Raw genomic sequence first — 57671 nt, forward strand, 5'->3', positions numbered from 1 at the left:
AGCTTTGCGTTTGATCCTTTTTGCGTTTGATTACTTTTGGATATCCTAATTAAACAAAAAAAAACTCCTTAATTTCTTAAGGAGTTTTTGGTGGGCGATGAGGGGTTCGAACCCCCGACCCCCTCGGTGTAAACGAGGTGCTCTGAACCAGCTGAGCTAATCGCCCTATTTTACTAGGTTGCTATCATTTGTGATTGCGAGTGCAAATATAAGGCACTTTTTCAGTTCTGCAAACAAAACAAGCTAAAAATTTAAAGTTTTTTTAAAGTTTTTTCTATCTCGTTGTAATTGAATTTATTATAAAGCAAGTTTGTTTAGTTTTTTTCATACAATTTGAAATCTTACTAATGTAATGGCAATTCGGCAACGACAAAAGTACTTCCGCCAACGTAGATAAAATCGTTCTGACCTGCATTTTGCCTGGCAGCAGCGAAAGCTTCGGCTACAGAATCGTATTTCTCACCAGATAAATCATATTTTTTAGCTGCTTCTTTCAGGATTTCAGTGTCTAAACCTCTTGACGAATCAGGTCGGCAGAAATAATATTGCGCATTTTTAGGAAAAAGAGGCAAAATAGAATCCAGGTCTTTGTCGTTTACAACTCCCAGAACAATATGTAGGTGGTCAAAAGTTTCTTTCTGGATTTGATTCATCACAACCGTCAATCCATGTTTGTTGTGTGCTGTGTCGCATATGATTTTAGGATTTTCTCCCAATTGCTGCCATCTTCCTTGTAAGCCCGTATTTTTTACCACTTTCAATAAACCAGATTTTAGACTTTCATCTGAAATTTTGAATTCATTCTGAGAATTCAAAACGGTAATCGTTTGTTGAACCGTTTTTTTATTATGAAATTGATAATCCCCAATTAAATCCGAAGGGAAAACTTCCTGAATTAAATCCGAGGCAAAATAGATTGGCGCTTTGTTTTCTTCGGCTTTGGCCACAAATACAGGCTGAGTTTCATTCGTATATTCACCAATAACAACGGGAACATTCGGTTTAATAATTCCCGCCTTTTCACCAGCAATTACTGCCGGAGTATTTCCCAAAAACTGAGTATGATCTAAATCGATGTTCGTAATAACCGAAACCAGAGGCGTGATAATATTCGTAGCGTCTAATCTTCCGCCAAGGCCCACTTCGATAATAGCGATATCCGTTTTTTCTGAAGCAAAATAATCAAAAGCCAAACCTACAGACATTTCGAAAAAGCTCATATCATTCGCTTCAAAAAAATCTTTGTGTTTGGCGACAAATTCACAAACAAAATCTTCTGAAATTTCTGCACCATTTATTTTAATTCTCTCTCTGAAATCCTTTAAATGAGGAGAAGTGTACAATCCAACATTATATCCAGCTTCCTGCAAAACCGAAGCAAGCATATGCGAAGTTGATCCTTTGCCATTCGTTCCCGCAACATGAATGCATTTTAACTCATTTTGAGGATTCCCAAGATGTGTCGCCAGTACTTTTATATTGGTCAGATCTTCTTTATAGGCCGAAGCTCCCTGAAGTTGATACATGGGTAGTTGATTAAACATCCAATTCGTAGTTTCCTGATAGTTCATGTATTTTGGATAAAATAGTTGTTGATTGAAATAATTTTCGATTTTTTTAGTTTTATATTACAGCGAAAATTATCTTTATTGCAAATTTCAAATATTTTTTAGAATTAATTATTAAAAACAAGAATTAATATATGTTTAGTTTTATTCAATTACAAACAGATACAATTGCAAATGCCGCATCTAACGTAGTTATCGAAAAAATTGCACCAAATACTGAAATCTCAGTTTTAGGATTTATCTTAAAAGGAGGTTTTTTCCTGATCCCTATCGCTATATTATTATTCTATACTTTTTACGTTATTATAGAACGTTATCTATATATTAGTAAAGCTTCGAAAATTGATGCAAGATTAATGCAGGATGTCGGAGATAAACTAAATGCCGGTAATATCGAATTGGCGAGAACTATTGTAGAAAGAAGTAATACCGCTGCCGGAAATATCTTAAAAGAAGGTGTTCTGGTAATTGGAAGACCAATTGCAGAAATTGAATCAAACATGGACCGTGCTGCCGATATCGAAATTGGTGAAATGGAAAGACGTTTAGGTCATCTTGGACTTATAGCAGGTATTGCACCAACTTTAGGTTTCATTGGGACAATTTCTGGGGTAATCAAAATTTTCTATAGCATATCTGTTACCGAGAATATTAGTATCGGAAATATTTCCGGAGGTTTATATGAAAAAATGATCAGCTCAGGTTCCGGGTTAATCGTGGGTATTATTGCCTATAGTGCTTACCATTTGCTGAACGGAAAAATTGATGATTTTGCTTTAAAAATCCAAAAACAAATATTAGAATTTGTCAATATAATTCAAAGATCATAAGGTATGTCTATTAAGAGAAAAAGAAGATTTCATGCCGAAGTGGCAACTTCATCCTTGAGCGATATTATGTTTTTCCTGCTGTTGTTTTTCCTTATTATCTCAACGCTTGCAAACCCTAATGTTATCAAAATGACTTTGCCAAAAGCGAAATCAAATGAAAAAACAAACAAGCAGCTGATCAGTTTATCAGTTACCGAAGATAAAAAGTTCTACATCGACAAAGAACCCGTAGATTTCGAAAATCTCGAAACTAGTCTGATGTCAAAAATAGGAGCAGACAAAGAACAAACCGTTGTAGTAAGAATTCCGTTCAATTTACAAGTACAGGATTTAGTCGATGTATTGCAAATAGGAGTGAAGAATAACCTAAAGTTTGTAATTGCGACAAGTCCGAAGTAAAAATAGCATTCGGGCGTGACCACAATAAAAAAATGGGCTAATCTGCATAACGTTGATTTGCCCATTTTTTTATTGCGGTCGGGCTATCCACTCCGCCGCGGCGGAGTGCTCCTATCCCTCACGCGGGAAAAAGAGAGTATAGAATAAAGAAGAAAGAAAATAGAAGAAAGAGTAAAGAGAATAGATTAAAGAAAAAGTAGCCATTGAGTATGTCATTGCGAAGATTTCTCCTGCATCAAATTGACAAAAAAAGCGAATAAAAAAGGCTTTCTGAAATAGTTCAGAAAGCCTTTTTTATGGTTATTTAAATTAGTGAAATCCGTGCAATTCGTTTCTTAATCCAAACTAAAATTGTAAATAATCTTACCAACTTGTTTTGCCGGAGCATCAGCATCAGCATCCCATTTGGTATTCATGGCAGCAATTTTTGCCTGATCCAGTAAACATCTTGCGGTGTTTGTCGTTCCTTTTATTCCCGGAGTCGCACTTATGGTTTTACCGCTTTGATCTACTGTAACTTCCACAACTACTCTCCCGGCTTCATTGCAAGTATATTTTGGTGCTGGTTTTGATAATGCTTTTCGGCCATTTAGATTATATCCTGATCCGCCGCCAGAACCACCGCCGCTTCCGGCTCCGTAACCGCTTCCTGTACCAACTCCATTTCCTGTGCCGTTTCCACCGCCAGTTCCGCCACCAGAACCTCCGGCGCCATAATATCCGTTAGAACCTAAACTTCCGCTAGCTTTTCCTTTATTTCCTGCTACTTTATCATCGCCATCGCCACCTTTATTCGATCCTTTCAGGATGCTGGATAACGCATCGTTGGTTGAGTTCGAAACTTTTGGTTTTTCGGGAACAGGTTTTGCTTCAGGTTTTACAACAGGAGTCGCTTTTTTAGGTTTCTCTTTTGTCGGAATTATTACGTCATTAGCATCGTCTTTTGTATTCTCCTGTGTTATGATTGCTTCGTCAGGAGTTGCTTTTGGAGGGGCTTGTTTCGTTTCGTTTTTTACATGCAGAACTTCACTTTTATAATTGGCTCCGGATCCTAAATCGCTGTCCCCAAAATTTACCGTAACGCCACCACCGCCACCGCCGGAAGCAAGTGCCGCGTTGTTTTCAGGATTATAGGGAGGCCAAAAGCGAATAAAAAACAAAAGCAGCAACAAAACAGCGTAAATAGCTGTAGATATTAATAAAGATTTCTTTTTGTCCGAAGAATCTGTAAAAGTCATTTTAATTCTGAGTTTTGTAATAGTATTTAATAAAAACGTTTAAAAGTAGTAAAAATTGTTTAGAATCAAAGGCTGAGTTAGATTTTATAGGTTGCCGTTTTTTGCACGCAGATTTCGCAGATTTAAGCAGATTTTAATTTTAAAATAGATCTGTATAAATCTGCTAACATATATTTTAAATCTGTGTGAAAAATTAATCGCAAAGTGAGAAATCTTTTAAATCCTATTAATCTGTGGCAAAAAAAAACGAGCTAATTTATTTAGCTCGTTTTCGAATTGAAGTATAAAAAAATTATACTAATTGTTTCAATGCAATCTCAAAAGCAGTTGCACTAATATTTGTTTTTGATGGATTTAAAGCATGAGCTTTTACAATCGCATTTTTTATAGTTTCTGAGGTATCATTGAAAATAGCTTCATCGGTCATTTGCACTTTTTTCTCCATAAAATAAGCAAAAACCCTTGCCATTCCACAGTTCGAAATAAAATCAGGAATCAAGCTCACTTTGTGATCTACTTCTTCCATAATAGAACCAAAGAAAATTTCCTTATCAGCAAAAGGAACATTCGCACCACAAGAAATAACTTCTAATCCGTTTGCAATTAAGCTGTCAATTTGAGTTTGTTGTACCAATCTTGACGCTGCACAAGGCGTGAAAATTTCAGCACCAATAGTCCATATTTTAGCGTTGATTTCTTCAAACGGAATCATGTTGTCAGCCACCAGTTTGTTTCCGTCTTTATTCAAAAATAAAGTTCTGATTTCTTCAAAAGAAAATCCGTCTTCTTTGATTAATCCACCATCGCGGTCGATAATTCCGATAACTTTTGCACCCATTTCAGCTAAGTAAAAAGCAGCTGCAGACCCTACATTTCCAAAACCCTGTACGATTGCTTTTTTACCTTTTATGTCTCCGCCGTATGTTGCGTAGTAATGACGAACTGCTTCAGCAACGCCATAACCCGTAATCATATCGGCAACCGTATATTTTCTGGTTACATCGGGAGAAAATTTAGGGTTTTCGATCACCTTAATTACACCCTGACGTAACTGGCCAATTCTATTAATTTTATCTGCTTCGGTTGGCTTAAAGTGTCCGTTGAAAACACCTTCCTGCGGATGCCATACACCACATTCTTCCGTCATTGGGATTACTTCGTGAATTTCATCCACATTCAAATCTCCGCCGGTTCCGTAGTAGCTTTTTAGTAAAGGCGAAACTGCTTTATACCAACGCTGTAAAACACCTTTTTTACGAGGATCATTCGGATCAAAATTAATTCCGGATTTTGCGCCTCCAATTGCAGGTCCCGAAACCGAAAATTTCACTTCCATCGTTTTGGCCAATGATAAAACTTCATTCATATCCAAGCCTTTTCTCATTCTGGTTCCTCCACCTGCAGCTCCTCCACGAAGTGAATTAATAACAGTCCAACCTTCAGCTTCTGTTTCAGAATCTTTCCAGTTAAAAACAATTTCAGGTGCTTTATTTTCAAATTGCTGTAATAAATCTTTCATTTTGTTGAGATATGTTTAGTTTGCGTAAAAGTATAAAATAGAATAATGCGAATAATGTATTCTGTTACAATTTTAACAAACAAAAAAAAGAAAGCCGAAAACTATGCGTTTTCGGCTTTAGTATTCTATAAAATTTAGTAGAATTTTTATATTCCTAATAAATGTTTTTTCAGTGTTTCGTCTACGGGTTTGTTAGAGAGCCAGATTCCGAATAATGCTTTTTTGAAATCAAATCCGGGTATTTTTCCTTTTAATACGTTATTTTTATAAACATTGGTAGTCTGATCAAGTGGATTATATCCTAAAATAAATACATCTTTTTCTGTTATAGCATCGCTCAAAAAGGTTTTAAACTCTTCTATTCTTGGTCGCAATTCCTGGAGATTGCTTCCTGCTGATTTTTCGAAACCGGCATTCATGGCTTTCGTTAACTTATTTGATGAAACCATAGAGGAGGTAATTTCGATTCGGATTGCCATTTCAGTATCGCTGTCAATAATAAATTCAGGGTCCTGACTTAACTGCGATAAATATAAAGCCTGAACATAAACTTCGAGCCACATTTTAGATCTTCCGCCGGCTCCGTTAAGTTGTAAACTTTTGTTTTGAAATTCAATTTTTCGGGGAACCGTCACACCATTTACTTCGAGTTGTGTTTGAGCAGAAACGGTCGAAAATTGTATGCTTAAAAAGAGTGTCAGTAAAAGTGTAATCTTTTTCATGTGGTATCATTTTGGTTTTTTTTGGGTAAAAATAATAGTAATTCTTTAATAAAACCTCTAAAATACAGATGTTTTTTTATCCTCGATTTTGATTTTTTTTAGCGTATTGTATTAGCAATCAAATTAGTAAGAGTAGTTTTACGTACTTTTACCTGTTTTAGGAATTATGCCATCTTTTAGGGGCATAAACCAGCTGTAACTTTAAGTTTTAAATCATTATTGGCTGTTTTTATATTCTTAAATTTTGCAGAAAACGTTGCAAACTTATCGTCAGTATTGCTAAATTTCGTAATAATTACGAAAACGATATCGTAATTATTGCTGATCTCTTAAAATTATATGCATGCATTGTTAATTTCACATTTAAAAATTATCTTTGAAAGCCTTTCTCAAGGAAATAAAACAATTCAAAAAACAAAAACAACCTTCGTCTAAACGGGAAAATTCTGAAATTTGGTTTAGGAGAATAATAAAATAATAGAACTATGGATTTCAATCTTACCGAAGAACATTTAATGATTCAGCAAGCCGCCAGAGATTTTGCTCAAAACGAATTATTGCCAGGTGTCATTGAACGTGACGAGAAACAAATTTTTCCGACGGAGCAAGTAAAAAAAATGGGGCAATTAGGGTTCATGGGAATGATGGTTGATCCTAAATACGGAGGAAGTGGTCTGGATGCGATTTCGTATGTAATTGCTATGGAAGAAATTTCGAAAGTAGATGCATCGGCTTCTGTAGTAATGTCTGTAAACAACTCTTTAGTTTGTTGGGGTTTACAGGAATTTGGAACTGAAGAACAAAAACAAAAATATTTACCGGGTTTAGCATCCGGAGAAATTCATGGAGCATTTTGCTTAAGCGAGCCGGAAGCCGGAAGTGATGCGACTTCGCAAAAAACTACTGCGGTTGATATGGGAGATCACTATATCGTAAACGGAACAAAAAACTGGATTACAAACGGGAATACAGCATCAGTTTATTTGGTTATTGCGCAAACGCATCCGGAATTAAAGCACAAAGGAATTAATGCTTTGATTATGACCAAAGATATGCCTGGTTTTTCTATTGGCCCAAAAGAGCAAAAAATGGGAATTCGTGGTTCTGATACGCACTCTTTAATGTTTAGTGATGTAAAAGTTCCTAAGGAAAACAGGATTGGAGAAGATGGTTTCGGATTTAAATTTGCGATGAAAACCCTTGCAGGCGGCCGTATCGGGATTGCATCTCAGGCGTTAGGAATCGCCTCGGGAGCATACGAACTGGCTTTGAAATATTCGAAAGAGCGTAAAGCTTTTGGAACGGAGATTTGCAACCATCAGGCAATTGCTTTTAAATTGGCAGATATGGCGGTAAACATCGAAGCAGCACGCCATTTATGTATGAAAGCAGCCTGGGACAAAGACCAGCATAAAAATTATGATGTGAGTGGGGCAATGGCAAAATTGTTTGCTTCGCAAGTAGCAATGGACACTGCTGTTGAAGCCGTTCAGATTCACGGAGGAAACGGATATGTAAAAGAATATCATGTAGAGCGTTTTATGCGTGATGCAAAAATTACTCAGATTTACGAAGGGACTTCTGAAATTCAGAAAATTGTAATTTCTAGATCTGTTATCGCAGGATAAATTTTGAGATAGATTTAATAAAAACCCTTTCAGACTTATGAGTCTGAAAGGGTTTTTGCTTTTTTTAATTGGTTACTTTTACCTAAAGATTTTTTTATGTACGAAGATTTAAAATACTGGTATTTACGGGATCATAAGCTGTTTAAAACGTTGAGTTATGCTCAGATCAAACAATTGTGTATTATTACAGGTTTTAAAAAAGCGTCGAAAGGAGAGATTATTTATTTTTCTGCTTCAGATCTGCCACGTATATTTTTACTTAAAAAAGGAAATATCAAAATTGTTGCGATTGACGATGATGGTAACGAAACAATCAAAGATATTATTCAGAAAGGGGATTTGTTTGGCGAATTGACTTTAGAAACAGATCATAATAACGAAGAATATGCAAAAGTCCTTTCAGATGATGTTGCAATTTGTAGTTTTTTGATGTCGGATTTTGAAGATCTATTGCTTAGAAATCCAACATTGGCACTTTCTTATACCAAGCTTGTGGGTTTAAAAATGAAAAGCACCAAAAATAGTTATGCCAATTTAATTTCTAAAGATGCCAGAACACGGCTGTATTTGTTTCTTAAAGACTGGGCAGAAAAGGAAGGCGAACGAACTGGAAATACAGTAAGGCTCGAAAACTATTTAACACAAACTGATATTGCCCAAATGATTTGTACGTCAAGGCAAACCGCAACACAATTATTGAATGAAATGGAAGCTAATAATCTTTTAGTGTACAACAGAAAAGAAATTGTTATTCATGATATTACCAAAATACAATAGTTGAATAACTAATTGTAAAGGACTGTTGCAGTAGCAATAAAGTTAAAATAGTATTATATTGCAGGAACTTTGATGGATGTTTTTTTAATTCTCAGGGTTGATAATGCCATTTTATTGTTTTAGAAATTATTCACCTGTTTAAAGTGTGAAAGAAATATTTTAAACCTTCTTCTTTAGAAATTTAAGTTCTAAAGTCAGATCAAATCTTTTTTTATGAAAAAACTGTATTTTCTTCTTCCGTTTGTTTTTTTGGCCTGTAAATCGAATCCGTCAACAGTTAGCGAAAAAGCTTCAAAGGCAATTTCGAAACCACTTGAGATTACTTATAAAGTAAATGAGACAGAGGTTTCGGATTTCTTAAAATATCTGTCTTCAGATGAATTGGAAGGCCGTGAAACGGGAACAAAAGGAATTGAAAAAGCAGCAGTGTTTTTAGAAGATTTTTTTAAGAAAAATAATGTAAAACCTTATTTTTCTACATACCGCGATACGTTGACTAACTTTAAGTCACCGGCATATAATATTGTTGGAGTCTTAGAAGGAACAGATCCTGAACTGAAAAAGGAATTTGTGGTTCTGAGTGCGCATTACGACCATATTGGTTTAGAGAAAAAAGAACAGGCAGACATTATCAATAACGGCGCAAATGACGATGCGTCCGGAGTCACGGCGGTGGCACAAATGGCAAAATATTTTAGTGAAACCAAATCAAATAAGCGCAGTATTCTTTTTGTCTTTTTTGCGGGAGAAGAAAAAGGTTTGCTGGGATCTAAAAGTTTGGTGCAAAAGCTTAAAAAACAAAACTTCAATTTATACACGCAACTTAATATCGAGATGATTGGTGTGCCAATGAAACGTGATTACCTTGCTTATATTACAGGTTTTGATAAATCGAATATGGCCGAAAAAATAAATGAATATACAGGGAAAAAGACCATAGGTTTTTTGCCAAAGGAAGCCGAATATCAACTGTTCTTCAGATCTGATAATTACCCGTTTTTTGAAGTTTTTGGGAAACCATGTCAATCGATAAGTACTTTTGATTTTGAGAACTTTGATTTTTATCACCATGTTTCTGATGAATTTAAACTGATGGACATTCCGCACATGACTGCTTTTATTCAGGAGTTTTTGCCTGCAGTGACTAAAGTTACGACTTCGACAACAGAAGAAATTACAATGAATAAATAATCACTCTTTTTACTTGATTTGCTTATTTTTGCTTTATGAAAAATATTATTGTTACCGGAACCAGTAGAGGAATTGGTTACGAATTAGCATTGCAATTTGCCAATGCCGGAAATCAGGTTTTAGCTATTTCCAGAAAAATACCTCAAGCACTTTTAGAACATCAAAATGTTACTTGTCTCTCAGTTGATTTATCAGATGAAACTGCGTTGAAGGAAGTAGATAGTTTTCTTTCTTCGACCTGGAAAAAAGTAGATGCTGTAGTTCATAATGCAGGCGCTTTATTATTGAAGCCTTTTTCAGAAACCACTCAGGCTGATTTTGAAAGTATTTATAAAGTGAATGTTTTTGCTGTAGCGAATCTTACCCGAATTTGTTTGCCTTATCTCCAAAAAGGAAGTCATGTTGTTACAATTAGTTCAATAGGCGGCGTAAGAGGAAGTCTTAAATTCGCCGGATTAGCAGCTTATAGTTCAAGCAAAGGTGCGGTAATTACTTTAACAGAATTATTAGCTGAAGAATATAAAGAACGGGGGATTTCGTTTAATGTCCTGGCTCTGGGTTCAGTCCAGACAGAAATGCTTAATGAAGCTTTTCCGGGATATCAGGCACCAATTTCTGCTGAAGGAATGGCAACTTACATTTATGATTTTACATTAAATGGAAATAAATATTTTAACGGGAAAGTATTGGAAGTTTCTTCTACAAATCCTTAAATTTTTATATATTATTAATTGTCAGGCTGAGCGGAGTCGAAGCCATTTTGCTATTTCATTTGATTTAAAAAACATACTTCATAACTCATAATTATTGTGATCGAAACATTAGCCAGATATATCCCGGAACATGCTGTAAAGCCTGTCTTTGATTTGATTGTTGCCAATCAGGTGCATCTTAAAATCGTAAATGAGCGCCAAACGCGCCATGGTGATTATAGAAGAGGACCAAGTGGTAAACATGAAATTACGGTAAATGCCAGTTTAAATAAATATCGTTTTTTGATTACGCTTATTCATGAAATTTCACATCTGGTAGCATTTGAGAAGTTTGGCCGGCAAATAAAACCTCACGGTAATGAATGGAAACATACCTTTCAGCGTATGATGATTCCTTTTATACGTCCGGAGATTTTCCCGGGGCAATTATTACCGCTGTTAGCGAGGCATTTTAAGAATCCCTCTGCAAGCAGTGATACCGATACTACTTTGTCTCTCGCTTTAAAGCAATTCGATGCGCAAAACGATAAAAACTATGTTTTTGAAATTCCCTATGGAAGTATATTCAGAATTAAAAACGGTAAAGTATTCAAGAAATTAGCCGTTAGAACGAAGCGATTCGAATGCATTGAAATAAGTTCTGGAAGAACGTATCTTTTTAATCCAAATGCTGAAGTTGAGGTTATAAATTAAATTCCAAATTCCAACTCCGCACGAAAACTCAAAAAAAATCCAAATTCCAATACTGATACGCAGTTGGAATTTGGAATTTTTTTTATTGGAATTTAAAAGGGTTTTAACCTTTAAGATATGCTTCTCTCACTTTTTTAAACAGGTTCGAAGAGTAAACAAACTTCACAATGTCTTTGTTGTCTGTTCTGAAAATTTCTTCTTTGGTTCCCTGCCACGCTTTTACTCCTTTTTTCAGGAAAACAATGTTTTCTCCAATTTCCATTACCGAGTTCATATCGTGCGTATTGATTACGGTGGTGATATTATATTCTTCGGTAATTTCTTTAATCAGATTGTCAATCAAAGTCGAGGTGTTGGGATCTAAACCTGAGTTGGGTTCATCGCAAAACAAATATTTAGGATTGTTTACAATCGCGCGGGCAATCGCCACACGTTTTTGCATACCTCCGGAAATTTCAGAAGGCAGTTTTTTATGGGCATCGACAAGATTTACTCTTTCCAGAACAAAATCAACACGTTCCTGGATTTTTGCTTTATTGTCGTTGGTGAACATTTTTAGGGGAAAAGCAACATTTTCTTCAACAGTCATTGAGTCAAATAAAGCACTTCCCTGAAAAACCATTCCAATTTCAGTTCTTAATTCTCGTTTTTCGTCTGGGTTTAATTCAGAATAAACTCTTCCGTCAAACTCAATTGTTCCTGAATCTGGAGTATGAATTCCTAGTAGGCTTTTTAATAAAACAGTTTTCCCGGATCCACTTTGGCCAATAATTAAGTTGGTTTTCCCAGTTTCAAAAACAGTTGAAATTCCTTTTAAAACTTTACTGTCGCCAAATGATTTTTCTAAATTTTTTACTTCTATCATTATCCTAATAATAATTGAGTTAATATATAATTAAAAAGAATAATACAAACAGATGTCCAGACAAAGGATACCGTACTTGCTTTACCCACTTCTAATGCGCCACCTTTCATGTAATATCCGTGAAAAGATGGAATTGTAGCTAATAACATTGCAAAAATTAAAGTTTTAATGAAGGCATATGTAATATGAAAAGGAATAAATTCCATTTGAGCACCCTGAATAAAATCTTCACTAGTTGAAAATCCTCCGTAGGCACAAGCAAGCCATCCACCAAAAATCCCCAGGAACATACTAATTCCAATTACAAAAGGATACATTAACAGGGCTACTATTTTTGGGAAAACAAGATAGTTTAATGAATTAACACCCATAACTTCTAAGGCATCAATTTGTTCCGTAACACGCATTGTTCCGATACTGGAAGTGATGTAAGATCCCATTTTTCCGGCCATAATTACCGAAATAAAAGTAGGGGCAAACTCCAATATCACAGATTGACGTGTAGCAAAACCAATTAAATATTTTGGAATTAATGGATTAGTTAAGTTTAACGCAGTTTGAATGGCAACAACTCCTCCAATAAAAAAAGAGATAAAACAAACAATACCAAGAGAGTCGATTATTAAATCGTCGATTTCTTTAAAAATCAATTTTTTCATCACAGACCATTTCGTCTGTTTGTTAAAAATTTCTTTCAGCATTAAAAAATATCTTCCTAGTTGAGATATATAACGAATTAGCATCATAATTTTTGAAATATTGGCTAAGGTAAAAAGAAGTTATGAGTTTTGGATCATGAGTTAAGCATTTTCGGTTGTTTTCCGAATTAGATTAACTTTTGTTTCATTTTTTGAAAACGATAATTTCTTATAAATTTAGCTTGTTCAGGTGTAACTAATAATGGTGTTTTGGCTTTTTTCGCTTTCCAGAACCCTCTTATATAGTCTAAAAATAAAAATGGTTTTTTCTTCATCATCGCCAGTTTTGCCGATGCAATTGCGGTAATCCAAAAACCGTATCCTAAAGTATAAAAAGCTTCTCCTTGTTTGTAACGAGCTGTTTTGTTGTAGTTTGCACCCGTTGGTTTAAGGTGTTTTACGTGCAAAGATTCATCGGTAACGATTTTCCAGTCATAATATTTACATAGTAATTCGTCTACTGTGTCCCAGCCCATAGCAGGTCTTAAACCTCCAATTTGTTGGTAAGTTGCTTTGCGGTATGCTTTTAATGCACCACGAATATGATCTTTATCGGTTAGGTTTTCTAAAATCCAGTCGCCATTTTTTTCGATGTAACAAAATCCGCCGACCATTCCAATTTTAGGATCAGATTCAAAATGCTTGATTATAGTTTCGAAATAATTAGTGGGGAAAATTAAATCACCGTCTATTTTTACAATAATATCATAATCAGAATCTAATGTTTCAAAACCTTTTTGGAAAGCCTGAATCACTTTACTTCCCGGCATATGAATTGCATCTGAAGTTTTATTTACAACAGAAATATACGGATTGTCCTTGGCAAAACCCAAAACAACTTCTTCTGTTTTATCAGTCGAATTGTCATTTACAACCACAATTTTTGAAGGCAAAACGGTTTGCGATACCAAAGATTGCAAAGTCAGGCCAATAAGATCTTGTTCGTTGTGGGCGGGAATAACGATGTAGTAAGCCCCCCAACCCCCAAAGGGGGAGCTTGATGAATTTTGTGAATCTGAATTCTTCATTTTGTAAAATTTGTTCGAAAACTATTTTATTCCCCCTTTGGGGGTTAGGGGGCTTCTCTCCGCTACAATAATATAATACCTAGGAGTAAAATATCTTAGCAATGGTCTGAAACCAAACTTTTTTACCGGATGTGTAAATTTTTGGCGATCGGTTATTTTCCAGCCTGTTTTTTCTAAAAGCCAGTCTAATTGCCAGTCTTCAAATTCATGGTAATGTCTGTCCCACATATCTGTTTTAGAACGATATGCCGGAGAAAACCATAAACGCAACGGAATTGAAATTAACAATTTGTCACATTTTACATTTTCAAGAATCGTGTACGGATTTAGCAAATGTTCAAAAATTTCGAATGCAGTAAAAACAGTATATTCTTCGGTTTGCAAAGCCGTTTGATCGTTGTCTAAATCTTCGCCTTTGGTATTTTTTACAGTATAACCGTTTTCTTCCATTATTTTAGAAAATGGATTGGGTACACCAAAATCAAAAATAGTTTCTGATGTTGTAACGTGTTTTTGTAAAAACTCTAAGGTAAGTTTGAATCTTTTATTCGGAAACGTTTTTTCGTACATAGTCGTTGCGAGGAACGAAACAAGCTCTCGTTCTTGATTTTATAATTAGGTCGCAAATATACTAAAAAGTCCGCATTTTAGAATGCGGACTTTTTTTAAGTTTTCAGTCTCAGTTTTCAGTCTCAGTATTCAGAAGCTGAAAACTGTGACTGCGACTGTAAACTAATTTAGTATCGGTAAACAAATGCATTCACATTCATTCCTGCTCCAACTGAAGCAAAAATAACAACATCGCCTTTGTTGATTTCGTGATTTTCTAATTTGCCCTGAATCAATAAGTCAAATAAAGTAGGTACAGTTGCAACGCTGCTGTTTCCTAAGTCATGAATACTCATTGGCATAATATCTTTAGGTGCAGTTTTATCGTACAGTTTGTAAAAACGTGCAATAATCGCCTCATCCATTTTTTCGTTGGCCTGATGAATAAGGATTTTCTTTACTTCATCAATACCGATTCCGCTTTTGTCTAAACAGCTTTTCATGGCGCAAGGAACCTGGCTTAAAGCAAATTCGTAAATCTTACGACCGTACATTTTGATGTATTTAATATCCGGATCTAAATCTGGATTGTATGATTTTCCGAAGTATAAATAATTGGCTTCATCATTTGCAAAAGTAGCACTTTCGTAAGATAATAATCCAGATTCGTCATCAGATGCTTCTAAAATAGAAGCGCCGGCACCATCAGAATAAATCATCGAATCACGATCATGATCGTCCACAACTCTTGATAAGGTTTCGGCACCAATAACCAAAACACGTTTTGCCATTCCGGATTTAATGAATGCATTGGCCTGCAAAACACCTTCGATCCAGCCCGGACATCCAAAAAGAATATCGTAAGCGACACATTTAGGATTTTTGATGTCCAGTTTGTTTTTAACACGGGTTGCCAGACTTGGCAAAATATCAGATTGATTTGTTCCGGATTTTACATCGCCAAAATTGTGGGCAAAAATAATGTAATCTAATGTTTCCCGATCGATATTAGCGTTTGCAAGAGCTCTTTCGGCAGCGAAAAAAGCTAAATCAGATGAGGTATGTTGATCTTCGGCATAACGACGGTTTTCGATTCCGGTGATACCTTTAAATTTTTTAATTACAACTTCGTTAGGGTAAGCAAAAGGAGTTCCGTCTTCGTTTAGAAACACATGATCACCAAAGTCAGTGTTGCTTACTTCTTTATTTGGAATATAACTTCCTATACCTATTATTTTTATTTTCATTATTCCTTAATTAGCCAATAAATTTATGGCTAAATTATAAATAAAATTATGATAACTATCATAAAAAATACTATGCATGCATATAATTATGAAATAATAATTATTTGTGGGATTTATTGTTAATTTTCTAACGAATTTTAAGTTTTACCGAGATTTCAAACGATTGAGATTTGTTTTTTGAATTATTTTTATTGAAAAAATTATAAAGTTTATTTGTGTTTTGTTACAAATAAAACCGAAGTTTCAAAAAGTGTTAAAAAACAGAAAGACTTATGATTTATTTTGAGGTGGTGTCAGTGACGTTTGCGCGTGAGGGATAGGAGCTAACTGCCGAAGCAGTGTGGATAGCCCGACAGCATCGCGGTAAGAGGGCGTATATGCGCAAACTACTTTTGCCCTCTTATCGGGATGGTGGCACGTCCTGATTATTTTAGACTTTAGATTTTAGATTTGTTTCACGTTACGCTCGAACTTGAAACCTGAAACAAAACAAACAAAAACAGAAAACCCGACAAGTTAAAAGACCTGTCGGGTTTGAATATATAATTACAAAACTATTTCTTAGTTTTCCATGTAAGCTTCGATAGGAGCACAGCTGCAAACTAAGTTTCTGTCTCCGTAAGCATCATCTACACGACGAACGGATGGCCAGAATTTGTTTTCAGCGATGTATTCTAATGGATAAGCTGCTTTTTCTCTGGTATATGGGAAATCCCAATTGTCAGTAGTTAACATTGCCAATGTGTGAGGTGCATTTTTCAATACATTGTTTTTATCATCGGCAGTTGCAGCTTCAATTTCTTTTCTGATTGAAATAAGAGCATCACAAAAACGATCTAATTCTGCTAAATCTTCAGATTCAGTAGGCTCAATCATTAAAGTTCCTGCTACAGGGAAAGAAACTGTAGGAGCGTGGAAACCATAATCCATCAAACGCTTCGCGATATCACCAACTTCGATTCCGTTTTCTTTAAATGAACGACAATCTAAAATCATTTCGTGAGCTGCTCTTCCGCATTCTCCAGTATAAAGAATTGGATAGTGTCCTTCGAAACGAGATTTCATGTAATTAGCATTCAAAATTGCGTGTTCTGTAGCACTTTTTAATCCTTCAGCTCCCATCATTGTGATGTAACCGTAAGAGATTAAACATACTAAAGCTGATCCGTAAGGCGCAGATGAAATCGCTGTAATAGCTTGTTCACCACCTACTTTTAAGATTGGGTTTGTTGGTAAAAACGGAACTAGTTTTTCGTTCACACAGATTGGCCCAACTCCAGGTCCACCACCACCGTGAGGAATAGCGAATGTTTTGTGTAAGTTTAAGTGACAAACGTCAGCACCAATTGTTGCAGGATTTGTTAATCCAACTTGCGCGTTCATGTTTGCACCATCCATATATACTAATCCGCCATTATCGTGAATTAGTTTTGTGATTTCAATAATCGAAGATTCGAAAACTCCGTGAGTAGAAGGATATGTTACCATTAAACAAGACAAATCGTCTTTATGCTCAATCGCTTTTTCTCTTAAATCTTCTACGTCAATATTTCCTTCCGGAGTCGTTTTAGTAACAATGATTTTCATTCCGGCCATCGCTGCAGAAGCAGGATTTGTTCCGTGAGCTGATGAAGGAATTAAACATACATTACGGTGACTTTCGTTTCTTGATAAATGGTAAGCACGAATAGCCATTAAACCTGCATATTCTCCCTGAGCTCCTGAATTAGGCTGTAATGTTGTTCCGGCAAATCCCGTAATTACATTTAATTGCTGTTCTAATTTTTTAAGCATCGTGATATAACCTTCTGCTTGTTCTACCGGTGCAAATGGGTGAATGCTGTTCCAGTTTGGCATTGATAAAGGCAACATTTCTGAAGCTGCGTTTAGTTTCATCGTACAAGAACCTAAAGAAATCATCGAATGATTCAAGGATAAATCTTTACGCTCTAATTTTTTGATGTAACGCATTATCTGACTCTCTGAATGATGATTGTTGAATACATCATGCGTTAAGAAAGAAGATGTTCTTTCTAATGAAGCAGGTAATTGACCTGCAGCAGTTAATTCAGAAACTGTAAAAGTTTCTTTTCCTAAAGCTTCAGCAAAAATCGCTATAATTTGATTGATGTCAGTGATTGAAGTTGTTTCGTTGAATGAGATAGAGATTGTATCTGCATCAACATAATAGAAGTTTACTTCATTTTTCTCAGCAATTGCTTTTACTTTTTGAGCATCAGCTTTTACTAAAATAGTATCAAAGTAAGCTGTATTGGTTTGAAAAGTGCCTAATTTATTTAAAGCTTCAGCAGTAGTAACCGCTGATGCATGAACTTTACCTGCAATATATTGTAATCCTTTTGGACCGTGGTAAACTGCGTACATTCCGGCCATAACCGCTAATAAAACCTGAGCCGTACAAATATTAGAAGTTGCTTTTTCACGTTTTATGTGCTGCTCACGAGTTCCTAAAGCCATACGTAAAGCACGGTTTCCGTTTACATCGATAGAAACTCCAATAATACGACCTGGCATAGATCGTTTGTATTCGTCTTTGGTTGCAAAAAAAGCAGCGTGAGGACCACCATAACCCATTGGTACACCAAAACGTTGTGTAGTTCCAACCACTACTGCAGCTCCCATTTCTCCAGGAGAGGTTAAGGCAGCTAATGATAAAATATCAGCAGCAAAGGCAACTTTGATTTCGTTTTCTTTTGCTTTAGCAACAAAAGCGCTATAATCGTTTACCTGACCGTATTTTCCCGGATACTGTAAAATAGCTCCGAAAAACTCATTTGAAAAATCAAAAGTTTCGTGATTTCCAACAACCAATTCAATCCCTATAGGAGTTGAACGAGTTTGAAGTATTGATAATGTTTGAGGTAAAATTTCTTCAGAAACGAAGAATTTATTGGTATTGTTTTTCTTTTGATCACGTGTACGAACGTCAAACAACAAAGCCATAGCTTCGGCTGCAGCAGTTCCTTCATCAAGTAAAGAAGCGTTTGCAATTTCCATTCCTGTAAGCTCGATAACTGTAGTCTGGAAATTTAAAATAGCTTCAAGGCGACCTTGAGCAATTTCTGCCTGATAAGGAGTATAAGCTGTATACCATCCCGGGTTTTCGAAGATATTTCTTTGTATTGGTGCCGGAACGATAGTTGGGTGATAACCCAAACCAATATACGATTTGAATACTTTGTTTTTCTTTCCTAATTCCTGAATATGATTTGCAAATTCGTATTCCGTCATCGCAGGATCTAAATTCAAAGGTGCTTTTAAACGAATGTCATCCGGAAGGGTTTCGTAAACAAGTTGTTCGATCGATTCAACCCCAATGGTTTGTAACATGTGTTGAAGATCTGTTTCTCTTGGGCCAATGTGTCTTAAAGCAAAAGCATCTGTTCTCATTTGTAGCTATATAAATTTTTAAGGGCAATGCAATTCGCGATGTATCTTCTTTGACTTAATCAAGTGTAACACAAGGTTTATTACATTTTATAGTAAATGTGTTGTTTTTTTGTCGCGCAAAATTAAGTATTATTAATAATTTAATAGGTATTTTTAACTTCAATTTTTATGAAATTTACAACTAAAGAGTTGATTTGTTAATAATTGATTAGATTTAAAGGATGAAACTATTAAAACAGATATTCGATTTTTACCTCAATAGCAGTATTCATGTGGCTTTATCCTGCTATGCTTTGGTTCGGGTTACGTTTCATGTGTTTCATCTTCAGTACGATGAGCCGATGGCTTTGTTCGTTTTTTTTGGAACAATTGTGGGGTATAATTTTGTTAAATACGATGCATTGGTCCGGGTGAAGAGAAAACCGGTAGGAAATCAACTGAAAATCATCGCTGTGTTAAGTCTGATTTCACTCGTTCTGGTTGGTTATTATTTTTTTCATCTCAAGCGAATTACACAAATTGTATCTGTTGTAATTTTTGCCATAACAGCACTTTATACGTTGCCCTTTTTTCCTAACAGGAAGAATGCGAGAAACTGGGCCGGAGTAAAAATTTACATTGTCGCGCTTTGTTGGGTAGGAGCGACTTTGGTTCTGCCATATATAAATGCTGAAGTTCCGTTTATTCCTGACTTTTTTATCAAATGCATTCAGCGGTTTGTATTGGTTTTTGTACTGATTCTGGTTTTTGAGATTCTGGATTTAGCCAATGATGATCCGCATCTCAAAACCGTTCCGCAAACAATTGGGGTAAAGAAAACTAAAATTTTGGGATTTTTACTTTTGGTCCCATTTTGGATAGTGGGAATATTGACATTCAGCGTTCATGATCTTATTATAAACCTTATTATGGTCGTCATGCTGATGTTGTTTATCTTATTCGCAAACTCAAACCGATCTAAATACTATACTTCTTTCTGGGTCGAAAGCGTACCGATATTTTGGTGGTTGATGATTGTTTTTCTTTAGTTCAGTTTTTTAGAAATAAAAAAAACGATGTGTTCAGCATCGGAATCTTAAATGTTCTCTTTTTATTTTGGCATGTTCGCCGAAAAAAGCGAACTGGGCTTTCGGCTAAATCTTTTATTCCGCTACGCTTTATAAAAGGATACCGCCTCTATCCCTCACGCAAAACGTAAAATGAGAAAAGTCATTTTCAAAAGAAGATTAATATTTAAAATCTGCCCAATCTGCTAGAGGAAAAATTACAAAACAATTATTTTGTTTTCTGTTCTGCCAATGCTTTATTCAAATCGGCTTTAGCTTCGTTTAATTTCTTTCTTTTTTTATCGATTTTTTCCTGACTTTCTTTGTCTTTAATCGCTTCATTCAGATCAGCAGTTTTCTCCTTAACTTTTTGCTGTTTTTCTTTTACTTTTTTATCAAGATCACTTTGTACTGTTTTAGTAGTACAGTTCTTTCTGGTTTTCGATATTGCATCTTCAACTCCTTTGATCTGATTTTGATTACCGGCTTTTTTAGCGGCGGCTAATTTTATGTTTAACTCACATAATTTTCTTTCACAGCCTTTTAGGGTGGCACAATTACTTTGTGCGAATCCAATAGTTGAAAAAGTAAAAAATGCTAAGGATAAAATTTTAGTCTTTAGAGTCATACCGTTTATTTTTTAATGATTTATAGATTATCTTTTGTTTCAAATGCATATTAAAAGTAATAAAATTATTTTAAAGCTGTTTTTCTGAAACTTCTTTCAGGATCTTATTCCTCTCTAAAAGAAATTGAGTAAGATGTTTTTCGAGGAACAAAATATCAAATAATTGTCCAAAAATTCCAAATGGAGTCTCATATTGCAATTTATCTTTCATGATAGTAACCCCGTTTTCTTCTTCAAAAAAATGTTTGTGTTTAAACGATTTGAATTTCCCTTCTTCCATTTCATCCACAAAATAATCATAAAAATTCATTGCTGTAATCTTACTTTTATGGGTGAGATAAAAGCCAAAATGTTTGCCACGCCAGGTTACTGTTTCGTTTAAATTTATTAAACCAGATGTCACGCCTGCAATTGCCTTTTCATTTGTAGGACTTGCAGATTGCTGGTGAATATCTATGTTTCTGGATGCATCGAAAACGGTTTGTTTTGGTGCTTTTATTTTTGTGGTGAGGTGATTGTGGTCATGGTTGGTGTTGGTATGAGTTGTATTTGTCAAAATTTAAAACTTTGACGAAGATTTTATATTGTTATTTTTTTGGATGATTTAATAAAGCATATATACTCATAGTAGTAAGTCCCAGCGGGACGATATATTTATAGAAAAATAAGTGGATTTCATTGAAAACCCCATCGGGGTGATATATAGTAATAAAAATATGTCGCTCCGCCGGAGCTTAAAGGTGGGTCTGATTATTGATTTCTATAAATATGGCGCTCCTCTGGAGCTAATGAAAGAACGTGTAGTATGTTTTCTGCAAATATTTTGCTCCACCTAAGTTTTAAAGAAATCTATTCTGCGTTTTCTTCTTCATCTTTAAAATTCAACTTAAAAAATAATCCGCTAATGATAGATGAAATGGAATACGATATTGCAATATCCAACCACATGTATCCTTTTATGAGATATGAAGTTATAAAAATACTGCTCACGACTATTGAAATTAAAATGAATTTTGAAAGTAAAATTGGTAAGTCTTTTTTAGAAAATAATTGTAAGCGGAGGCATAGATAATATAGGTGGGGATTGAAAAAAGCAAACTAAAAATAAAAGCTAAGGGAAATACTTCTAATAAGCCTACAATTTTATTTGGATGTAAAACTATAATATACATTATTAGTTGAGAAATAACCGGACCTAGTAACAGTGTGAAGATCCAATGTTTAAATAAAAAAATCCAATCTGTATTTTGTTCTTTCATTTCTTTAATAAATTTGTAAATGCCTCATCAATATCACCAAACTTAAACTTAAACCCATTCTCTAAAAGCCTTTTCGGAATCACATTTCTGCTTTTCAATACTAATTCTGCTTCTGTTCGAATAAAGAAAGATCCAATTTTCAGTAAAAAAGTATTTACCGGAATTCCGAAAGGAAAACCAACTGCTTTTCTAAGCTTTTGCATAAAATCAGCATTACGAACCGGTTGCGGAGAAACAACATTAATCACTCCGGTAATTTCTTTTTCGATAATAAAATCAATGGCGTTGGCAAAATCTTCTTCGTGAATCCAGCTGATAAACTGATTTCCTTTTCCCTGTTTTCCTCCGAATCCAATTTTTGCCAAAGTTTTTAAGGGAATAAAAGCACCGCCCTTTTTACCTAAAACGATAGAAGTTCGCAAAGCGGTTTTTAAAGTATTTGGAGTTTCAGTTTTAAAAAATGCTTTTTCCCAGGATAATGCGACGTTTATAGAAAAGTCATTCCCGATTTCGCCATCAATTTCGTCCATTTGCTTGTCTAAAGAAAATCTGTATATAGTAGAAGTTGATGAGTTCAGCCATTGTTTCGGTGGGTTTTTGCAATTCAAAACCGCTTTGTTTAAAACCTTAGTGCTTTCAATTCTTGATAATAAGATTTCCTTTTTATTCTTTGGGGTATAACGGCAATCAACAGATTTTCCTGCAAGATTTATTAAAACTGTTGCATTTTCAAGTTCATTTTCCCAGCCTGAAAAAGTTCTGGCATTCCAGTTGACATATTTTATTCCGTCGATTGTTTGAGATTTTCCACGAGTCAGAATTACAATTTCTTCAAATTTATCTTTGAAATGATTTACGAGAACTTGTCCTAAAAATCCTGTTCCGGCTGCGATAATAAGCTTGTTCATTTTCATTTTTTTGATTTGAGTTAAACCTAACAGGTTTTAAAAACCTGTTAGGTTTCGTGAAATTATGCTTTAAAAACCAGTCTTTCTTCTTCCTGCGCTTCTTTGGCTTTTCTTTTTCCTCTAAAGAAAAAATACAAATTAAAGAATAACATTACGCCAAGATAAATAGAAAACCCTCCAATTTTGTAACTCAGTCTTTCAATTAATTCCTGATAACTGTTATTGCTCAATTGCATTTGTAAAATCATTAGGGCAAAACCAATATTTAAAAGATAAAATCCTGTCTCAAAAAGTCTGTTGGTTGCTTCTGCAATATCTTCGCGACCTTTGAAAATGTCCAGCATAAAGATTTTTCCGTTTTTAAAAAGTGTTTTAGAAACATAGTAAGTAAGAAATAGCGCAATTGGTAAATAGATGCCGTAACCGATTAAGATTTTTGTAGTTTCCATGATATTTAATTTAAGGTGTTATTTGATTAATTTATGAATGTACTTGGTTAGCATTATAATGTTGAGGTAATGTAAAATAGAAATGATGAATATTATTATGGATGTTTTGATGCCAATTGTTTCTATAAGTTGAGTTGCTGATTGTATCTTTTGCCAGGAAATCAAAGTCATTGCACAATACCCGATATTTAATAAATAGTAACCTAAAAGTAAAACCTGATTGATTTTTTGACAGGTATCTGCGTGATTAGGAATTAGTTCTGCGACATAAATGTTGCCGTTTTTATAGCAGATTTTTCCAACTTTTAGGATGATGAAAATTGTTATACCGAGATATATGAAGTATCCTATAATATTGAGATTCATAACTTGTATTTTTAGATTGTCATTTCGTGCTCTAATTGTGGAATAAATTCAAGCTTTCTTTTATTTTTCACACCAATTTTAGAACCTTTAGCCAGGAAAACTGAAGTTGGATTTGTGGTTTGTAAAAATTCAAATTCGTTACCGTATGTTTTTGCGAAGTCAATATCTGTTTTATGATTAATAACCTCTAATTGTTCCCATCTTGGATGGGTAACTTCGTATTCGAAAGTGAGCTGGTTATTGATTTTGGTATAACCAAAGTAGTGTTCTGTAATAAATTCAGCTTCAGAACCGATTTCAATTTCTATTGGTTTTTTTCTGGTTTCTAGCTGAATGTTGTTCCATTTTTCCTTATTCGCCCATTGGTAAATAAAAGTATTTGTATTTTCGTTTTCTACAACTTCATGTCTCATTTTCTGAGTTTCATAATGTTCCTGATACAAAGTATTTGCAACAAAAGTGATGGCGCTTTTAGGAACAATTTCTTTGATGAAAACCACACCGCGTTTCCATTCTCCATTTTCAAAACGTTTTACGTAGAATCTTAAATTGACTTCTTCAAAATTGATATGAAATGGAACTTTCAATCCTAAAACTTTCGTGTTTTTGAACATAAAACCAACCAGACTCACGTAACATTTGTTGTTCCAGATGTCTATTTCGGTTCCGGTGGGAACATATTTTTCCAGTATTCCGGCATCAACTTCATAATTGAAAAGTGCCAGGTTTTTCCATTCTGCTTTTAAGAAGTTCATTAGTCTGTTTTTTTATAGATTAAAATTGAGAGATAGATTGCTAAAATTGCCGGCATACTAATCAATATAACTCTGATATATTCATTATAGTAAATTTCGATTTGGAAGAAACATATCAGAAAAAACAAAACAACTCCTCCAATATAAATTTGAATGTATCTATTGTGTGGCTCTTCAAATATCATTTTAATTCCTAGTAGTACCTGAACAAAGCCTGTTATAATTGTTGAAAGCATAGCATAAACAAGAGCTCCTTCTTTCGTAATTGGATATGTGAGAAGAATTAAAAGAGGAAGTCCTATAGCAAAAGTGTTTAATTGTTTTGTGGTTTTTATAGTTATGGTTTGTTTTAAACTTTCAGAAAAAAATGAAAGTTTTGGTTAAATTTTTTTACTTCATTATTTTTAAAACTAGTTTCCCCAACCAGTTGTCATTAAATTCAGTCATTTTGTCTAACATATTGTCTGCCTTTAATACGAAATCGTACAATTTGGAAGTTTGATCTACAAAGTGTTTCTCTTCTGCGGAATCCTTTGCTTCGATTGTCGAAACTTCTTTTAGGATTTTAAGAGCTGGTTTGATTTCTCTCTTGCTTCTTTCTCTTGAAATTTTAACCGCCAATTCATCTAAATCTTTTTCGGCAGTAAAAAACTCTCTTCTTTCTCCGGCTTTGTATTCTTTATATACAATTCCCCAATCCATTAAAGCTCTTAAGTTCATGCTGGCATTGCCACGGGAAATTTGCAATTCCTCCATAATATCTTCCATAGAAACAGGTTCGTTTGAGACCATTAATAAAGCATGGATCTGCGCCATAGTTTTATTAATTCCCCATTGAGAACCTAACGCTCCCCAGGTTTGTACGAACTTATTTTTTGCTTCTTTGAATTCCATGGATCAAATGTAAGTAAAAGTTTTTAAACTTTCAAAAATAAATGAAAGTTTAATTTAAAAAACGTGTTTAATTTTTTTTAAATGAGAATAAATAAGTGTTTTTACGTGTTGAATTTTTCTGTGTCATTCATTATCTCATTCATAACCAATAATTTCCATTCTGTATCATTTTATTAATTATGCTTTTTTATTTGGTATAGTTTTGAAATAGAAATAATGCCAAATGCATTATTCTGGATGTTTTTTAAACATTTTAAATAATAGCATTAACAAATCAGGTGGAGCAGAAACCACTAAAAAAAACGAGGCGTCCCCGAAAAGCCTTATGAGTAGGAAACCTAAATCAAAAAGTTATGTCAAATTTATTAGCAGGTGCTTATTTAGCACAAGGCACAATTGGAAATGTTGGAATGCCAGGTGCTCCAATCGCAACATTTAGTTTAGTAGTAGTACCGTCACAAAATTCAGTATCGGGTACAGTAGTCGTTACTCAGGCAATACAAGGTCCTGATAGCCATATTGTTGTTCAGGTAACCGGAAAAATATATGCCACAGGAATAGGAAACGTTACGAAAGTAGTTAGTCTGCAAGGACAATACGTTCATAGTGTTCCGCCTCCTGCAATAGGATCTTTTTTGGCCAATTTTGATGCTCACTTAGCAATCGATAATGCATGGAACGGAACTGGAGGTTTTTCATATTATCAGCATAATGTTGAAAATGTACCGGTAGCGGCAGCAAAAAGCCTAAAAGAAGAATTGGTTTAGAAATAAATTTCTCCCAAAAACAAATTCAACAGGATAATAAAAATTTCCTGACTCAGTAAGAGTTTTGATTTAAAGATCGTCTGTTTAAGGCGGTCTTTTTTATTGAAATAATCCCGTTATCGGATCAACTTAAACCTATAAGAAAATGAATAAAAATACATTGTTATTCGTGTGCTGTTTTATTGTCTTTAAGATAATCCCGGGATTGAATAAAGTATAGATGTTTATTCTTTGAATTTAATCTTGTATAAATGGTAAATTTTTAAGAATAGTGTAATGGCCGACTTGTAAAATTATAAAGTTATGTTAATTCACTAAATGGAATTTTGTATTAAGTAATGGAAAGATATTTTTGTAAAAATCACTTTTATGGAATTATACTACACCTTTTCAATACTAATAGTATTGGCCTCTTTCTTCGCCTATTTAAATTTAAGATTTTTAAAACTTCCGGGAACTATTGGAATAATGATTATTGCCATGTTAGTTTCTGTAGGCATTCGTCTGCTGGGAGATTCTTATTTTCCGGACACTACAAAACATTTTTTTGAATTGATAAAAGAATTTGACTTCAACGAAATCTTAATGGGAGCAATGTTGAATTTTCTTCTTTTCGCTGGTGCACTGCATGTGAATATGTCTGATCTTAAGGAACAAAAAATTCCCATCATGATTTATTCTACGGTGAGTGTCGTACTATCAGCGTTAATTATTTCTATATTGCTTTACTATATTGCACCAATTTTGGGAATCAAAATTCCGTATATATTTTGTTTGGTTTTTGGGACCTTAATTTCTCCAACGGATCCAATCGTGGTGTTGGGCGTTTTAAAACAAGCAAAAGTTCCTAAAAGAATAGAAACCAAAATTGTTGGTGAATCGTTGTTTAATGATGGAGTAGCAGTAGTAATGTTTGCTGTCGTTCTAAAAATGGCAACCGATCCTACATTTGATATGACTTTTGGTTCTATCGCCTGGTTATTTGCAAAAGAAGGAATAGGCGGACTTTTATTAGGAGCTGTATTAGGATATACTGCATCAAGGGTTATGAAGAAAATCGACGATTATAAAGTCTCTGTCCTAATCACACTTTCTATCGTAATGGGAGGATTTTTGATTGCGCAAAGTCTTCACGTTTCAAGCCCGCTGGCGATGGTAGTCGCAGGATTGATTATTGGTAATTATGGTAAAAAAGTAGCCATGAGCGAAGTTACTCAGGATTATTTGGGTAAGTTTTGGGAACTTATTGATGAAATATTAAACGCTATTTTATTCTTATTCATTGGTTTTGAGTTGTTATTGTTACCAGATTTAAACAAACAATTACTAACCGGTTTTGTCGCTATTTTTATAGTGCTATTCGCCAGAATTTTTTCTATCGTTTTACCGTGGAAATTCTTTGATATATTTAAATTTTTCGGAATTAAATCTGCCTACAACAAAGGATCCTTAATGGTTTTAGTTTGGGGAGGAATTCGCGGTGGAGTTTCTATCGCATTAGTACTTTCTATGCCGGAAGGGGAATATAAAAACCTGTTGCTGGAAGTAACTTATATTGTGGTATTGTTTTCAATCGTAGTACAAGGACTGACTGTTGGAAAACTGGCCAAAAAGGTTTTGGAGAAAGAGTAAATGATTTAGAATATAGAATAAAGAAAATAGAGTAAAGAATAGGGATTTTACTTTAATAAAAAAGCCTGCAAAATTTTGCAGGCTTTTTTTATCGTTTGTCTTCTTTAGAATAATTTGAAACTCCGTTGATATCAATTGGATTTCCTAAAAATCGTGGTTCACGATTTCTCAAAACATCAAAAAAGGATTTAAAAATAGAACCGTATTCTCTAAAAGTAACATATTTGTATCCAAGATATTCTCCTGAATTAGCCGAATATCCAACAGATTTTATGCCTAGTTTTTGCCCAATATAAATTGCACGGTTCAAATGGTATTCCTGAGTGATTAAAGTGGCTTTTTTGATGTTGAAAATATGTTTGGCGCGATACATTGTAGAATAAGTATCGAATCCTGCATAATCAATAAATATTTTTGTGGTATCAACTCCGTGTTTGAAACAGTAATTTTTCATTACGGTTAGTTCGTCATATTCGTCACGGCCATTATCTCCCGAAAGTAAAATTTTATTAATTCGGTTGGCTTTATATAATAAGATTCCGGCATCCAATCGGTCTTTTAAATATTTGCTGGGCTGATCTCCATTAATTCCGGCACCAAAAATAATTCCCACATCGTTTTTAGGGAATTTTTTTAGGGAATAATAAATATGCTTTTTCGTTGTTGATTTTACATATAAATTTACCGAAATGATTGCTATTAACCCAAGAAGGGAAAGACAAAGGAATATTTTAAAATATTTTTTCAAGATGTATTTTGTAAGATTAAGATTTAAAAGGTGGTGAAGATAAATAACATTTATTTACAGTCAAAATCAAATTAAAAAACCGAAGTGTTTTTTGCTCCGGTTTCTAATTATCTAATATTCTAAGAAGTCTAACAATCTACAAAAGTCCCGCTCTCTTCAATAAAGCTTCCGGTTTTGGTTCCTGACCTCTAAAACGTTTGTATAAAATCATAGGATGTTCTGTTCCTCCTTTAGAGAGTACATTGTCTTTGAATTTTGCCGCTACTTCAGGATTGAAAATTCCTTTCTCCTGAAAGTATTCAAAAGCATCTGCATCTAAGACTTCAGCCCATTTATAGCTGTAGTATCCGGAAGAATATCCACCCTGAAAAATATGAGAAAATGCTGTACTCATCGCATTTTCTTTTACGTCTGGATAGAGTTGCGTATTGGCAAATTGTTCTGTTTCGAATGTTTTTAAATCTGTAATATTCGTTGGATCTTGTCCGTGCCAAGCCATATCTAACAATCCAAAACTCAATTGGCGTAAAGTGGCCATTCCTTCCTGAAAGCTTGCACTTTCCTTAATTTTTTGTACATATTCAATCGGAATAATTTCTCCCGTTTCGTAGTGGTTTGCAAACAAAGCCAAAGCTTCCGGTTCGTAACACCAGTTTTCCATAATCTGACTTGGTAATTCTACAAAATCCCAAAACACTGAAGTTCCGGATAAACTTGGATAAGTTGTATTGGCTAACATTCCGTGTAAACCGTGACCAAATTCATGGAACAAAGTCGTCACTTCATTAAAAGTCAATAAAGATGGTTTCGTTTCTGTTGGTTTGGTAAAATTGCAAACGTTCGAAATATGTGGTCTTTCGTTTACGCCATTTTTTATAGATTGTGATTTGAAAGAAGTCATCCAGGCACCGTTTCTTTTTCCTTTTCTTGGAAAGAAATCAGCATAGAAAATTGAAACTAAATTATCCTCTGCATCGGTTACTTCGTAAGTGGTAACTTCTTCATGGTATTTATCGATATCAAAAACTTCGGTAAATGTTAATCCGTATAATTTTTTGGCAACTGTAAAAGCACCGTTTAATACTTTTTCTAATTGAAAATACGGTTTTAGTTTTTCATCGTCTAAATTAAAAAGCTGTTGCTTTAGTTTTTCAGAATAATAAGCGCCATCCCATTTTTCTAATTGCTCAATTCCGTCCAGTTCTTTGGCGAAAGCCGTTAATTCAGCAAATTCTTTTTGGGCTGCAGGTTTTGCTTTAGCTAATAAATCATTTAGGAAAGAGAAAACTTTCTCCGGACTTTCGGCCATTCTTTCTTCCAAAACGAAATGTGCGTGCGTTTTATAACCTAACAAATTGGCTCTTTCGAAACGTAATTTCGCAATTTGTAAAACATTTTCCTGATTGTCGAATTCGTTCTTCTGAAAAGCTTTTGCTCCAAAAGCAATTGCCATTTTTTTACGCAATTCACGATTATCAGCATAAGTCAAAAACGGAACATAACTTGGATGGTCTAAAGTAAAAATCCAGCCGTCTTTTTCTTTGCCTTTTGCTAATAATCTGGCTGCTTCAATAGTTCCTTCAGGTAATCCTGCTAAGTCTTTTTCGTCAGTCAGATGCAATTCGAAAGCATTGGTTTCTGCCAAAACATTTTCGCCAAATTGCAGACTCAACCTCGATAATTCTTTGTCAATTTCACGAAGTTTATCTTTTTTGTCTTCCGGAAGATTCGCTCCGTTTCTGGAGAAGCTTTTGTATTTTTTATCTAAAAGAGTTGTTTGTTCCGGATTTAGATTTAATGTTTCCTTTTGATCGTAAACGGCTTTTATCTTCGCAAATAAAGCAGCGTTTAAAGTAATGTCATTTCCGAATTCTGATAATAAAGGCGAAACTTCCTGAGCGATTTTTTGCATTTCATCACTCGTTTCAGCCGAATTCAAATTGAAGAAAACACTCGAAAGGCGATCTAAAATATCTCCTGAGAAATCCATCGTTACAACAGTATTTTCAAAAGTTGGCGCTTCGGGATTGTTTACAATAGCATCAATTTCGGCTTTAGCCAAAGAAATTCCTTCCTGAAAAGCCGGAAGATAATCTTCGATTTTAATTTGAGAAAAAGGAGCTGTGTTATGTTTGGTTGTGAATTTTGAAAGTAAAACGTTCATTATAATGTAATTAATTTTATTAATTGAAGTAAAATTTTTGAATTCCAAAGATAGCAATTTATAAAAATCTAATCATCTATACAAAATCGATTCTCGGCATAAAATCCTCTTAAATTGTGTTATAGATATGTTATTTATTGCTGTAAGGGTTTTAAAAATTGTAAATTGAAAAAATACGATTAGAATATAAAATGCTAATCACAAATTGTAAAATAGAAAAATGATGAATTATCAAGTTGTTATAAAGAATATAGATACGGTTAATGAAGTAGAAGGATATTGGTCTGATGAAGATTTTGTTCAGTTATTAGAAAAATTCAATTATCCGGACGGGGGAACAGCAGATAAAGCGAGTTTACCGGAATTGTTAGAAATGGCTATTTCGGATTACGAACCTAATGAAGCTGCTGAAATAGTTTTGAAATACAAATTTGCTGATCGATTAGGCGACGGACAAATTGAGCAAATATCGCACAATATGTTAATTGATAAAGTTTGTGAGGAATATCCTGAAATCGATATGCAGGGAACTTTGTTTCATATCAATCAATTACTTTTTAAAGCATACAACGGAAAATTCCCCAATGCAAAAGCTTCTGTTGTTCATTTTTCAATGACACCAACAGAGGGTGAAGCACAAAAGCTGACAGCCGAAAATGTGCTGAAATTATTGAAAAATGGTTTATCTGATAGAAATCTTATCAAAAGATTGTTCGAAAATCAAATGTCTCAAAATATTCCATTTCCGGAAGCTGAGGCTATTGTTTGGGAATTGACAACAGAAGATAATGTGAATTATGATCTGGTTACTTCAGAGAATTGGATAAATAAAGAAGATATTACAGAATATGAATTTGAATCTGTTCTTGAGGAAATTGAAGATGAAGCATAATTTTAAAAAATATAATTAAAACAGAAAGGCTTCCGTAATGGGAAGCCTTTCTGTTTTAATATTCTATTCAGTAGCAGTTTATATTGAAAACTACGACTGAAAACTGAAAACTATTTCAATCCTTCAGCGGCTTTGTTAACCGCTGCTTTCAATTCTTCTTTGTAAGCAATAATCGTATCAAGTACTCTTTTGTCGTGACTTCCGATGATTTGTGCTGCTAGAATTCCGGCATTTTTTGCTCCGTTTAGAGCTACAGTTGCTACAGGAACTCCGCCCGGCATTTGAAGAATTGATAAAACCGAATCCCATCCATCTATAGAATTGCTTGATTTTACAGGAACCCCAATTACAGGAAGCGGCGACATCGAAGCTACCATTCCCGGTAAATGCGCAGCGCCTCCGGCTCCGGCAATAATTACCGAAATCCCGCGAGTATGAGCATTTTTACTGAAATCGAATAATTTTTCCGGTGTTCTGTGTGCCGAAACGATATCTACTTCAGTTTCGATATTAAATTGTTTTAGTATGTCGATGGCATCCTGCATGACTGGCATGTCAGAGATACTTCCCATTATGATGGCTACTTTGCTCATTTTATTTTATTTAAGATTAAAATGATTGAATGATTTAAAGATTACTATGATAGTCTTTAAATCATTCAATCTTTAAATTTTTTAATTATTCCGAAATCACTTTAATTGTATTCTTAACATCCTCGGCAATTCTTCTTGCTTCACCCATGTTTTCATTTACAATCGTAACGTGACCCATTTTTCTGAAAGGTCTTGTTTGTTTTTTACCGTAAATATGTGGAGTAACTCCATCCCATCCTAAAATGGTTTCAATATTTTCGTAAACCACATCTCCTGAAAAACCTTCGGCGCCTACTAAATTTACCATAACTCCCGCAACTTTACTGTCTGTGTTTCCTAACGGAAGATCTAAAATAGCGCGTAGATGATTTTCGAATTGTGATGTATAACTTGCTTCGATCGAATAATGACCTGAATTGTGCGGGCGAGGAGCGACCTCATTTACCAAAATTTCATCTTCGTGAGTTTGGAACATTTCAACTGCCAAAAGACCAACATGATTGAATTTCTCCGAAACATTCAAAGCAATTGCTCTGGCTTTTTCGGCTACTTTTTCGTCGATTCTGGCAGGGCAGATTACATATTCTACTTGGTTCGCTTCCGGGTGAAATTCCATTTCGACAACTGGGTAGGTTTTGATTTCTCCTGATGGGTTTCTTACTACGATAACGGCCAATTCATTTTTGAACGGAACCATCGTTTCTGCAATACATTCTACATTTGGTAAATCATCCATGTCTGAAATCTGACGAATGACTTTTACGCCATTTCCGTCGTAACCGAATTCAGTACATTTCCAGACAAACGGAATGGTGATTTCGTTATTTCCAACGGACTTTTGCAAATGTGCAGGACTGTCAAATCTTAAATAAGCGGCTGTTGGGATATTACTTTGAGTATAAAAATCTTTTTGAACGCCTTTATTCTGAATTCCTTTTAGGGTCTTTGGAGAAGGATATACTTTTAGGCCTTCTTTTTCGAGTTGCGTCAAAGCTTCAAGATTGACCAATTCAATTTCGAAAGTCAAAACATCGACTTGCTTTCCAAAATTGTAAACCGTTTCATAATCCATCAAGTCGCCTTTGAAGAATTTATTACAGGCAATTTTACTCGGAGCTTCGTCGCTCGGATCTAAAACATAAGTTTGTATGTCAAATTTTCGAGTGTCAGACAATAGCATTTTTCCTAATTGTCCGCCACCTAATATTCCTAATTTAAAATCAGAAGAAAAATAGTTCATTGTAGTTGCGTTTTTGCAAAGATACTTTTTAATCTTTTTTTTGCCACGAATTTCACGAATTTCATGATTTTTTTCCAATTCTAATTTCAACCAGAATACAATTTGTGGAATTTGTGGTTAACTTTTTTTAATTTGTGGTGAAAAATTTAACCGCAAAGTCCGCAAAGATTTACGCAAAGTTCGCAAAGTTTAATTGTTAGAAGGAGGCAAAGAACACAAAGCTTTATGTTAAGATTTGTAGATTAAAATTTGTGCTAATTTGTGAAATTTGCGGTTAACTAAAAAAATCATTTTAATCTTTTAATCTGTGGCAAAAAAGATTAAACGCAAAGTCCACAAAGGTTTCGCAAAGTTTTCATTTTTAAAAGAATGCAAAGAACACAAAGAACACAAAGCTATAAGTTAAGATTTGCAGATTAAAAATTTGTGCTAATTTGTGAAATTTGCGGTTAACTAAAAAATCATTTTAATCTTTTAATCTGTGGCTAAAATTACTTTTCGATTTTCTTCAACACTTCTTTAGCGACAGCTTTATAAGCTGCTGAATGATCTCCATAATCTTTGTTCAGGATAATTTGCAATTCAGGATGAATCCAGTCGTAATGATTTCCTAACACATATAAAGTTCTTATGGAGTAGGCTTTTGTGGCTACCTTTATGTCATTAATCAGCCAGTCGAAAGAAGCTTCAATGCAATCTTGTAAATTATCTTCTGAGAGGGAAATACTGTTTTCGTTTTTCTTATAATGTGATTTTACCAGAAGCTGAACCACTTTTGCAATAGGTCTTATAGCACTTTCATCTTTTAAAACCTTTAAATTAGAACAAAAGAAATCAAGATGAGGCTGGAGCCAGATTAATTCTTCGTAGGATACAAATTCTAAAATCCAACAAGCCTTATGGTTGTTTTTGTCTTCGGGCGAAAAACAAACCGACACCAATTCTCTAAATAAATGATGGTTTTCTAAAATATACTGAGCCGCCAATAGCCGGTTTTCTCTGTACGCATTTACATAGTCTAGTTTTGCTTGTAATTCAGATGGCATTTTTTTTGATTTAATACACATCTAAAATAAGTAATTTAGTGAAAACGTTCCATAATAATTTACAGGAAGTCCCGGATAATAATATCTTGGACTTGCATTTCCGACTGCAACGGCGTTGGGCAAAATCATTGAGGCATATTTTTCATCCGTAACATTGTTAATGCCGAAAGCTAAATTGGTATTCAAATTAGGAAGAATTTCAAAACGATAACCTGTTTTTAGATTGATGATTTGATAAGAATCTGAATAAGCAGAGTTGGCATCGTTTAGCGGAATTTTGTCTGTAAGCTGAAAATCGGCAGAAAAATAAATTCCCAAAGAAGTATTTAAAATTATTCCCGCGTTTACTTTATTCGATGCAACTCCGGTTAATTTATTTCCGGAATAATCATTTCCGTTATCGACAAAATCCTTAAACTCATACTTTCCTAATGAAGCTGCGATAAAAGAATTTAAACTGAGAAAGCGATTAATAGGCCAATTGTGTTTTGCTAAAACTTCGATTCCTTCATGAAGCGTTTTTCCGGCATTTATACCTTCGTATTGATCGTCGCCGATTCTTTTTGCTACTAATAAATCTTTTATTTCCATTCGGTAAACCGCAAATTCTGTATAAAGGCTTTTGTTGAAGAAGTAGAATTTTCCACCCGCTTCAAAATTATAACCGCTTTCAGGTTTTATATGCGGATTGATGTTGCCGGAACTTGTAAGTGTTTCTTCTGTGGCAGGCAATGAAAACCCCCGACTTGCTGAAAAGTATAAAGTTTTTTGCTCATTAGGTTTAAATAGGAAAGACAATTGAGGAGAAAAAATCCCATCATAACTATATTTTTCTGTTGAGTTCTTATTTGGGAGAAAGTTTGTCAGTTGAAAATGCGTTTCATTATAATTCAATCCCGCCTGAATTTCGAATTGATCTGAAAGCAAAGTTCTGATTTGCGAAAAAATATTGTAAAAATGTCTTTTTTGATCGGTTTCTGTTAATTGATTTCCTTGTAAGCTTCCTTGGCCGTTGTTGGTTTTGTAAAGATTCTCAAAAGTATTACCGTTATAATTATCCGTGAAATATTCGATTCCCGCAATAAATTGATTTTCTGTTTTTCCGATTTTAAAGTCTCCTGAAAATTGCGTTCTTCCTCCGGTTCCAAAAGTATATTGACGTAAAATATCAAAAGGGCGAGGTTCGTTACTGTCTTTATAATTGACAAATATTGAAGTAGTATTACTCAGATGATCATTAATTTTAAAATCATAAGCCAATCCGGCCAAAGTAGATTTATATTCTTTAAATCCTTTTGAAGCCACCCAGGTTGGTGCGCCAAGTTTTGGGTTAGAATCAAAAACCTCCTTAGTAATCGAACTAGGAATATAGGCTTTCAAATAAGTGTAATTCGAAAAATACGTCAGTTTGTTGTTTTTCTTTTTGAATAATTCTCCTGCAAGTGTAATTCCTTCGCGATTGTACGAACTGTTTTCTCTCCATCCATCGGTTTTAAGATTATGGTAATTGATATTCAGACTAGCGCTTTTTTCATTCACACTATAATTCAAACTGTTTTTAAGTAATCCAAACGAACCAAAAACGCTGCTTACGCTGGCATTTTCTCCATTGGTTTTCGAAAGTTGAGGTGAAATTAAAATCGCACCGCCCAAACCCGCGCCATAAATACTCGAAAGCGGCCCTTTGATAACTTCAAGTTGCCCAATATTTTCCAGATCGATATCGTCAATAACCGTTTCGCTATTTCCGGATGTCAGCGGAATACTGCCGTAAAAAGCCCTGATTTTATTAGTTCCGTAAGGAGATCTTGCACCAATACCACGAATCGAAATCCGGGTTGTCGTAAAATTCGATGATTGCATGAATACTCCGGGAATTGTATTGATTACTGTGCTGATATCTGTCGCATTATTTTGCAAAAGATCTTTTTTGGACAAAATACCAATTGCGGCCGGCGTATTTTGCAAGCGCGTATTAATATGAAGCGGACTAATAACAACTTCGTCCAGTTTTTGTGTTTTGACAGAATCAATAGTTTTGCTTTTTTTTTCTTGTGCTTTACTATTATGAAAAATGCAAAACACAAAAAGTAGAAAACAATATTTTTTTAAAATCATAAAAGAGTTTTGATCAGTTTTTGCGCATAATTTTAAACACATAGAAACATAGCTTTTGATGGCGTAAAAAAGGCATTTCACTTAGCATTAATTCACATGAGCTATGTGAAAGAAATGTGTTTCTTTTCAATGACCTTTTCGCAAAATAAGACCTATGTTTCTATGTGTTTAAAATTATTCGCTTAAAGTTTGGGATTTGGAATTTAAAAAATTTGGGATTTATTTTTTCGCCGTTACCTTCCAAATCGTATTTCCACTATCATCATTTACCAAAAGCGATCCGTCTTGCATAACAGTTACTGCAACAGGACGTCCATAAACTTCGGCTTTATCAGCATTAGAAATAAATCCGGTTAAAAAATCTTCAGGTTTTCCGGAAGGTTTTCCGTTGGCAAAAGGAACAAAAACTACTTTGTACCCAGAGATCTTAGCGCGATTCCAGGATCCGTGCTGACCAACGAAAGCCCCGTTTCTGTATTTTCAGGGAAAGCAGTTTTATTATAAAAAGCCAATCCCAAAGATGCCGTGTGAGCACCAACAGGAACGTCAGGAACAATAGCTTTGGCAGCAAGATCTTTACGTTCGCCTTTCATTCTTGGGTCAGGGTTGTTTCCGTAATAAGAATACGGCCAGCCATAAAAGCCGTCTCTTTTTACGCTGGTAATATAATCAGGAACCAAGTCATCGCCCAATTCATCACGCTCGTTAACCGCGGTCCATAATTCCTTATTTATCGGATTCCAATCCATTCCAACAGGGTTTCTGAGGCCTGCGGCATATATTTTTTCTCCAGTTCCGTCGGGATTGATTTCTAAGATATCGGCACGACGCACTTCTTTGTCCATTCCGTTTTCACCAACATTACTTCCGGAACCTACAGAAACATAGATTTTTGTTCCTTCAGGGTTTACAATTATATTTCTCGTCCAGTGATTGTTGTAACCTCCGGCGGGAAGTTCGAGAATTTTGGTTCCTTTTGCTTCTAGTTTCAAAGGTGCATTTTTATACGGATAACGATAAAGTCCGTCAGTATTGGCAACATAAAAAAAGTCTTTCAGAACTAACATTCCAAAGGGTCTGTTGAGGTCTTTTAGAAAAACTTCACGAGTCTCAAACTTTCCGTCTTTGTCTTTGTCACGAAGAATTATGATTTGGTTTTTACTGGTTCTTGTGCCGCTTTCGACAACAAAAATATCATTGTTAGGCGCAATATAAGTCCAACGCGGATTCTCGAAACCATCAGCAAATTTTGTAACGGTGAAGCCTTCCGGGGCTGTTGGTGTTTTTCCTTCCGGCCAGCCAATCACTTTGCTGTTATTCGTTTTCGATTCAGTTGCATACGGCGGCGGTAAAGTAAGATCGCCAATCGCGGTTTTTACAATCGTATTGGGTTGTTTCGCGAGAGTCTCTTTTTCTTCTTTTTTTACCTGCCCGTTGCAGGCTGTCATTATTGCCAGTAAGGATATCGAATATAGTTGCGCAGTAGTTTTCATGCTGGTTCGGAGTTAATTGTTTATAGAACAACAATTTAGTAAAATAAAAAAGAGTTGCAAGAAAATATTTGTAAATATTATGTGATATTTAACATTCTTAAAAAAATATGTGTCCAACCTATTTTGATACTTACAGTTTGGTTGTAATTCTGTATCTTTGCGCATTATTTTAAACATAAAAATAATGATACAACTTCACGATAAACAATTTGTTCCGTTTATTTCGGCCAAAGAAATTGATTTTGCTTTAACTAAAATAGTGGCTCAGGTAGAAGATGATTTTAGAGACGATACCCCAATTTTTATTGGTGTTTTAAATGGTGCATTTATGGTTGTTGCCGATTTTCTGAAAAAATACAAAAGCCCCTGCGAGGTTTCATTTATAAAAATGGCATCTTATGAAGGAACTGAAACTACTAACGCTGTAAAAGAATTAATAGGTATTAATCAGGATTTGACTGGCAGAACCGTGATTATCATTGAAGATATTATAGATACCGGAAACACAATTGAAGAATTAAAACACATATTTAAAGAACAAAATGTAAAGCATTTTAAAATTGCAACTTTGTTTTTTAAACCGGATGCCTATAAAAAAGACATCAAAATAGATTACATCGGAATCAGGATTCCAAATAAATTCATTGTTGGTTACGGATTGGACTACGATGGTTTAGGACGAAATTTAGCCGAAGTATATAAATTAGCAGAATAATTATCAACATACACACAACTATATATTCATTTAAAACTTCTTATAAAAAACAGAAGTAACAACACTCACTCATATTATGATTAACATTGTTTTATTTGGAAAGCCAGGAGCAGGAAAAGGAACTCAGGCAGAATTTTTAAAAGAAAAATACAAATTAACGCACCTTTCAACAGGAGATATTTTTCGTTTTAATTTGAAAAATGATACAGATTTAGGTAAAAAAGCAAGGGTTTTTATGGACAATGGAGAATTAGTTCCTTGCGAAGTTACAACTGCAATGTTAATAGATGAGGTGAATAAAAATCCTGATACAGAAGGTTTTTTGTTTGATGGTTATCCAAGAACATTAGATCAGGCAAAAGCGCTGGATCAATTTTTGCCAACAATTGGATCAGGTGTTACTGCTACAATCGCATTAGAAGCTGATGACGAAATTTTGGTAGCACGTTTGTTAGAAAGAGGAAAAACCAGTGGAAGAGTAGACGATCAGGACGAAGAAAAAATTCGTGTAAGATATCAGGAATACAATGAGAAAACTGCTCCGCTAATTGGATATTATAAAGAACAAAATAAGTTTCACGCCGTAAATGGTATCGGAACTATCGAAGAAATTACAGAGCGATTAACGTCAGTTATAGATAATTTGTAGAAGCTTTTTCCAGCTGCCGTTTCAAGTCCTAACTAAAAAAACTATTTTTCTATATCGTAAACAAGCTTCTCCTGATACTTTTAGGAGTGAGTTGTTTTCAGAAAAGAAGAATTAGTTTTTTTAGCTCCGGGCTTTTTTCTTCTCCCGTAAATGGGATTGACTATGGAATATTTAGATTGCAAATTATATTTATAAACTATTAAATAACGAATAACCCTCAAATTGGAAATACTAATAATATTTTTTCTAATACTATTAAATGGAGTTTTCTCTATGTCTGAAATTGCACTTATTTCAGCAAGAAAAAACAGACTTGAAACTGCCGCAAAAAAAGGAAATAAAAGTGCCAAAATTGCGCTCGACTTAGCCAATTCACCAAATAAGTTTTTATCTACAGTACAAATCGGAATTACCCTTATCGGGATTTTGACAGGTATTTATAGTGGTGATAAAATCACGATAGATGTAGAAACATATGTGAGCGGATTTGCTGTTTTAAGACCTTACGCACATTCAGTAGCAGTGGGTATTGTCGTGGTAGTTTTAACATTTTTCTCATTAGTTTTAGGAGAGTTATTGCCAAAACGAATCGGGTTAAATTATCCGGAAGCAATTGCTAAAATGGTGGCATTGCCAATGAAAATAATCTCGATCATTACCGCACCGTTTATTTGGATGCTTACGACTTCGACTGATTTTTTATTGAATGTTTTCCAAATAAAACCTTCTGCAGACGGTAAAGTGACTGAAGAAGAAATTAAAGCAATTATAAAAGAAGGAACAGAGGGCGGAGAAGTTCAGGAGATTGAACAGGATATTGTGGAGCGTGTTTTTCATATTGGTGACCGAAAGGTAAATTCGTTAATGACACACCGTAAATCGGTAGACATGCTGCCTTTTAATGCTGATAAAGCTAAAATAAAAGAACTGGTTTTAATGGATTTGCATACCATTTATCCCGTGTACAGAGATAATTATGACGATATAGTAGGAATCGTAACCCTAAAAAATATATTTGCGAATATCGAAAGCGACCATTTCGATTTAGGAGCAATAATGACAGATGCTCCTTATTTGATGGAGCAGACAACAGCGTATAAAGCACTTGAGAATTTTAAAAGAACCGGCGTTCATTATGCATTAGTTTCTGATGAATATGGAGTTTTTCAGGGAATAATTACATTAAATGACATTTTGGAAGCGTTAGTGGGTGATGCATCTGATTTTTATAAAGATGAATTTCAATTAATAGAAAGAGAAGATGGTTCGTGGCTTGTTGACGGACATTATTCATTACACGATTTCTTAACTTATTTCGAATTAGACGAGTTGACAAATGATTACGAAGTAAATACAGTGAGCGGGATGATTATGACCGAGCTTTCTCATATTCCGAAAGAAGGCGAAAAATTAATCTGGCAAAAATTTGTGTTAGAAGTCATCGATATGGATGGCGTAAAGATTGATAAAGTGTTGGTAAAAGCACTAAAAGAGTAAGAAAATAAAATAGTTTTCAGTCGCAGTTTTCAGTCAGAGTTTGACCGAAAACTGCGACTGCGACTGAGAATAAAAATTTGTTTCAGGTTTTTGTTTCAGGTTTCAAGTTAAGTGTGTTACGCCAATTTGAAACCTGAAACTTTAAACTTTAAACTATACATAAACAAAAAGAAAATGACAGAAGGAAATTTTGTAGATTATGTTAAGATATATGTTTCTTCCGGAAAAGGAGGAAAAGGATCTACACATTTACATAGAGAGAAATTTATTGAAAAAGGAGGCCCGGACGGAGGTGATGGTGGTCGTGGTGGACACGTATATTTAGTTGGAAATAAGGGACTTTGGACACTTTTTCATTTAAAATTTGCTCGTCATATTAAAGCCGGACACGGTGGAGACGGAGGAGGAGATCGTAGCACGGGTGCTGATGGAGATGATAAATTTATCGAAGTGCCTTTAGGTACAGTTGTAAAAGATAAAGAAACCGGAGAAACCTTATTCGAAATTACCGAAGACGGCGAAAAACAGATTCTTTCAAGAGGAGGAAAAGGTGGATTAGGAAACTGGCATTTTAGAAGCTCAACGAATCAGACACCAAGATATGCTCAGCCAGGTTTGCCGGGTGTAGAGATGGATGTAATTCTTGAATTGAAAGTTTTAGCAGATGTTGGTTTGGTAGGTTTTCCTAATGCCGGAAAATCAACTTTATTATCTGTATTGACTTCTGCAAAACCAAAAATTGCCGATTATCCTTTTACAACCCTAAAACCTAATTTAGGAATTGTAGCATACAGAGATTTTCAATCTTTTGTAATCGCTGATATTCCCGGTATTATTGAAGGTGCAGCTGAAGGAAAAGGTCTAGGGCATTATTTCCTGCGTCACATTGAGCGTAATTCAACACTGCTATTTTTAGTTCCTGTTGATACGCCGGATATTAAAGGGGAGTATGATATTCTGGTTAACGAATTGACCAAGTACAATCCGGAAATGTTAGACAAAGAACGTCTTTTAGTAATCTCAAAATGTGATATGCTGGATGACGAACTGAAAGCAGAATTGAAAGTTGAACTTGATGTCGCTTTCAAAGATATTCCTTATATGTTTATCTCGTCAGTAGCCCAACAAGGACTGACTGATCTTAAAGATAAACTTTGGAAGATGTTGAATGAATAAGAACAATATTTTATTAGATACAAAACCCGACAAATTTTTTAATTGTCGGGTTTTTGTTTAAAAACAAAAAAAACAAATTATTTCAGATGAGTTTAGTCAGAAAACTAAAGTCCGAAATTTTTAGAAATTCCAATATTGAAACTCTTTCCAAAATCAAAGGCAAAACGTTCTTTTCTTGGGGAATTTGTTCCGTCAATATTGTCGTAATTAATTCCTCCAATAGAAAAATTGAGTGCCAGTCCTCTTTTGATATTAATATATAATCCAGGTTCAAGGCTAGCATAGACTCCCTTTGCATTATTAGAAGAACTGTTTTGATATCCGGCACCTAAGTCGGTATAAAAAGAAAATAAATCAGAAATGTCAGCTGAATAACGGACGAACCCTCCCGTTTTATAATTTTCAGTTTTTTCAGAACCTTTTGTATTTAAGGTTGCAATAGCACCTTCAACACCAATTGTCCAATGATCTCCAAATTGATATCCTATTTTAGGAGAGAATTCAAAATTTGTGGATTTGTCGTCTCCAATTTTTTCTGATGTAAAACCAATATTTCCACTTAAAAGAATTGATCCTTTTTGAGCATTTGTGATCGTTGCAACAAATAGTGCAACTGTTAATAGTAATTTTTTCATTTTACTTTAATTAAATAATTGGAGCAAACTTATGGAATTAAAATTTGTAAGAAAAAGTTTGTTTTGATTTTTTGTAATTGAAAGTTTATTTTTATAAATAAAAGGACTAATTAAGAAGCTTTGGCTTTTTTTATTTCAAATTTTAAGAATTATATAAAATTAGAATTGTCGGAAACGATTATATTTTTCTATTTGTAGAATTGTGAATTTCGTAAAATTGTCTTAAAATGTGTTGAGTATCTTTTGGTTTTAGTGACTTGTGCTATTTTTTGTTGCGAAAATGAATTATATTCGCGTCACTTAAACAAAATAACATGAAAAAAATAGTTTTATTCTTGACCATGTGCTTAATGGCTTTTCCTGTAAAAGCTGATGAAGGAATGTGGTTTTTGATGTTTATCGAAAGATTGAACCATAGAGATATGGAAAAAATGGGCTTACAATTGACGGCCGAAGAAATTTACAGTATTAATCATCATAGTTTAAAAGATGCGATTGTACAGTTTAATGGAGGCTGTACTGCTGAGATCGTTTCTAAAAACGGATTGGTTTTAACGAATCACCACTGTGGGTATAATGCAATTGCTGAGCTTTCTACAGCTGAGCAAAATTATTTAAAAGATGGTTTCTGGGCAAAAGAGAAAAGTGCTGAAATGAAACCTAAATCATTATACGTTCGTTTCTTTGTTCGAATGGATGATGTTTCTAAAAGAATTTTATCTAAGGTAAATGATCAAATGTCTGAAACTGAAAGAAACAAAATTATTCAGCAAGAGATTAATCTAATCGAAAAAGAAAACAACGAAGGCGGAAAATACACTGTTTCTGTTCGTCCTTTCTTTCAGGGAAATGAATATTACTATTTCGTTTATCAGGATTATACAGATGTTCGTTTAGTAGGTACACCTCCTGAAAGTGTAGGTAAATTTGGGGGAGATACTGATAACTGGGAGTGGCCGCGTCAAACAGGTGATTTCTCTATGTTTAGAGTATATGCTGATAAAGACGGAAATCCTGCAGAATATTCAAAAAACAATGTGCCCTTGCAGCCTAAACATTACTTGCCAGTAAGTATTAAAGGAGTTAAGGAAAATGATTTTGCAATGATTTTAGGATATCCTGGAAGAACAAATCGTTGGATGCCAGCCGGCGGAATCGAACAAAATATAAAATATGCTTATCCTGCATGGGTTGAAGGTGCTAAAACCGGAATGGATGTAATGAAAAAGTATATGGACAAAGATGCAACAGTTCGTTTGCAATATGCGTCTAAATATGCTTCGACAGCAAATTACTGGAAAAACCGTCAGGGTATGATTGACGCTTTAACAAAAGCCGGAACAGTAGATGTTAAAACGGCACAGGAAGATAAGTTCTATGAGTGGGCAACTAAACCGGCTAATAAAGAAAAGTACGAAAATGTAATTCCTACTATTAATGATTATTACAGATCGACAAATTTAAAAGCAACTCACGACAATTACTTAATGCAACTTTTGCGTACTTCAAGTTATGCAGCAGGACCGGCAAATTTAGGAAATGCATTGATTGCTTATTATAACGAGAATGATGCTAAAAAAGCAGAAATGTTACCTAAGATCAATGCATTGATCGATAACATTTATGGTGAATTTTATGCACCGCTTGAAAAAGATATTTTTGCTGCACAATTGAACTTATATACTTCAAAAGGGGCAGAGTATGGTTTAGGTACGCAAGTAGCTAAAATGAAATCAGAGAATAAGGGTGACTTTACTGCAGATGTTGCAAAGGCAACTGAGATAAGTTACTTTACAACTAAAGAAAAAGTATTGGCATTTATGGCTAATCCAAAGCCATTAGCAATTGTACATGATCCTTTGTACATTATTTCTAATGATTTGATGACAAAATACCGTGCTAAAACGGATGATCAGGCTAAAGCTGATGATGGTTTTGCAACTGCTTTCCGCGAATTGGTTGAAGGATTAAGAGAATCAAAATTAAATGCGATTCAGTATCCGGATGCTAACTCTACTTTGAGACTGACTTACGGAAAAGTTCGTGCTTTGCCTGCAGATCCAAGAAACGATGCTAAAATTAATAACTATACGACTATGGAAAGTATGGTGAAAAAATATAAAGCTGGAGACCAGGAATTTGATTTGCCAAAACGTTTGTTAGAATTAAACAAGAAAAAAGATTACGGACAATATGCTGACAAAGCAGGATATATGCCAATAAATTTCCTTACAGACAATGATATCACAGGAGGAAATTCTGGTTCACCGGTTCTGAACGGAAAAGGAGAATTAATTGGAATCGCTTTTGACGGAAATATTGAAGCTATGGCTGGAGATGTTATTTTTGATCCTAAATTGCAAAGAACGATCAACGTAGATATTCGTTACGTACTTTGGATTATTGATAAATACGCAGGAGCTAAGAATATTATTGACGAATTGACTATTGTAAAATAATCTCAATTTATTTATAAAATTAAACCCGACAAGTTTTAAAGCTTGTCGGGTTTTTTGTTTTTTTTCCGCCACGAATTCGCGACGGAAAATCTTTTTACAGCATGTTTTCGGAATTTGTAATTTCCTATTTAGAATTTTAAGAAGTTTTGTTAATTCACCTTTATTCTAATTCCTTTTGTATGACTTGAAAATTCCGGAGCATACATACTCTCAATAGTGGTAACTCCGTTAGAGAATTCACCGCTGTTGTTTACTCTTATATCATATTCAATTACATAAGTTCCTTTGTTGATCTTATCAAAGAAGAAATGTGTTGCGGCATCTTTTGTATTCATATAATAACCCAATCGATCTTTGTATTGGTATTCGGATAATACATTTACAGGTTCAAAGCAAGAAGCTCTCATGTCTTTCAGATGAACAAATTCCATGTCTTCTGTAGATTTTATAATCAATCTTACGGTGACTAAATCGCCGGTTTTTAAAGAATTTTTGCTGGTGATCCTTTCCAATTGATCGCCATTAAGAGTGTTTTTCTTTAGATACAATTCTTTAGCAACAGATAAAATAGCGCCCGAGTTCGTTTTGATTTTATCCAGATCTTCAAAATATTGCCAGTAAACGCCGCCAAATCCGGGAACTTTCGATTTGTTCTCGATTTTGATAGAAGCCATTTCTTTTTTGACTTCATCAGCTTTCCAGTTCAGTTTGATATAACCCGTTTCAGCTTCTTTCTCGTTTTCGGCTAATTTTTTAGTTAGGATCCTTTCATTGCCAATTTTGATAATCGTATTGTCTTTCACACTTAGCCAATCATTGCCTTGCATCAATAAAGCATAAACAGCTTCTGTTGTCGATTTTGTTGTCGGCCAGTTTTTGGTTTGTTTGTTTTTTAACAACCACACTTTCATGGCATCTACAGATTTGGTGTCGTGATTTACTTCGGCGAAAGCCTCAATTAATAAAGCCTGAGTTTCTATAGGCGCCTGATACCAGTAATAACCTGCTTTATTGGCGATCCAGTACATGCCCCAATCTTCGTTGTTAGAAGCTGTTTCTTTTAGGTTTTCTAGGATTTTTTTAGCCGATTCGCTTTCTCCAAAACGGTTTAAAGTCAAAGCAGCTAACCCTTTTTCATAAATAGAATAAGACAACCAGTCTCTTTTAGCGGTTTCTAAATACATTTTAGTTGCTTTTTTTAGCGTATCAGAAAGTGGGTATTTGTCTAAATAAAAACTTCTGGTATACAGATAATGCAAATCAGAATACGGATTGATCCAAAGTAATTTCTCTGATTTTTTTAAATTTTTGGTTCTTTCTTTATAATAATCTAAGAATTTATTATCCAGAAATGGTATTCCGGTTTTGGCGATTTGATCGATTTTAGAATTGTTATTTTCTGTTTTGTTCAGTTTTGATAAATGACCTAAACCAGCCAGAATATGTCTGGTGATATATTCGCTTTCAGAACTTCCGTCAAACCATGAAAATCCACCTGAAGGTTTTTGCTTTTGTTTCAATTTATCGAAAGTAGCTTCCTGCGACGTTTTCATTTTCTCTAAATCAAACAGAAGCGCCAGATTCTTTTTCTTTTCGTCTTCGCTTTGGGAATCATTTAACCAGGGAGTTTCTGCGAGGATTATAGATTTTAGTTCTTCGTTTTCTTCTAATTTAGAATTCAATTTCCCGTTTTTTCTCCAGTTTTCAAAAACGGTTGCAATTTTCGGATTGCTCGAAATGATTTCTGAAGCCAAAGCATTGGCATAAAAACGAGCAAAAGTTTGCTCTGCACATTCATGTTCGTATTCCATTAAATAAGGCAGGGACTGAATCGCGATCCACGAAGGGTTTGATGTGTACTCTAATGTAAGCTGATGATTTTTTAAAGTTGTTGAATTGTTATTTTTTAAATTCTCAAACGTATATTCTTTCGTCGAATTCTCACGAACCCAAATTGGGATACTTTCTGTAACCAACATATTATTGGTCAAAACCGGAAGTATGTTTTCTTCTCCATCCGAAAAATTACCGGATTTGGCCAGAATTTTATATTGCACACCTTGCAAACCTTCAGGAATTGAAATCGTCCAGCTTGCCGTTGTATTTCCAAAAGCACCAACTGTAAAGTTTCTCACGTTTTTTGCGTTTAGCATTTTGGCATCAATTGGCTGCATGGTTACAGCATCAAAAAACTGTAAAATGGCGATTCCTGTTTTTGCCTGATCGGTAACATTGGAAATTTTGGCAGAGATTACAATTGTGTCTTTTTCTCTAAGGAATCTGGGGAAATTAGGTAAAAGCATTAATTCTTTTTGCGTCACCACACTTTTCTCCAGATATCCTGAAACAGCATCTTTATTATGTGCTAATAAACGAAGTTTCCAAGCCGTTAAAGCTTCGGGAGATGTAAAGTTGAAACTTACTTTTCCAGTTGCATCCGTTCTTAAATTCGGTAAAAACAAAGCGGTTTCAGAGAGATTTTTTCTTGCTTTTACCTGAGTTAGGGCGTCCAGGGCTTTTTTGGTTGTGATGATTATTACTCCGTTTGCGCCTTTACTTCCGTAAAGTGCAGTTGCTTCGGGGTCTTTTATAACATCTATTGAAAGAATATCTGCTGCATTTATGTTATTAATGTCACTGGCGGGTTCTCCATCAACTACATACAGTGGCGTTTTTCCATTGATTGTTGAATTTCCTCTGATCGTAAGTCCTGCGGCTCTTCCGGCGAGAGCTTCTGGAGCACCGGCTGCACTGTAAACATTATTATCTTCCTGAACCTCTTCTGAACTAACTGATTTTTTAAATTTTACGGCGGCAGCCGTCATACTTCTTTTTGTTGTTTTTCCGTAACCTACAACAACAACTTCATCTAAATCATTTGAGTCTTCTTCTAAAATAATAGTAATATTTTTTTGGTTATTTATTGAAATAGTTTGACTTTTTGAGCCAATATAACTAAAAACAAGTTCTTCTGTTCCTGCTGCTTCAATTTCGAAATAACCATCATAATCTGATGATGTGCTTCTTTGAGTTCCTTTTACTGTAATTGTAACTCCTGGAAGAGGTTCGTTTAATTTATCAGTAATTGATCCGTAGATTATTTTTGCATTTTTAGGTTTCTTCAGCTTTTTAGTCAGTTGTTTTTGATATTCTTTTTGAATGTAAAAAGCTCTTTGGTCATTATTAAAATCAAATCCAAACCACATTAATTTAGTGCTTTCATTATTAAGCTCAATAGATCTGTATGGAGAGTTTAAGTTGTTTATAGATGCATATATTTTATCAAAACCTAAGCGTGATTTTTTATTGCTTTGGTCACTTTTATAATCATAAAAATCTAAGAGATTCCAGTTCTTTGTAGCAAATTGATCCAGTGAACTATCATACATAGAAGCTAAAACTTCGGCTTCGTTTTTAGTATTTATAGCGTTTAATTTAAATGACCAGTTTTCGCTGCTTCCGGGTTGGATTTTATTTCTAAAACTTTCTACGCTGAATTCTAATTTTGAAGATGTGTCTTTTAAGGCTACGTCGATCTCATTATTAAAAGTTTCATTTTCAAAAATACTTTCAAAACTTATTTTTAGAGTTTCTGCAAATTCTTTTTTGATCGGCGTTTTAAGTGTTATTTCGTTGTTTTGAAGATGATAAGTTTCCTGAGAAAATATTTCACCTTCATAATTTCCTGTGGTGATAATATAAAGTTCATGAACAACCGATGTGATTTTTAATGTTATAAAACCATCTTTTTTAGGATCTGCATTAATTTGATTGATTTTGAGTAATTTACTACTGTCGAATTTGTCTTTACTTTGAACAAGTTCAAAATCAGAAATACTTTCAATTCTATTTTTGAAAGTGTCATTAGCCGAGAAAACAACTTTGTAATTTCCGGATTTATAGTTTGAAATAAAGTCTAATGGCAGAGTTTTGTCTTTTTGAGTGTCTATGGTTTTAGTAAATACCAAAATCTTTGTAATACTATCTTTTGTGCTTTTATTCTTTTCATAGGGAAATAATTTCTCGAATTCCGGATCAGAGATCGTTTTGATATCCGGTTGGGGAAATGTTCTTTCTTTGAATTTATCCGAAAATGGACTTACATAATAGATGTTGATTTCGCCTTTAGCAGCTAAAAATTCGCCATTCAAATTCGTGCTTGCAAGTTTGACTTGATTTTTGTTTTTAGTTTCAATTAAATTAGGAATAGAGGCGGTAAGAACTAAATCATGATACCCCACTTTTACTGTAGTTTCATTTTCGTGGGTCTCACCATTAATATCGGTTACATTGGTTTTTATACGGTAATTAAAAACAGGTAATTGATCTTTTTTACTGTTTTTAGAAGGTAAGGCAACAAAATCAATAATGAACTTACCTGAAGCATCGGTTTTAGTTTCGCCAGAAGCTACAATCTCATTATTGTCCTGTGCATAATAATTTCTATAATAACTTGTATATCGGTTTACAGTATAGGTTACTTTAGCATCAGAGATATTACTTCCCGCAAAGGCTTTGGCTGTTCCTTTTACTTTAATCGATTGGTTAATCTGAAAGCTTTCTTTTTTAGGATCAAAGGTCACTTAAAATTTAGGGCGTTTGTATTCTTCGACCCTAAATTCTATTTCTGAATTTTTGAGATCTACATGATCCCAAAACGGATGGTCGTCTTCGTCTTGGTTGTAAAAGGGATCATTTTCGTAAGTAACAGGTTCTTCAGCTTTTAATGTAAAAGTTCCCGTAATTCCGGTTTTGGGTAATGTAAATTCGCCAGAGAATGAACCAAATTCATTTGTGGTTATATCAAACTCTTTTAAAGTAGTATTATTAGTGTCTTCAATAATAATTTTGAAAGTGGTTTTAGGGACTATGCTGTTCTTATTGTTTTTTTTATGAATTGCGATTCCTTTAAAATAGATCGTTTGCCCCGGACGATAAATGGCCCTGTCGAGATAAAATTCCACTTTTCCATCCGTGTAATTGTCATTTTTACTATTTTCCGTGAGATATTCAGAATTATAATTTATGTAGTTTTTATGTATTGTAAGCGTATCATTTTCTGTTGTTACTATTAAATTTTCGTAATTATAGTTGTTGAGTTTTTGACTATTAATGGCTATTCCATTCTTATTGGTTTTAATAGAAAATGAAGGAGATTTAATAGTTGCATTTTCTATTGGTTTTCCGGTTTTTCGATCAAGAACCTGATACGTTTCTTTTGATTGTGTTTGAGAAGCCAAAACAGATAAGTTGGAAACGGAAAGGATTTCATAAGAAAATGCTTTTTTGCCTTTTAAATCTGAGTCACTTTCAAAATAAACCAAATAAGAACCTTTTTCTAATTGCGGCAAAAGAACTTCTGTGGTGTATTCGAAAAAGTCTTTTTTATCTGTAAGTACATAATTTGCACTTTTAAGAGGTTGTGATTTTTCGATAATAGAATTTCCGATACTATCTTTTTTATAATTTGATTTTTCAAATTCACTAAGCTGATTCTGATTGATTTTATAAAATGATATTTTTAATCTTTCTAAGTTTTTATAACGAAAAGAAGCTCTTGTGTTTTCGTTTTCATAAGTATATTTTTGAAGTTGAGCTTGTATGCTTTTATAGAGAAGGTTTTCTTTTTTTTGTAGGGCTAATTTGTATGTATTAGATCGATTATTAACATTTATAATACTGTCTAAAGTTGCGAGGGCTTTAATGTTATAATTCGGATGAGTTTCTTTTGATGCTTTTTGAATTAAAAACGCAGCTTTTTCCAATTGTATTTTTTGAATTAAAAACTCATCAGTTGTATTTTTTTGCAGTTTAATTAATAGTGAAAGATAGTTGTCATCAATATCTATTAAATTGGTTTTGGTAAACTGTATACGCTCCCATTGATTTTCTGTTGATGGATTGTTTTTCTCTTGTTTTTGATATAATTGGAGTAGTAAGCGTAAATTTTCATTAGATACAAAATCAAAGTTCAATTTTATGAAATCATTTGAGCTTCCTAAAAGTTGCTCTTTAATAGCTGTAAAATCACTTTTTTGAATCTCCCATTGACGGATTTTTGCCGTATAAACTGCTATGTTTTCCTTAATAACATAATCATATAAAGTTTGCTTTTTGAATTTTTCTAAAGTAAAATAATCAAAAATTGCTTCATATTTTGTTAACGATGTGTTTTTTAAGATGGCTTCATTTTCTAATGTATTACTTAAAGAATTATTAATTTGATCAGTAAAGTTTTTTTCAGTCCATGTCAAAAAATCTTCATTTAAGCTTGCGGTATTTGTTCTGCTTCTGATTTGATAATTATTTCTTGAATAATAGTCACTCAGACACTTTGCATAAACCAAATTCAGAATGGATTTTGAAGGTATAGAAACCCGATTGATGTCAGCTATTAGATTGTTTAAGATTTTGCTCTGTGCATTTTCATCAATTACCTGAAGATATTTAGATTGATAAAAAAAACATTTTATCATTTGCACTTCGTCTTTTTTTGAAACTGCTTTTTTGTAAATTTTGTCAACTATTTCATTTGCTGATTTTATCTTCCCTTCGTTTTCAAAGTCAATAACTTTATCCCATTTCTTGTCAGTTTGTTGCGCAAATAAAGTCATTGAGAACAATAAGAAAACAAATAATATATTTTTCATAAGTGAGTTTTAGAATATAGAGTGTTGTTTTTTGATAAAGGTTGGGAAGCTTTAAAAATAAATTTCGTACAAATTACTAATTTATCTCTAAAAGCAAATGATACATTTTATATTTCCTTATTTTTGAAAAATAATTAACGGGTTTTATTAGTTATTTGCTATTTCGATTAACCGATTAAACAGTTTAACGATCAAACATTTTAAATGAGAACACATTTCATCGCAATAGGCGGAAGTGCCATGCACAACTTAGCATTGGCATTACATAATAAAGGATATCAGGTAACGGGTAGCGATGATGCTATTTTTGAGCCATCAAAATCAAGATTGGATAAAAAAGGAATTTTACCCGCTGAATTGGGCTGGTTTCCTGAAAAAATAACGGCTGATATTGATGCTATAATTTTAGGAATGCATGCAAAAGCAGATAATCCTGAATTGTTGAAAGCACAGGAATTGGGTTTGAAAATTTATTCGTATCCTGAATTTTTATACGAACAGTCTAAAAATAAAACGCGTGTTGTAATTGGAGGTTCTCACGGAAAAACAACTATAACTTCGATGATTTTGCACGTAATGCACTATCATAATATCGAAGTTGATTATATGGTTGGAGCACAATTAGAAGGTTTTGATACGATGGTGCATCTTACTGAAGAAAATGATTTTATGGTTCTGGAAGGCGATGAGTATTTATCTTCTCCAATAGACAGACGTCCAAAATTTCATTTATATCAACCAAACATTGCATTGATTTCCGGAATTGCGTGGGATCATATTAATGTGTTTCCAACGTATGAGAACTATGTAGAGCAGTTTGAGATTTTTATTGCCAAAATTACTAATGGTGGAATATTAGTGTATAATGAAGACGATGCCGAAGTTAAACGTGTTGCAGAAGCAGCTATAAACCCAATTCGTAAACTGGCTTATTCTACTCCTGAATATACTGTTAGTAATGGCGTTACATTATTAAAAACTCCGGAAGGCGATATGCCAATCGAAGTTTTTGGTGCGCACAATTTAAATAACTTAGCCGGAGCAAAATGGATTTGCCAAAACATGGGCGTTGATGAAGCTGATTTCTATGAAGCAATCGCCAGTTTTAAAGGCGCGTCTAAAAGATTAGAAAAAATTGCTGAAGGAAAAGGAAAAGTAGCCTACAAAGATTTTGCCCATTCACCAAGTAAAGTAGCTGCGACTACAAAAGCGGTAAAAGAACAATACCCAAACAGAACTTTGGTAGCATGTTTAGAATTGCATACTTACAGCAGTTTGAATGCTGAGTTTCTGAAAGAATATGAAGGCGCTTTAGAATATGCAGATGTTGCTGTCGTATTTTATTCTCCGGATGCTGTAAAAATTAAACAGTTAGAAGAAGTGACATACGATCAGATAGCAACTGCTTTTAATCGTAAAGATTTAATTATTTATACGAATCCAACTGAATTTAAAGAATATTTATTCAACTTAAATCTTGATAATTCTGCTTTGTTATTAATGAGTTCAGGAAATTACGGAGGTTTAAATTTTGATGAAGTAAAAAGTTTGATTAATTAGTCAATTAGATAATTTGAGAATGAGATAATGTGCCAATTGCAGTTTTGTAATTGGCATTTTTTTGTTTTTAAGCAACTTTTGAAATGTAAAGTTCAAATTGGCATTTGGCATTTTTCTATTGGAATTTATTAAAATTTTATTTCCAATATCTATAATGTCCCACAATTTTATATTCAAACAAACAATCTTGCAAAACTTGTCCGCTGCCAACATTGTGAACGATTAGGTTTCGTTTTCCGTCTTTTGATTTCCTGTTCGTCACAATTCCAATATGCGGAAGTTTGTTGTTAATCATCCATGTCACTATTTCTCCGGTTTTATAATCTTTTGAATCTTTTGTTACGGGGAGTTTTTCTCCTTTCCTTTCAAAGAAAACTTCGAGGTTAGGAACTCTTCTGTGATCGATATTAGTATCTGTTTTTGTCATTCCCCATTTTTTTAAATTGTGGTATTCTGAAAAATGCCCAAGCATATCTTCATGAACTTCTTTTTGTAAATCGATACCTAATTTTCGATAGGATCGTATAATAACATCGGTACACACACCTTTGTTTTCAGGAATATCTCCGTTAGGATATTTGATTGAGAAGTAAGCAGGATCATAATCAATTGAAGGATCAATTATGGATATTGCCGCGTTGGATAATTTTTCAGCAAAAGTATTTGCTGTTATAGAGGAATTTTCGGCTAGTGACTTGCTTTTTTCTTTCTGATTGCAAGAAATGAATAAAAAGATGATCACTAAAGTGTATATTGATTTCATTGTTATAGAATAAGAATTTGTTGAGTAGCTGTTTTGTTTTTAAAAGTAACTAATTTGAAAATAGAAAATACTTTTATGAGTGATTTTTCTTATTTTTTAAATATATTCGCCTTTTAGATTACAGAAAAAATGAACTCAACAATAAAAGTTGTAAAAACGACAGGCAAGAACCCTGATTTTATATCATTTATAAAAATATTTGATATTTTTTTGTGGGAACGTTATCCCGAACTTAAGAAAGAGTATTGGGGAAAGTTAATTAATACGTTATAATAGATGGATGCAATTTATTCTCCAATTTCAGACTGGTCTTTTGAAGATCGTCCTCGTGAAAAATTAATGCTTAAAGGAAAAGAGGCTTTGAGTAATGCTGAGCTGATTGCTATTTTAATTGGTTCCGGCAGCCGAAATGAATCTGCAGTTGATTTGAGTAAAAGGATTTTGCTTAGTGCCAAGAATTTGAATGCATTAGGCAAAATGTCTATTTTGCAATTTACCAAATTCAAAGGAGTAGGGGAGGCGAAAGCCATAACAATAATGGCGGCTTTAGAGTTAGGTCGCCGCAGAAGATCAGAAGATGCTTTGAAATTAGGAAAAGTTACTTCCAGTAAAATAGTTTTTGAAATGATGCAGCCTATTATTGGTGAATTATCGCATGAAGAATTTTGGGTGCTTTTTCTTAATAATTCGAACAACGTAATTTCAAAATCACAATTAAGTAAAGGCGGTATCACCGGTACAATTGTCGATGTGCGTCTTGTTTTTAAATTAGCGCTTGAAAGTGGCGCTACCAGCCTGATTTTGTGCCATAATCATCCTTCGGGGAATTTAATGCCAAGTGATGCTGATAAACAAATTACAAAGAAATTAAAAGTGGCCGGAGATAGTTTAGATGTTAAAATTTTAGATCATTTGATTATAACTGAAACAAAATATTATAGTTTTGTAGATGAAGGAATATTTTAACTTATGAATACCACTATTACCGACGTTTTTTTTGATTTGGATCATACACTTTGGGATTTTGATAAAAACTCAGAGATGGCTTTTGACCGAATTTTTAAAAAGAGATTTCCCGAAATTAAAATTGAAGATTTTATCGCCAACTATGCTCCGATAAATCAGGAATGCTGGAAATTGTACCAAAATGATAAAATCACGCATGTCGAATTGCGATACAACAGATTAAAGTTTTCTTTTGATGCTCTGAATATTCAGATCTGTGATGAAGATATCAATCAGATTGCAAACGAGTACATTGAATTTTTGACTGATAACAATTACCTCTTTGATGGTGCAATTGAAGTTTTGGAATATTTAAGACCAAAATACAAGTTACACATCATTACAAATGGTTTTGCAACTGTTCAGGATAAGAAAATTAATAACGCCGCACTTTCAGGTTATTTTGAAACTATAACAAATTCTGAATCAGCAGGCGTAAAAAAGCCAAATAGTATTATCTTTGATTACGCCGTAAATGTAGCAAAGGCTTCAAAAAAGAATAGCATAATGATTGGCGATTGCCTTGATGCCGATGTTAATGGCGCATTAAATGCTGGCCTGGATGCTATTTTCTTTAATGAGAAGAAAGTCGAAGCTCCTGAAAATATTAAACAAATTAACCATTTATTAGAACTTAAAAAATATTTATAATTATGAGAATAAAATTTTTATTGATTGCATTTCTTACTTCTGTTATTGGATTCTCGCAATCTGTTAATGATTACAAAGCTGTTATTGTACCTTTGAAATATGATTTCCTTAAATCAGAAAATCAATATAGAATGTCAACAATGACTAAAGCGAATTTAGTAAAGGCCGGTTTTCAGGCTTTTTATGGTAATGAAGAATTGCCGGAAGGTTTTGGTGATCGTTGCGAATTTCTTTATGTTGATGTAAAAAAAGACAATGGTTTTTTAATCACTAAACTTTTTGTAGAGTTTAAAGATTGTTATGGTAAAGTAGTTTATACTTCAGAGATAGGAAAAAGTAAAGAGAAAGACTATGAAGCAGCATATAGAGAATGTCTTGATATGGCATTTGTTTCTATAAATGCCTTAAATTATAAATATAACGGCAAAACTGTTAATACTTCAAGAGCTGCAACAACTTCGATTCCTGCTACTCAGATTGTGGCCGCTACAGCAGTTTCGACTCCTGCTGCTGATTTAAAGGATCCTAATTTATTGTTTGCTCAGCCAACAGAAAATGGATATCAGTTAATTGATAAAACGCCAAAAGTGGTAATGAAATTGTTAAAGACATCACGTCCTGATTCATTTATTGCTATAAAAGATGGAGTTCAGGGATCATTAAATGCAAAAGACAATCAATGGTTTTTTGAATATTATAAAAATGATCAATTAGTTTCTGAAAAGGTCTCGGTAAAATTCTAAAAATAAAATGCGTTTTTAATAACCATATTTATCTTTCCAACGGTTCTTTAAAAATTCGCGGTTGCTGTTCTCTCGAGAGTTGCTTCCCGGATTATAAAGAACCGTTTCTTTTACAGCATCAGGTAAAAATTCCTGCTCTGCAAAATTATTGGCGTAATCATGCGAATATTTATAATCGTCACCATAACCCAATTCTTTCATGAGTTTAGTAGGAGCATTTCGTAAATGAATGGGAACGGGTAAATCACCGGTTTGTTTTACCAATTGTTGTGCATTGCCAATAGCCATATAAGAGGCGTTACTTTTAGGAGAAGTCGCAAGGTAAATAGCACATTGACTTAATATAATACGGCTTTCAGGATATCCAATTGTAGTGACCGCCTGAAACGTATTATTAGCCATTATAAAAGCAGTTGGATTTGCATTTCCTATATCTTCACTGGATAGAATAAGCATTCTTCTGGCGATAAATTTCACATCTTCGCCGCCTTCAATCATTCTTGCCAGCCAATAAACAGCTCCATTTGGATCACTGCCACGAATCGATTTTATAAAAGCCGAAACAATATCATAATGTTGTTCACCACTTTTATCATACAAAACAGTATTTTGCTGTACTAATTCGAAAACGCGATCGTTCGTAATAATGATTTTATCTCCCGCAGAAGCATTTATTACAAGTTCAAAAATATTCAATAATTTTCTTCCGTCTCCGCCCGAAAGTCGGAGTAAAGCTTCCGTTTCTTTTAAGTTGATGTTTTTTGAGGCTAAATAGCTGTCCATTTTCATGGCACGATGTAGTAAAGCTTCGAGGTCAGCTTTTGTAAAAGCATTTAGGATATAAACCTGGCAACGTGACAATAATGCAGGAATAACTTCAAAACTTGGATTTTCTGTTGTTGCGCCAATGAGGGTAATCCAGCCTTTTTCGACTGCAGCCAGAAGCGAATCCTGTTGCGATTTGCTAAAGCGATGAATCTCATCAATAAATAAAATCGGGTTTTTGGCAGTAAACAATCCGCCGCTTTGTTTTGCTTTTTCAATTACATCGCGTATGTCTTTAACGCCTGAATTTATGGCGCTCAAGATGTAAA

The 57671-nt window shown here is 34.1% G+C and carries 48 protein-coding genes, 1 tRNA gene and 1 pseudogene (1 of these 50 running past the window's edge); 20 read left to right on the plus strand and 30 right to left on the minus strand.

All coding sequences use genetic code 11. The annotated features are described in order from the left end of the window. Nucleotides 1-88 precede the first annotated feature (88 nt). Together B0A67_RS11130 and B0A67_RS11135 are read right to left on the minus strand one after the other, a co-directional pair. Nucleotides 89-166: transfer RNA gene (locus B0A67_RS11130), tRNA-Val, on the minus strand. A 178-nt stretch (nt 167-344) separates the two neighbouring features. Next, nucleotides 345-1571, minus strand: a complete 1227-nt coding sequence (locus B0A67_RS11135) for a bifunctional folylpolyglutamate synthase/dihydrofolate synthase (RefSeq protein ID WP_072960441.1) — start codon at nt 1569-1571, stop codon at nt 345-347. A 131-nt stretch (nt 1572-1702) separates the two neighbouring features. Between B0A67_RS11135 and B0A67_RS11140 the strand changes: the two genes are divergently transcribed. Beyond that, nucleotides 1703-2398, plus strand: a complete 696-nt coding sequence (locus B0A67_RS11140) for a MotA/TolQ/ExbB proton channel family protein (RefSeq protein ID WP_072960444.1) — start codon at nt 1703-1705, stop codon at nt 2396-2398. A gap of 3 nt (nt 2399-2401) precedes the next feature. Next, entirely contained in the window at nt 2402-2797 is a 396-nt protein-coding gene (locus tag B0A67_RS11145) for an ExbD/TolR family protein (RefSeq protein WP_026983008.1), read from the plus strand. Nucleotides 2798-3132: 335 nt separating this feature from the next. Here B0A67_RS11145 and B0A67_RS11150 read toward each other — a convergent pair whose 3' ends face one another. From B0A67_RS11150 to B0A67_RS11160, 3 genes are all read right to left on the minus strand, one after another. Beyond that, complete coding sequence (locus B0A67_RS11150) at nt 3133-4035, minus strand: hypothetical protein (protein WP_072960447.1); 903 nt, start codon at nt 4033-4035, stop codon at nt 3133-3135. 292 nt (nt 4036-4327) lie between these two features. Then, nucleotides 4328-5554 carry a Glu/Leu/Phe/Val dehydrogenase dimerization domain-containing protein gene (locus tag B0A67_RS11155; protein ID WP_072960450.1) on the minus strand — a complete coding sequence of 409 codons (1227 nt, stop codon included), beginning with the start codon at nt 5552-5554 and terminating at the stop codon, nt 4328-4330. A 146-nt stretch (nt 5555-5700) separates the two neighbouring features. Then, a complete protein-coding gene (locus B0A67_RS11160; protein WP_072960453.1) occupies nt 5701-6276 on the minus strand; it encodes a chalcone isomerase family protein in 576 nt (191 codons plus the stop codon). Nucleotides 6277-6761: 485 nt separating this feature from the next. Here B0A67_RS11160 and B0A67_RS11165 point away from each other — a divergent pair, with 485 nt between their 5' ends. The 5 genes from B0A67_RS11165 (at nt 6762) to B0A67_RS11185 (ending at nt 11278) form a co-directional block, all read left to right on the plus strand. After that, on the plus strand, nt 6762-7904 hold the full coding sequence (locus B0A67_RS11165) for an acyl-CoA dehydrogenase (protein WP_072960457.1): 1143 nt from the start codon (nt 6762-6764) through the stop codon (nt 7902-7904). 96 nt (nt 7905-8000) lie between these two features. Then, nucleotides 8001-8681 (plus strand): Crp/Fnr family transcriptional regulator, encoded by a 681-nt coding sequence (locus tag B0A67_RS11170; protein ID WP_072960460.1) that lies wholly within the window; start codon nt 8001-8003, stop codon nt 8679-8681. Between the two features lie 213 nt (nt 8682-8894). Further along, the gene (locus B0A67_RS11175; RefSeq protein ID WP_072960462.1) at nt 8895-9872 is read left to right on the plus strand and encodes a M20/M25/M40 family metallo-hydrolase; all 978 of its coding nucleotides are present in this window, start codon (nt 8895-8897) and stop codon (nt 9870-9872) included. 35 nt (nt 9873-9907) lie between these two features. After that, nucleotides 9908-10585, plus strand: a complete 678-nt coding sequence (locus tag B0A67_RS11180; RefSeq protein ID WP_072960465.1) for an SDR family NAD(P)-dependent oxidoreductase — start codon at nt 9908-9910, stop codon at nt 10583-10585. A gap of 96 nt (nt 10586-10681) precedes the next feature. Next, a complete protein-coding gene (locus B0A67_RS11185) occupies nt 10682-11278 on the plus strand; it encodes a SprT-like domain-containing protein (RefSeq protein ID WP_072960468.1) in 597 nt (198 codons plus the stop codon). A gap of 103 nt (nt 11279-11381) precedes the next feature. On the opposite strand, the gene B0A67_RS11190 is transcribed toward B0A67_RS11185, so the two are convergent. From B0A67_RS11190 to gcvP, 6 genes are all read right to left on the minus strand, one after another. Beyond that, complete coding sequence (locus B0A67_RS11190; protein ID WP_072960471.1) at nt 11382-12143, minus strand: ABC transporter ATP-binding protein; 762 nt, start codon at nt 12141-12143, stop codon at nt 11382-11384. After that, nucleotides 12143-12889: an MlaE family ABC transporter permease gene (locus B0A67_RS11195; protein ID WP_072960475.1), complete on the minus strand. Its 747-nt coding sequence runs from the start codon at nt 12887-12889 to the stop codon at nt 12143-12145. The genes B0A67_RS11190 and B0A67_RS11195 overlap by 1 nt, the downstream gene beginning before the upstream one ends. A gap of 80 nt (nt 12890-12969) precedes the next feature. Then, nucleotides 12970-13869 (minus strand): glycosyltransferase, encoded by a 900-nt coding sequence (locus tag B0A67_RS11200; RefSeq protein ID WP_072960478.1) that lies wholly within the window; start codon nt 13867-13869, stop codon nt 12970-12972. Between the two features lie 21 nt (nt 13870-13890). Continuing rightward, nucleotides 13891-14439 carry a methyltransferase gene (locus B0A67_RS11205; protein ID WP_072960481.1) on the minus strand — a complete coding sequence of 183 codons (549 nt, stop codon included), beginning with the start codon at nt 14437-14439 and terminating at the stop codon, nt 13891-13893. Nucleotides 14440-14606: 167 nt separating this feature from the next. Further along, the gene (locus B0A67_RS11210) at nt 14607-15665 is read right to left on the minus strand and encodes a 3-oxoacyl-ACP synthase III family protein (protein WP_072960484.1); all 1059 of its coding nucleotides are present in this window, start codon (nt 15663-15665) and stop codon (nt 14607-14609) included. 561 nt (nt 15666-16226) lie between these two features. Beyond that, entirely contained in the window at nt 16227-19076 is a 2850-nt protein-coding gene (gene gcvP / locus B0A67_RS11215; RefSeq protein WP_072960487.1) for an aminomethyl-transferring glycine dehydrogenase, read from the minus strand. A 221-nt stretch (nt 19077-19297) separates the two neighbouring features. Here gcvP and B0A67_RS11220 point away from each other — a divergent pair, with 221 nt between their 5' ends. After that, complete coding sequence (locus B0A67_RS11220) at nt 19298-20104, plus strand: UbiA prenyltransferase family protein (protein ID WP_072960490.1); 807 nt, start codon at nt 19298-19300, stop codon at nt 20102-20104. 247 nt (nt 20105-20351) lie between these two features. Here B0A67_RS11220 and B0A67_RS11225 read toward each other — a convergent pair whose 3' ends face one another. From B0A67_RS11225 to B0A67_RS11265, 7 genes are all read right to left on the minus strand, one after another. Then, complete coding sequence (locus B0A67_RS11225) at nt 20352-20750, minus strand: DUF1090 family protein (RefSeq protein WP_084074565.1); 399 nt, start codon at nt 20748-20750, stop codon at nt 20352-20354. A gap of 70 nt (nt 20751-20820) precedes the next feature. Continuing rightward, the gene (locus tag B0A67_RS11230; RefSeq protein WP_072960494.1) at nt 20821-21306 is read right to left on the minus strand and encodes an SRPBCC family protein; all 486 of its coding nucleotides are present in this window, start codon (nt 21304-21306) and stop codon (nt 20821-20823) included. Nucleotides 21307-22005: 699 nt separating this feature from the next. Beyond that, a complete protein-coding gene (locus tag B0A67_RS11240; protein WP_072960906.1) occupies nt 22006-22917 on the minus strand; it encodes a TIGR01777 family oxidoreductase in 912 nt (303 codons plus the stop codon). Between the two features lie 62 nt (nt 22918-22979). Further along, entirely contained in the window at nt 22980-23366 is a 387-nt protein-coding gene (locus B0A67_RS11245) for a hypothetical protein (protein ID WP_072960500.1), read from the minus strand. Between the two features lie 18 nt (nt 23367-23384). Then, complete coding sequence (locus B0A67_RS11250; protein WP_072960503.1) at nt 23385-23732, minus strand: hypothetical protein; 348 nt, start codon at nt 23730-23732, stop codon at nt 23385-23387. 11 nt (nt 23733-23743) lie between these two features. Further along, entirely contained in the window at nt 23744-24487 is a 744-nt protein-coding gene (locus tag B0A67_RS11255; RefSeq protein WP_072960506.1) for a YqjF family protein, read from the minus strand. 390 nt (nt 24488-24877) lie between these two features. Continuing rightward, nucleotides 24878-25381 (minus strand): GbsR/MarR family transcriptional regulator, encoded by a 504-nt coding sequence (locus B0A67_RS11265; RefSeq protein ID WP_072960512.1) that lies wholly within the window; start codon nt 25379-25381, stop codon nt 24878-24880. 353 nt (nt 25382-25734) lie between these two features. Between B0A67_RS11265 and B0A67_RS11270 the strand changes: the two genes are divergently transcribed. Together B0A67_RS11270 and B0A67_RS11275 are read left to right on the plus strand one after the other, a co-directional pair. After that, nucleotides 25735-26148 carry a DUF1842 domain-containing protein gene (locus tag B0A67_RS11270; protein ID WP_072960514.1) on the plus strand — a complete coding sequence of 138 codons (414 nt, stop codon included), beginning with the start codon at nt 25735-25737 and terminating at the stop codon, nt 26146-26148. Between the two features lie 369 nt (nt 26149-26517). Beyond that, nucleotides 26518-27780 carry a cation:proton antiporter gene (locus B0A67_RS11275; RefSeq protein WP_072960517.1) on the plus strand — a complete coding sequence of 421 codons (1263 nt, stop codon included), beginning with the start codon at nt 26518-26520 and terminating at the stop codon, nt 27778-27780. Between the two features lie 88 nt (nt 27781-27868). On the opposite strand, the gene B0A67_RS11280 is transcribed toward B0A67_RS11275, so the two are convergent. Both B0A67_RS11280 and B0A67_RS11285 read right to left on the minus strand, forming a co-directional pair. Next, a complete protein-coding gene (locus B0A67_RS11280; protein ID WP_072960520.1) occupies nt 27869-28528 on the minus strand; it encodes a SanA/YdcF family protein in 660 nt (219 codons plus the stop codon). A 136-nt stretch (nt 28529-28664) separates the two neighbouring features. Then, entirely contained in the window at nt 28665-30692 is a 2028-nt protein-coding gene (locus tag B0A67_RS11285; protein ID WP_072960909.1) for a M3 family metallopeptidase, read from the minus strand. A 220-nt stretch (nt 30693-30912) separates the two neighbouring features. On the opposite strand from B0A67_RS11285, the gene B0A67_RS11290 reads away from it, so the two are divergent. Beyond that, entirely contained in the window at nt 30913-31584 is a 672-nt protein-coding gene (locus B0A67_RS11290) for a hypothetical protein (RefSeq protein ID WP_242670953.1), read from the plus strand. A 110-nt stretch (nt 31585-31694) separates the two neighbouring features. On the opposite strand, the gene purE is transcribed toward B0A67_RS11290, so the two are convergent. The 5 genes and pseudogenes from purE to B0A67_RS11315 form a co-directional block, all read right to left on the minus strand. Further along, nucleotides 31695-32177 (minus strand): 5-(carboxyamino)imidazole ribonucleotide mutase, encoded by a 483-nt coding sequence (purE, locus tag B0A67_RS11295; protein WP_072960526.1) that lies wholly within the window; start codon nt 32175-32177, stop codon nt 31695-31697. Nucleotides 32178-32262: 85 nt separating this feature from the next. After that, entirely contained in the window at nt 32263-33417 is a 1155-nt protein-coding gene (locus B0A67_RS11300) for a 5-(carboxyamino)imidazole ribonucleotide synthase (RefSeq protein WP_072960912.1), read from the minus strand. Between the two features lie 491 nt (nt 33418-33908). Then, nucleotides 33909-34463: a hypothetical protein gene (locus tag B0A67_RS11305; RefSeq protein WP_072960916.1), complete on the minus strand. Its 555-nt coding sequence runs from the start codon at nt 34461-34463 to the stop codon at nt 33909-33911. Between the two features lie 21 nt (nt 34464-34484). Next, complete coding sequence (locus tag B0A67_RS11310) at nt 34485-36581, minus strand: TonB-dependent receptor (protein ID WP_072960919.1); 2097 nt, start codon at nt 36579-36581, stop codon at nt 34485-34487. A gap of 219 nt (nt 36582-36800) precedes the next feature. Continuing rightward, nucleotides 36801-38074: pseudogene (locus tag B0A67_RS11315) on the minus strand (PQQ-dependent sugar dehydrogenase). 184 nt (nt 38075-38258) lie between these two features. Here B0A67_RS11315 and hpt point away from each other — a divergent pair. From hpt to obgE, 4 genes are all read left to right on the plus strand, one after another. After that, on the plus strand, nt 38259-38789 hold the full coding sequence (gene hpt / locus B0A67_RS11320) for a hypoxanthine phosphoribosyltransferase (RefSeq protein WP_072960529.1): 531 nt from the start codon (nt 38259-38261) through the stop codon (nt 38787-38789). A 76-nt stretch (nt 38790-38865) separates the two neighbouring features. Beyond that, nucleotides 38866-39438, plus strand: a complete 573-nt coding sequence (locus B0A67_RS11325; RefSeq protein ID WP_072960532.1) for an adenylate kinase — start codon at nt 38866-38868, stop codon at nt 39436-39438. A 222-nt stretch (nt 39439-39660) separates the two neighbouring features. Further along, entirely contained in the window at nt 39661-40935 is a 1275-nt protein-coding gene (locus B0A67_RS11330) for a hemolysin family protein (protein ID WP_072960536.1), read from the plus strand. 174 nt (nt 40936-41109) lie between these two features. Beyond that, nucleotides 41110-42111 (plus strand): GTPase ObgE, encoded by a 1002-nt coding sequence (gene obgE, locus B0A67_RS11335; RefSeq protein ID WP_072960539.1) that lies wholly within the window; start codon nt 41110-41112, stop codon nt 42109-42111. A gap of 104 nt (nt 42112-42215) precedes the next feature. Here the strand turns inward: obgE and B0A67_RS11340 are convergent, their stop codons facing one another. Continuing rightward, entirely contained in the window at nt 42216-42746 is a 531-nt protein-coding gene (locus B0A67_RS11340) for an outer membrane beta-barrel protein (RefSeq protein ID WP_072960544.1), read from the minus strand. 314 nt (nt 42747-43060) lie between these two features. Between B0A67_RS11340 and B0A67_RS11345 the strand changes: the two genes are divergently transcribed. Continuing rightward, nucleotides 43061-45205, plus strand: a complete 2145-nt coding sequence (locus B0A67_RS11345) for a S46 family peptidase (protein WP_072960547.1) — start codon at nt 43061-43063, stop codon at nt 45203-45205. Between the two features lie 149 nt (nt 45206-45354). Here the strand turns inward: B0A67_RS11345 and B0A67_RS11350 are convergent, their stop codons facing one another. Together B0A67_RS11350 and B0A67_RS11355 are read right to left on the minus strand one after the other, a co-directional pair. Continuing rightward, nucleotides 45355-49788 (minus strand): alpha-2-macroglobulin family protein, encoded by a 4434-nt coding sequence (locus tag B0A67_RS11350; protein ID WP_072960551.1) that lies wholly within the window; start codon nt 49786-49788, stop codon nt 45355-45357. After that, a complete protein-coding gene (locus B0A67_RS11355; RefSeq protein WP_084074566.1) occupies nt 49789-51855 on the minus strand; it encodes an MG2 domain-containing protein in 2067 nt (688 codons plus the stop codon). Nucleotides 51856-52059: 204 nt separating this feature from the next. Here B0A67_RS11355 and B0A67_RS11360 point away from each other — a divergent pair, with 204 nt between their 5' ends. Further along, entirely contained in the window at nt 52060-53415 is a 1356-nt protein-coding gene (locus B0A67_RS11360; protein ID WP_072960557.1) for a UDP-N-acetylmuramate--L-alanine ligase, read from the plus strand. Between the two features lie 136 nt (nt 53416-53551). Here the strand turns inward: B0A67_RS11360 and B0A67_RS11365 are convergent, their stop codons facing one another. Continuing rightward, nucleotides 53552-54178 (minus strand): DUF1287 domain-containing protein, encoded by a 627-nt coding sequence (locus B0A67_RS11365; protein ID WP_072960560.1) that lies wholly within the window; start codon nt 54176-54178, stop codon nt 53552-53554. Nucleotides 54179-54454: 276 nt separating this feature from the next. On the opposite strand from B0A67_RS11365, the gene radC reads away from it, so the two are divergent. Genes radC through B0A67_RS11385 form a run of 3 tightly spaced genes read left to right on the plus strand, consistent with a single transcriptional unit; the run spans nt 54455 to nt 56577 of the window. Next, a complete protein-coding gene (radC, locus tag B0A67_RS11375; RefSeq protein ID WP_072960583.1) occupies nt 54455-55144 on the plus strand; it encodes a RadC family protein in 690 nt (229 codons plus the stop codon). A 3-nt stretch (nt 55145-55147) separates the two neighbouring features. Beyond that, complete coding sequence (locus tag B0A67_RS11380) at nt 55148-55834, plus strand: YjjG family noncanonical pyrimidine nucleotidase (protein WP_072960587.1); 687 nt, start codon at nt 55148-55150, stop codon at nt 55832-55834. Nucleotides 55835-55836: 2 nt separating this feature from the next. Then, nucleotides 55837-56577, plus strand: a complete 741-nt coding sequence (locus B0A67_RS11385; protein ID WP_072960592.1) for a hypothetical protein — start codon at nt 55837-55839, stop codon at nt 56575-56577. Between the two features lie 15 nt (nt 56578-56592). Here the strand turns inward: B0A67_RS11385 and B0A67_RS11390 are convergent, their stop codons facing one another. Further along, a protein-coding gene (locus B0A67_RS11390; RefSeq protein WP_072960595.1) for a replication-associated recombination protein A crosses the window boundary here: on the minus strand, nt 56593-57671 show its 3' portion. The gene runs 199 nt beyond the window's last position; only the last 1079 of its 1278 coding nucleotides appear in the window; its start codon lies beyond the right edge, outside the window; its stop codon occupies nt 56593-56595.

The sequence above is a fragment of the Flavobacterium aquidurense genome (assembly GCF_002217195.1).
Taxonomy (GTDB): Bacteria; Bacteroidota; Bacteroidia; order Flavobacteriales; family Flavobacteriaceae; genus Flavobacterium; species Flavobacterium frigidimaris.

Bases quoted from the DNA above. Each gene is read 5' to 3' on its own strand.
- B0A67_RS11135 (WP_072960441.1), bottom strand. From the start codon at position 1,571: ATGAACTATCAGGAAACTACGAATTGGATGTTTAATCAACTACCCATG.
- B0A67_RS11140 (WP_072960444.1), top strand. From the start codon at position 1,703: ATGTTTAGTTTTATTCAATTACAAACAGATACAATTGCAAATGCCGCA.
- B0A67_RS11145 (WP_026983008.1), top strand. From the start codon at position 2,402: ATGTCTATTAAGAGAAAAAGAAGATTTCATGCCGAAGTGGCAACTTCA.
- B0A67_RS11150 (WP_072960447.1), bottom strand. From the start codon at position 4,035: ATGACTTTTACAGATTCTTCGGACAAAAAGAAATCTTTATTAATATCT.
- B0A67_RS11155 (WP_072960450.1), bottom strand. From the start codon at position 5,554: ATGAAAGATTTATTACAGCAATTTGAAAATAAAGCACCTGAAATTGTT.
- B0A67_RS11160 (WP_072960453.1), bottom strand. From the start codon at position 6,276: ATGAAAAAGATTACACTTTTACTGACACTCTTTTTAAGCATACAATTT.
- B0A67_RS11165 (WP_072960457.1), top strand. From the start codon at position 6,762: ATGGATTTCAATCTTACCGAAGAACATTTAATGATTCAGCAAGCCGCC.
- B0A67_RS11170 (WP_072960460.1), top strand. From the start codon at position 8,001: ATGTACGAAGATTTAAAATACTGGTATTTACGGGATCATAAGCTGTTT.
- B0A67_RS11175 (WP_072960462.1), top strand. From the start codon at position 8,895: ATGAAAAAACTGTATTTTCTTCTTCCGTTTGTTTTTTTGGCCTGTAAA.
- B0A67_RS11180 (WP_072960465.1), top strand. From the start codon at position 9,908: ATGAAAAATATTATTGTTACCGGAACCAGTAGAGGAATTGGTTACGAA.
- B0A67_RS11190 (WP_072960471.1), bottom strand. From the start codon at position 12,143: ATGATAGAAGTAAAAAATTTAGAAAAATCATTTGGCGACAGTAAAGTT.
- B0A67_RS11195 (WP_072960475.1), bottom strand. From the start codon at position 12,889: ATGATGCTAATTCGTTATATATCTCAACTAGGAAGATATTTTTTAATG.
- B0A67_RS11200 (WP_072960478.1), bottom strand. From the start codon at position 13,869: ATGAAGAATTCAGATTCACAAAATTCATCAAGCTCCCCCTTTGGGGGT.
- B0A67_RS11205 (WP_072960481.1), bottom strand. From the start codon at position 14,439: ATGTACGAAAAAACGTTTCCGAATAAAAGATTCAAACTTACCTTAGAG.
- B0A67_RS11210 (WP_072960484.1), bottom strand. From the start codon at position 15,665: ATGAAAATAAAAATAATAGGTATAGGAAGTTATATTCCAAATAAAGAA.
- gcvP (WP_072960487.1), bottom strand. From the start codon at position 19,076: ATGAGAACAGATGCTTTTGCTTTAAGACACATTGGCCCAAGAGAAACA.
- B0A67_RS11220 (WP_072960490.1), top strand. From the start codon at position 19,298: ATGAAACTATTAAAACAGATATTCGATTTTTACCTCAATAGCAGTATT.
- B0A67_RS11225 (WP_084074565.1), bottom strand. From the start codon at position 20,750: ATGACTCTAAAGACTAAAATTTTATCCTTAGCATTTTTTACTTTTTCA.
- B0A67_RS11240 (WP_072960906.1), bottom strand. From the start codon at position 22,917: ATGAACAAGCTTATTATCGCAGCCGGAACAGGATTTTTAGGACAAGTT.
- B0A67_RS11245 (WP_072960500.1), bottom strand. From the start codon at position 23,366: ATGGAAACTACAAAAATCTTAATCGGTTACGGCATCTATTTACCAATT.
- B0A67_RS11250 (WP_072960503.1), bottom strand. From the start codon at position 23,732: ATGAATCTCAATATTATAGGATACTTCATATATCTCGGTATAACAATT.
- B0A67_RS11255 (WP_072960506.1), bottom strand. From the start codon at position 24,487: ATGAACTTCTTAAAAGCAGAATGGAAAAACCTGGCACTTTTCAATTAT.
- B0A67_RS11265 (WP_072960512.1), bottom strand. From the start codon at position 25,381: ATGGAATTCAAAGAAGCAAAAAATAAGTTCGTACAAACCTGGGGAGCG.
- B0A67_RS11270 (WP_072960514.1), top strand. From the start codon at position 25,735: ATGTCAAATTTATTAGCAGGTGCTTATTTAGCACAAGGCACAATTGGA.
- B0A67_RS11275 (WP_072960517.1), top strand. From the start codon at position 26,518: ATGGAATTATACTACACCTTTTCAATACTAATAGTATTGGCCTCTTTC.
- B0A67_RS11285 (WP_072960909.1), bottom strand. From the start codon at position 30,692: ATGAACGTTTTACTTTCAAAATTCACAACCAAACATAACACAGCTCCT.
- B0A67_RS11290 (WP_242670953.1), top strand. From the start codon at position 30,913: ATGATGAATTATCAAGTTGTTATAAAGAATATAGATACGGTTAATGAA.
- purE (WP_072960526.1), bottom strand. From the start codon at position 32,177: ATGAGCAAAGTAGCCATCATAATGGGAAGTATCTCTGACATGCCAGTC.
- B0A67_RS11300 (WP_072960912.1), bottom strand. From the start codon at position 33,417: ATGAACTATTTTTCTTCTGATTTTAAATTAGGAATATTAGGTGGCGGA.
- B0A67_RS11305 (WP_072960916.1), bottom strand. From the start codon at position 34,463: ATGCCATCTGAATTACAAGCAAAACTAGACTATGTAAATGCGTACAGA.
- B0A67_RS11310 (WP_072960919.1), bottom strand. From the start codon at position 36,581: ATGATTTTAAAAAAATATTGTTTTCTACTTTTTGTGTTTTGCATTTTT.
- hpt (WP_072960529.1), top strand. From the start codon at position 38,259: ATGATACAACTTCACGATAAACAATTTGTTCCGTTTATTTCGGCCAAA.
- B0A67_RS11325 (WP_072960532.1), top strand. From the start codon at position 38,866: ATGATTAACATTGTTTTATTTGGAAAGCCAGGAGCAGGAAAAGGAACT.
- obgE (WP_072960539.1), top strand. From the start codon at position 41,110: ATGACAGAAGGAAATTTTGTAGATTATGTTAAGATATATGTTTCTTCC.
- B0A67_RS11340 (WP_072960544.1), bottom strand. From the start codon at position 42,746: ATGAAAAAATTACTATTAACAGTTGCACTATTTGTTGCAACGATCACA.
- B0A67_RS11345 (WP_072960547.1), top strand. From the start codon at position 43,061: ATGAAAAAAATAGTTTTATTCTTGACCATGTGCTTAATGGCTTTTCCT.
- B0A67_RS11355 (WP_084074566.1), bottom strand. From the start codon at position 51,855: ATGAAAAATATATTATTTGTTTTCTTATTGTTCTCAATGACTTTATTT.
- B0A67_RS11360 (WP_072960557.1), top strand. From the start codon at position 52,060: ATGAGAACACATTTCATCGCAATAGGCGGAAGTGCCATGCACAACTTA.
- B0A67_RS11365 (WP_072960560.1), bottom strand. From the start codon at position 54,178: ATGAAATCAATATACACTTTAGTGATCATCTTTTTATTCATTTCTTGC.
- radC (WP_072960583.1), top strand. From the start codon at position 54,455: ATGGATGCAATTTATTCTCCAATTTCAGACTGGTCTTTTGAAGATCGT.
- B0A67_RS11380 (WP_072960587.1), top strand. From the start codon at position 55,148: ATGAATACCACTATTACCGACGTTTTTTTTGATTTGGATCATACACTT.
- B0A67_RS11385 (WP_072960592.1), top strand. From the start codon at position 55,837: ATGAGAATAAAATTTTTATTGATTGCATTTCTTACTTCTGTTATTGGA.